Consider the following 57671-nt stretch of genomic DNA (forward strand, 5'->3'; position numbering starts at 1 on the left):
GATTGCTTGGCTAAGTTGTAACTGATCTCAGAGCCTTGGATCATAGGCTCTATCCGCAATTGCTAAAGACCCTGCAAGAGCAAAACCGGAAAATAGATGCTTAACAGCTGTTGATCGATCAACACCGATGGGCTGTTAATTTAACCGATCACCGTCCGAAAGTCGGGATTTCTAGTTTTTATCCAGTTCAATTCTGTACAAATAAAAAGCCCGTATGAATCAGATCATACGGGCTTTCGTTCTTATTCAGAAACAATTACTTGTCCTTGACGGCAAACTCCGTCTGTTTCACGTATCGGTTGGCATTGATCACTTCGCCATTCGCATATTTCATTTCGATGTAAGCACTATCATACTGATCCCAAACGCGGAACTCGCCATGACGTTTGCCGTTCTGGTAACTGATCTCGGCAGTTTTTGAGCCATCTTCTGCAAAAGATTCCCATTTACCTTCAGGAACATCATTCTTGTAGTAGCCCGTTTCTTTCACCGCTCCACTTTCGTAATAATTGGTCACTGCTACCAATTCGCCCTTTTGAACGTATTCGCTTTTCACAGAACCATTTTCATAATTGGTCTTTACCGTACTTTGCGCAAAGCAAGTAGAACCTGCCAAAACCACTAAACTCAACATCAACGCTTTCATGACCGTGTCTTTTTGTTAAACCAAAGTTACGATAAAATTATTTCTGTTAACAATTACGTAACATTAGAATAACGAAACGGGTCTAAAATTGTTTCAAACAAGTTCAAATAGATGAAAAACTTAACATTGGAGAATGATTACCTGAATGTTAACATCAGCCCAAAAGGGGCCGAACTGTGCGGTCTTTTGGACAAGCGCGATGGCGTGGATCACATGTGGAAGGCTGATCCAGCGTTCTGGCCACGCCACGCTCCTATTCTTTTCCCGTGTGTGGGCGAATCGAAAGATGAGACCATTACCGTAGAAGGCATCACTTATCCGATGGGACGACATGGGTTTGCACGTCACGAAATGTTTTCGGTTGTAGAAAGCACCGAATCGAAAGCTGTGTTTGAGCTGAAAAGCAACGCGAACACACGGATAAACTATCCTTTTGAGTTTGTGCTGAGGATCGGTTACGCGCTTTCTGGCACCTGTTTGACCCAAACGTTTGAAGTACTGAATGCTGACCAACGGAACATTGGTTTTCAGTTAGGCGGACATCCGGCCTTCACGGTTCCTTTTAAGGAAGGAGAAAAGTATGACGATTATGAAGTCCGCTTTGATATTCCGCAAACTTTGGACCGCCATCTGCTGACTGACAAAGGGCTTTACAGTGGCGAACAGCAATTGTTCTTATCAAATTCAGACCGTTTTGGGCTGTTTTACGATCTGTTTAAAGAAGACGCGCTGGTCTTCAAAAACATCCCTTCAAAGCAGGTTTGGATTCAACATAAAGATGGTGGCAAACGACTTCAGGTTACATACAACGGATTTCCGCATCTGGGAATCTGGTCTATTCCTGGTGCCGATTATGTTTGTATTGAACCTTGGATCGGCTGTGCTGATATGTTTGATCAGGCAAAAGATTTTTTCGAAAAAGACTGTTTGATCAATCTAAGGCCGAACGAACGGTTTGCGGCATCATTCGACATCTCGCTAGCACATTAACGCGCGGCCCTTCTTCGCAGTTCCTGATTGGTCCGTTCGAGTTCATCCAACATGTTCTTTTGGAGTAGTTCCAGTTCTTTTTGTTGAGTGATGTCCACTCCAATGCTTACCACTTGGTTCAACTCACCCTTTTCGTCCATTATCGGATTGAATGCCGTATTGATCCATACCTCGCTACCATCTTTGGTCACAAGCACATTATCTGACTTGAATGTCTGGCCTTCTTTCATTTTTTGGTACGTGGCCTCAATCAGGCTGTGATCCGTATTCGGGCCCGAAAGGAAAGACCATGGTTCTTTGCCCAATGCCTCTTCGGCTGTATATCCAGTAATATTCGTAAAACCTTGATTGGCCCAGGTAATTCTACCCAACGCGTCATGAATAAGCACGCCATTACTGGTTTCAGATGCGACAAGAGATAGCGTTTTGACCTGTACCTGCGCTCTTTTTTGTTCAGTGATGTCTTCGGTAATTCCTGCAACGCGCGAAACAGAACCATCAGAATGAAAGACAGGAAACGCTCGGTCTCTAACCCATTTAACGGTTCCATCCTTCATCAATAATCGATATTCTTCATCGTAGCTTCCGCTTGCGGCCAATTGACGGAATTTGGTTGTTACCCGATCACGATCATCTGGATGGATTGCACGTGACCAAGAAGCCGGATCTTCATATAGACTTTGAATGGATTGCCCGTACAGTTTTTCGTACTGCGGACTTACGTACAGAACTTCGTTCAACTCCCAATCAGTTAGCCAGAATACTTCCGTAATGCTTTCTGCCATGTCGCGGAATAGTTGCTCACTCTGTCGCAATGCATTTTCCATGAGATGACGCTCCGTCATATCGATGATGATCCCATCCATGCGTGTGGCTTTTCCATCAGGGCCAAATGTGGAACGCCCACGAGAAATCACGTAGCTGGTTTTCCCGTTCTGAACCACCCGATATTCGGCAGAATATTCTCCCTTTTTCAGTCCATCAACCAAACGTTGATAAACGTAATCCCTATCGTCTGGATGAATAAGGTTGTAGAACGCTTCTGTGTCAACTTCCATCGAAAAGCTCTCAAAAACCTGCGCACATCGCTCGTCCCAAATGAGTTTATCGCTATTCACCTTCCAATGCCAAATTCCGACCTTGGCCGTATTAAGGATCAGGTCTTTTTGAAGATTCTGTGCTTTGAGTTCCTCTTTGGAACGAATCTGATCGGTCACATCCTGTAATGTTCCAATTAACCGAACCACTTTTCCGCTTGCATCTTTAACCTGCTTGGCGCTGGATGTAACGTATTTTACTTTTCCCGACTCCAGTAGAATCCGGTATTCCAATACGGAGGTTATGTTCTCATTCAGATCGTTTTGGGTGATCCCATTTATTCGCTCCCTGTCTTCGGGATGTATAAAGGCTTTTACATCCGATAGTGTTATCTCTGACCTTTCGGTTTCATAGATTCGGTACATTTCTTCCGACCACCACACCTGCTCTGTTCCTACATCCCATTCCCAACTACCGACTTTGGCAATCTTTTGTGCCTCAATTAGCGAAGCTTCACTTCTCTGTAATTCGAGCTGAGTCAGAATTCGGTCGGAAATGTCTAGAACACTACCGATCCAACGAATCACCTTATCATCTCCATCAATACGTCTTCCATTTGCCTGTAAATGAATCACTTGGCCATTATCTGGGCGAATAAGACGGTAAACGAAAGGCTTACCATTTCCTGAATTGATGCTCTCGCTCAGCACTTTCTTATATTCATTCCGGTCATCTGGATGGATGCATGAAAGGAATAGCTTGTTCGTTATCTTGGTTGTTGGATCAATTCCCGTGATGCGATAGAAATTAGGAGACCATCTTGTTTTTCGATGCGTGAGGTCAAGTTCAAAACTTCCGCTATTAGAAATTTCCTCGCCAAGAGTTAGGAGGCCTTGGTTCTTAAGAAGTTCATTTTCTATTGCTTTTCTTTCGGTGATATCCTGTAAGGTTCCAATCACCTTAATGATGTCTCCGTTCTCATTCTTGATGGGTTTGGCATTTGCCCGAACATCTTTGACCGTTCCATCTCCAGCAATTATGGTGTACTCAACAACAGGCATGAAACCGGCCGTTAGCCCCTTGACCATAAGCTCTCCAACACGTTCCTTGTCTTTGGGGTGGACAAAACCCACCGCTTGACGAAGGGAAAAGTCTTGTGGTTCGCAACCATAAATGCGAAACATTTCATCGGAACAAGCAATGTTTTCACTGTTTATTTCCCATTCCCAACTACCGATCTTGGCAATTTTCTGAGCTTCCTGAAGTGAAGCTTCACTTCCACGTAGCTTAGCCTCGCTTAGTAGAAGTTCAAGTTGCGTCTTATAGCGTTGCAGCGCTTTTTTTATCGCAATAGGCAATCGCTTAATGGTGGATCGTTGAACGTAATCTTCTATGCCTTCGGCAAGTAGATCTATGGCAATATCTTCCGAAAGGTCGAACGCGAGTAGAATGAACGGTGCGTCAATTCCATGTTTTCGTGCCAAGCCCAATAACTTAACCGCATTGGTTCCTTTTAGGCTATAAGGGCTCAGAATAACATCAGGAGAATTGGAAAACAAGGTTTTTTCGTACTCGGCAACCGAGCTTACCACATGCGCATCGAACAACATTTCTGCATCCTGAAGTTCGCGCAAGAGAGACTCTGTCTCTGCGTGAAAATCTTCAAAAATGAGAATTTGAATAGCTTTGGTCTGTTGCTTCATGTACATGAACCTTTACTTGTTCCATGTGTTTAGAGTTTCAATTCTGCAATGAATTTCACCTATTTTTGACAAGTTCAACAAAACAAAAACACCACTATGAAGATTCTAGCGCTTACACTACTTACCATCTTAAGTACGACTTTCATTGATATTGACCAACTGAATATTGGCGATAAGGCAGCCAAAGCAGAACTTAAAATGCAAGGAATTGATGGAAAATCAATTTCTCTGAAAGAGTTGAAAAAGGAAAATGGTGTTTGTGTCATCTTTTCGTGCAACACATGTCCTTATGTAATTGGTTGGGAAGATCGCTACAATGAAATTTACAAGGAGTGTGCAAACAACAACATCGGTTTTGTGCTGGTCAATTCCAATGAAGCGAAACGGGACGGTGACGATAGCATGGCAGCAATGAAAGACCATGCTAAGGAGAAAGGTTATTTGGATTTTGCCTACGTGGTTGATGAAAACAACGTTTTGGCCGATGCTTTTGGAGCAACCAAAACGCCTGACGTTTTCTTGTTCAACGGCAATATGGAACTTGTTTACAAAGGTGCTATAGACGATAACATGAAGGAAAAGGATAATGTAAAAGAGCCTTTCCTTAAAAATGCGGTTGAAGCGCTCAGATCGGGTAAAGCAATTGATCCAGCTGAGACAAAAGCCCTTGGCTGCAGCATTAAGCGTGCTAGCTAAAGTCCCAACTGCTGGAGTTTGATTTCCAGCTCACCTTCTTTAAAAGACCCTTCATGAAAATGGCGGGTCTTTTTTTGTGTGTTGATGAAAAGCGTGGCAGGCAATGCGCCAGACCATTCTTCGCTAACTCTCGGAATCCATTTATTCGGATTGTCTTCATCCATCAATAGCACTTCACTTTTCAGTTGCTTTTCCTTCAGAAATGGAATCACTTTCGATTCCAATTGGTTCACAAAATCGAGTGTTACCAAAAGCACTTTTCTGTTGGTCCCTTCAGCATTGACGTGTATGTTTTCGAAAAACGGAAGTTCCTTAACGCATGGGCCACACCACGTAGCCCAAAAATTCACAATGTAAGTTGTATCTCCTCCTTCATTCAGCCTTGCCTCAAGCACATCGAGCCCAATTACAGGAACCTTTTGGGCGCTGCAATTGTGAGAAAGCAACATGCCGCTCAGAAGAAAAGATATGGCCATCAATCTAAACAACCTTGGCCTTGTAGTTTTCATACAGCAATCGGGTAATTCCGTCCGAAAGACCGAATTCTGGAACGATGATGTCTTTGATCTTGGCACGTTTCAAAATAGCACGGAAAATTTCGCAAGCAGGAACAATCACATCGGCACGATCAGGATTCAATCCCAATTTGGCAATTCGATCCTCAAAACTCATTTCGCGCAGCAAAACATGTAGTTCTTTGAGTTTGCCACGTCCAAGCGGAAGTCTGCCTGGAATCTCAGCCATCTTGTATAACTTGTTGATATTACCGCCCGAACCGATAGCGTCCAACTTCTCCATTCCTTCGGTTTTCTCTTCCACCCAACTCAGCAGTTTTTCCCAGTATTCTGGTTCTACTTTATTGTTCAACAAGCGCAGCGTGCCAATTCGGAAAGAGCGACTTGCCACAGGTTTGTTGTTGCTGAAAACAGTAAGCTCGGTACTACCTCCGCCAACATCTATGTACAAATAGCTTCGGTCGTTTTGTAGGCGTTCTTCAAAATGGTTTGAAAAAATGATGTCGGCTTCCTTCTTGCCTTGAATGATCTCTATATCCAGTCCTGCCTCTTCCGAAATCCGCTCCACGAGTTCTTCTCCATTGGTTGCATTGCGCATGGCCGAGGTGGCGCAGGCACGGAACGAAACCACTTCGTGTACGCCCAACAGCAAACGAAAAGCGCGCATCGTATCAACCAGCTTCTCCTTCTTATTTGCGCTGATAGCTCCGGTTGTGAATACATCCTCTCCCAATCGGACAGGAACCCGTACCAATGATGATTTCTTGAAAACGGGTCCGTTCTCGCTTTCAAAAACATTGGTTATCAGTAGCCTAACAGCATTTGAACCGATATCTATTGCCCCAAATTTCAGCACATTTTCCCCTTTTGATTTCTACCCGTTTCCGAGCTCAAAGGTAGGCGATCTTTAAGGGATGTCTGTGATTTCAGTCCACCTCTTTGGGAAACAGAGAAAACAGTTTTTTGCCTTTAGAATTGGCCACTTCAGACCAATTGTTTATTGGCAGTTCTATGGCAAATACACCACAGGTTGGCAGATTATACAATGACTCTTTTTGAAGTTGATTGATCAGCGAAGTGAACGATGGATTATGACCAAAGATCATGAGCGTATCGATGTTGTCTTCTACATTCCCGATCAATTTCAGCAATTCGTAGGTCGAGGCTTCATAGATCCCTTCGTTGGCACGAATCCGTTGCAAAGGGAAATCCAATTTCCGTGCAACGATGATCGCTGTATTCATGGCGCGGATGGCAGGACTTGAAAGAATCAGATCAGGAAACACATCCTGTTCCAGCATTTCTTCACCAATGGCGAACGCATCGTTGATGCCGCGCGGCTTTAGCGGGCGATAAAAATCTTCCAGATCGGGATAGGCCCAACTCGATTTTCCGTGACGTACTATGATAAGTGTCTTCATTCGCAATCGAAATTAGACACAATCGATCAATACGATCGGGGCGGTAATGATTCCTTAACGAAGCGTTCTTATTTCACGAACGTTACCACTTCCTTGCTCTCCAAAAGATAGGTCTGCAGAGAAGCACTGGCTTGCATGTCTGTCCAAGCCAAAAGCTTGGCAAGTTCAGCATTAAGCAGTGCAGCATATTTATCTGCCATCGGTTTTTCGAAATACAACCTTCCGGTTCTTCGGATGAGAAAATCCGACAGCTCGTTCACCATTTCGTTCTTAACGCAATAGCCAAGTTCAGACTTTAGAATAGCGAAGGTTCTATCCTCATTTTTCAGGTCGATATGAGAAATGATCTCTAATCCGTTGCTTCCATATTTGTGAAAAAGACCTGTGAGCTGTTCCTGCGTAAGCTCCGTTTCGCCAAGCTCAGACAGAAATGCTTTGAAGCTGTGAAACAGGCCACCCGAAAGTTTCCTTGACGAGGATCTTGATGCAGCTCGCGGCACTTGAAACTCCGTATACAATTGGGTCATTGCTAGATCAACTGTCCGTTCGGCCATTTTACGATAGCCTGTCAGTTTTCCGCCAGCAATACTGATCAACCCGTGTTCGGAAATAAAGATCTCGTCTTTCCGAGAAAGTTCCGAAGGCGACTTGCCATCCTCGTGGATCAATGGTCTTAGTCCTGCCCAAGTAGAAAGAATATCGTCTTGCTTGAGTGGCTCAATATCGAATGCATTATTCGCTGCATTCAGCACGTAATCCACGTCTTCCTGTGTCACCTTTGGGCGCTCAATTCCGCCTTCGTAATTCGTATCGGTAGTGCCGACATACGTGGCATTGTCTCTCGGAATGGCAAAGATCATCCGCCCATCAGGCACATCAAAATAAACTGCTTGCCGCAATGGAAATCGTGCATGATCGAACACTAGATGAATGCCTTTGGTGAGGTGCAATCGTTTGCCTTTCACCACTTCGTCCTTCGATCGCACAGCATCAACCCACGGCCCACCAGCATTGATGGTGCGTTTCGCCTTTATCTCAAACTTATTGCCTGTGCGCAGGTCAGTGACCTTGGCGCCAGAAATGTGTTCGGTCTTGTAAGTGAAATCGTTGAACTCGCAATAATTCAAAAGCGCTGCTCCGTCTTCTGCGGCAGTTTTTGCCACTTCAATCACTAATCGGGCATCATCGCTGCGATATTCCCAGTAGAGCACACCTGCTTCCAACCCTTGCTTTTTCAGCAATGGTTCCCGTTTTAATGTTTCGCTTCGGCCAAGAACCGTTCTGCGTTCGCTGCGCTTCACTCCTGCCAACCAATCGTATGTGTAAATGCCTACAGATGCAGACGCTTTTCCGAACGAACCGCCTTCGGTTATCGGAAGCAGCATTTTTTCAGGAATCACCAAATGTGGAGCATTATGATAAACCGTTGTGCGTTCATGCCCAACTTCTCGCACCAGTCCGAATTCCAATTGTTTGAGGTAGCGAAGACCGCCATGAATCAGTTTCGTGCTGCGGCTACTGGTACCAGCAGCAAAATCCTGCTTTTCTACCAACGCTACTTTCAGTCCTCGGCCGGCAGCATCAAGCGCAATACCAACCCCCGTAATTCCACCACCGATTACTAGGATGTCGAATGTCTCCTTTTGGAGTTTCTCAATGACTTCAGAACGGTTTTTGGCAGAGAACATGGAACGATTTGAGGCCGCGAAGTTAGCGGTTCGTTTGCTTGGTTTCGAAGCTAAAACCCGAATCCGAAATTATTGTTCGAACAAACTTGGGTCTGGCTCTAGGCTGATGTTCTCATCACCATTCTGGTATGGCAGATACGTGATGATGAACTGAAACATCTCGTCCGTGGTCTTCATGTCCTCGTTCACGGGCTCCACAACCAATCTTGGGGGATCGAACGGGTTGTTCGGATTATTGAGCGTGTTGTCATAAATGCCTTCGGCATGAATGATGGACCCCTTGGGAATCTTCAGCATTTGATGAAACGTGTAGAAATATTGCCATCGAAAGTCCCATTTTGGAATGGAAATCAGAGGGATTTCTTCTCCAGAAGGCGTGGTTGCCCAAGCTTTGAAGCTCCTGCCGATCAAGTGCATATGCGGATTGATGGTAAGCAACGAAACATCCTGCGGAACCCGAAAATCGGTCATCACTTTCATAACGGTATCTGGCGGAACAACCAAGGAAGGCACAACCACAGAAACGCCCAAGGTTCCCAACATCCATTCGTGCACCGGGCGCTTTGGCGGGCCATCAGCAAAGAAAATGTTGAAGTAAGAACGGTCGTAGGAATCAATAGGAGATGGGCCGTAATGCATGTTCTTGATGAGAAATGCCGATTTGCGCGAAGCCTTGTAACTCCCGATTCCTTCGGGATAAATAGCAGGCAATACGCTTGGCAGATAGTTACTTACTGAAGGCGTAAGCGTAGGAAATGTACCATCATCATTGGCAAGCCCAAGCGCCTGATAACTTTGCATTGTGCTAGCATCCACATCAGTTACCACATGTTGGCCATCAAAAACATTCTTCTTCTTGTCGAATTCGTAGGTCAACAAATGTCCGTTCATGTGATGGACGAGGTCACGATTTCCGGGCACAAACTCAATTAGCCGAATAAAGGTGTCGTTCGGAAGTTCGAACGGCACTTTCATCATCATGAACTTGTCTAAGTTGTTGCCTTCAATGAAAACGGAATCTTGAAACCAAACCACAAGATCGGCCTCTCCAAACATTGAACCCTTTGGAAATTGTGGTGGTTCGGGTGCTTTTCCTTCGCCCTCTTCACGGCCATCATCCGCCCATTTAGCAAGCAGCGCAATTTCTTGTTCGCTTAGAAAACGCTCTCCAACAAACGAACGATAATGTGGGTCGGCTGGCCAAGGCGGCATGTAACGGTCGGCTGTTACATCGCGAATCATTTTGGCGCGTTTGACCACATCGCGATACGTGACCATTTGAAATGGCGCACCACCATTGGGCCTATGGCAAGGCGTGCAGTTAGTATAAATAATCGGTGCAATATGCTGATTGAACGTGACCTTTTCGGGCAATTCAACCGCTTGTTTTCGGAATTCCCCGCATGAAGCGAATAGCCACAGAACCAAAAATAAAAGTATCGAACGCTTCATTCAATCAGGCAACCAATGGCTTCGGTGTGTTTGGGTTGGATGGCTTTTCCTTCGCGGTAAGCAAGCAACGCATTTTCGAGGTAATTCTCTGAAACTTCCAGTTTTTTCTTGCCTAGATCATTCACCCAGTTGTCAATTTTACCGCTGTAAAGCACTTTCCCTTCTCCATCCAGCACAAAAACTTCGGGTGTAACGGTGGCATCCAACACATGCGCCAATTGCGTTTCGATGTCAAAAAGCATCTCAAAATCGAGGTCATATTTCAATTTGAACTGCAACACTTCTTCTGCCGAGTACCATTTCTTGGAAAATACACCTACAAAACGCAGACTATCAGAAGCGAATTCTTCTTCCATCTGCCGCATTGCCAATGTATAATTGATGCACAACGGGCATTCTGGAGAAAGAAAATAGACGACCGTAAGTTGATTTTCGGACGGGTTGATGCTGATTGATTCTCCCTCGATCGTTTCCAGTATTACTTCAGCCACATTTGGCTTAGAAGCGCACGCGCTGATAAAAAGTACTAGACCAACTAAGACTGACCTCATGAAGGTCAAAGGTCAAAAAAGATTGGATAAACTGAGTCGGAGCCGAGCTCAGGTAAAATGAAGAATGAAGGTTCGAATGCCTATTACGCGGAAACCCCAGCAAGAATTGATTCAAACAATGCCTTGCCATCCAAATTTCCAAGGTTTTCATCTGCAGCACGCTCCGGATGAGGCATCATGCCAAACACATTTCTATTCTTATTGGTAACGCCCGCAATATTGTTGATAGATCCATTAGGATTAGACGCATCATCCACATTTCCGCTCTCATCGCAATAGCGGAAAAGTATTTGATTGTTCGCTTCCAGAGAGGCAAGTGTCTCAGCATCCACGTGAAAACGACCTTCGCCATGCGCAATCGGAATTTTGAGTGCAACACCTGGTTTCACCTCATTGGTTACCAACGAATCGGTCGTTTCGCAACGGATGTTCACATTCTTGCAGATGAATTTCTGGCTACTGTTGTGCAAAAGTGCTCCAGGCAAAAGTCCTGCTTCACACAACACTTGAAATCCATTACAAACTCCAAAAACATATCCTCCGTTGTTGGCAAATTCAATCACTTCTTTCATGATGGGCGAAAAACGCGCTATCGCTCCTGATCGAAGATAATCTCCGAAGGAAAATCCACCCGGAAGCACCACAAAATCTACACCTTGAAGGTCGTGATCCTTATGCCAAAGCTCCACCACTTCTTGCCCCATGATGTTTCTTAGAACATAGATCATGTCCTGATCGCAGTTCGAACCAGGGAAAATAACGACACCGAATTTCATCTCAATATGCTTTGATGGCAAAATTAGACCTTTCGTAGACCCTTTTCCACATTCAGAAGGGTATTTTTGAACCGATTTCAACAGTTATACAATGGATAGAAGAGAAGCGATACGCAGAGCAATGATCGGAAGTGCCGGATTGGCATTGGCACCTTACGCTTCGGGTTCTGAAAGGCCTGAGACACTTGACTTTTCCGCTGCCGATTTCGGGGACGATTTTCTTTGGGGAGTTGCTACCGCTGCTTACCAGATAGAAGGTGGATGGAATGCAGACGGCAAAGGCCCTTCCATCTGGGACACATTCTCTCACAAAAAGGGAAAGGTCAACAATAACGAGAACGGAGATGTGAGCTGCGATTTCTATCACAATTATGCCTCAGACATCGGTCTTGTTAAAAACATGAACATGGATGTGTTCCGTTTTTCAACGGCATGGGCGCGCGTTTTACCAAACGGAATCGGTCAGGTAAATCAGAAAGGCTTGGATTTCTACCATCGGGTAATCGACTCTTGTTTGGAGCAAGGCGTTCAACCTTGGATCACACTTTACCATTGGGATTTGCCTCAGGCCTTGGAGGACAAAGGGGGATGGCAGAACCGCGACATTACGGGTTGGTTTGAAGAATACGCCAATCTGATCACCAAAACATACGGAGATAAGGTTAAGAACTGGATGGTGATGAACGAGCAGGCATCGTTTACCATCGTAGGTTACATGCTCGGAATGCATGCTCCGGGCAAAATGTGGCCTAAAAATTTCCTTCCAACATGCCATCATTCAACCTTATGTCAAGCAGATGGCGGACGGATAATCCGAGCCAATGTGCCCAATGCCCAAGTTGGAACCACTTTCAGCTGTTCTCCCATTGAACCAGTGAACGAAAAGCATCGACACGAGAAAACCACCAAACGATTTGATGCCTTAGTGAACCGACTTTACATTGAACCGCCACAAGGTTTGGGATATCCGATGGAAGACCTGCCCATGCTGCGAAAAATGGAGAAGTACATTTTGGATGGCGACATGAAACGAGTTGAGTTCGATTTCGATTTCTACGGCCTTCAGAATTATTCTAGGATGATTACTAAAGCAAACGGAATTGTGCCGTGGATGGCCGGAACACCGATTGCACCAAAAAACCTGAAACCTCGACCAGAGATCACTGAAATGAACTGGGAAGTTCATCCAGAAGGGATTTACAAGATGCTCAAGTACTTTGATAAGTACGAGAAAATAGACAAGATCATCGTCACCGAAAATGGAAGTGCTTTTCCGGATGTTGTAGAAGGAGATTTTGTTCACGACACCCAGCGTAAGAAGTTCTATCAGGATTATTTGCGCCAAGTTCTACGAGCCAAACGTGAAGGGGTGAACGTGCAAGGCTATTACTGTTGGACGCTGATGGACAATTTTGAATGGGCCGAAGGCTACCATCCTCGATTTGGACTTGTTCACATCGATTTTGAAACACAGAAACGAACGGTAAAAGATTCTGGACTTTGGTTTAAGAAATTCCTCTCCGACACATAGATCGGAACTTATTGCGCTTTTGTGCGTAATCGGTGATCAGGGAACTGAACACTTTATCACCAGGAATTGAAGAGACAATTACCTTTTCTTCTTCTTTTTTGTATTGCCGTTACCACTTTTCAGCTGGTGAACGCGCAGGTATATGACCTTGTGGTTCTGGATGGCGAGAGCGGAATCTCTGGTGTTCAGATCAACGACATTGCCCAAGATGCTAACGGATACATCTGGGTGGCAACCAACTCAGGCGTAAGCCGCTTTGACGGTAATGCATTTGTGAATTATAGGAAGCGAGACGGCCTTTCGGAAAACGTTTGTACCACTATTTTTTGCGACAAAGACAACAAGATCTGGGTTGGACATCAAACAACTGGCCTTTCCGTTTTATACCCCGATTCAATTCAGCATATCTCTGAAGGATCTGGCCTTATAAACAATGAGGTTCACGATATTTTTCAAGATAAGGAAGGGAAAATTTGGGTGGCAACATTCGGTGGCGTTTCAAGCTACCAGTCTGGAAACTGGAGCAAACACTCAACAGAAAATGGCCTTGTAAGCAACAATACTCAGGCCATTGCCCAAGACGAAAATGGTAGAATCTGGATTGGTTCCTTCGGTTCCGGTATCGACATTATTGACGGAAACGGCATGGTGCATTTGCACATAGGCAATGGTCTGGTGAACAACTATGTTACCAGCCTGAGTCTGAAAAACGGTCATATGATGATCGGAACACTAGGCGGCATGAGTATTTGGAAAGATGGCAAGTTCAAAAATACTTCTGGCATGAACGGCCTCAGCAACAGCCAGGTAAATGAAGTGGCCGTTGCCAATAATGGAGACATCTGGCTGGCCACGTACAACGGATTGACCAGAGTTAGAAATGCCAACTTATTGCGCTTGACAGAAGAAAATGGTCTCCCGAACAATGAGGTGCTTTCGGTATTTATAGATGTGGAGGAAAACGTTTGGTTCGGAACCAAAAAAGGGTTGGTGCGCGTTCGGAATCTGGCATTCACACACTACTACTCCACAGAAGAGCTGGACATTGACCCAAGTTTTCTTTATCGCGACAGCAAAGGAGGTTTATGGGCAGCAAATGAGGCTGGTGGCGTGCTCGAATTTGACGGAGAACGATTCGTCAGCGCATTTGACGATCCAGACATCAACGACCATCAGATAAGTTCCATTGCGGAAGACGGCAATGGCAATATCTGGTTTGGAACCATGGATTTTGGTGGGCTTTTTCAGTTTAACGGCAAGAAACTTTACATCTTCTCAGACGAATTCGGCCTGGCAGACAACAACATCAATTGTCTGCTTACGGATGCAGAAGGAAACCTGATCATTGGCACGCCAAACGGCCTAAGTATCCATGATGGAGATGGCTTTAAAAACGTATTCATCTCAGATGATGTGGCTTCGAACCACGTGACGGCATTGGTGCTTGGACCAGAAAATCAAGTATATGTAGGAACCTCTGATGGGTCTGTTTTTGTGTTGAAAGACGGAGCAATTGATGTCGGAATCGAAATCAACTCAAGTTCTCCGATCACCGATCTTGCCTATGGTTCAATGGGTTTGGTGGCGGCAACGCAATCTGATGGGGTTTTCTTGCTGAAAAACGGTGAGGCCGTTCGAATTGAAGACGGAGGTGGTCTTACTGGTTCTTCCGCGCGTTCGTTGGCGGCTATTGGCAGTCAACTTTACGTGGGCAGCGCAAATGGTCTGCGCCAACTGTCTTTCATTCAAGATTCAATTCTTACACGTTCATTCGACCGAAGGGATGGTTTTATGGGTTCTGCTTGCAAGCGAGGTGTCATGCTGGCAGATGGCAATACTGTTTGGATCGGAACAACCAAGGGAATTGTGCGCTACAATCCAACTGAAGATGATGTAAACACCGAAAGGCCGCGACTTTTGTTCACCGATCTTCAATTGTTCTATCAACAAGTAGATTGGAAAAAGCTTGGTTTTGAACTTGCGGCCAACGGGCTACCAATAGACTTGGAACTTTCGTATACCGAAAACTCCTTGCAGTTCTTTTTCAAAGGAATTCATCATAAACAACCAGATGGCGTCTCATTCAGCTACATTCTCGAAGGGTTTGAGGACCGCTGGAACCCTGCAACCGATCAGCAATTTGCCAATTATCCAAACCTTCCACCTGGAGATTATACATTTAAACTAAAAGCTTGCAATGCTTCTAACATTTGTACGGAGGAACCGCTCGAATTCAAAGTCACTATCACTCCTCCAATTTGGCAAACTGCTGGTTTTTACGTGGCTTGGGGCATCATTGCTTTGATCATCACTTACGCCTACATCAAGATTCGCGAGCGTAGACTTTTGGAAGAAAAGCGCATTTTGGAATCAACGGTCGAAGAGCGAACGAAGGAATTGCGCGAGCAGAAAGAAATTGTTGAGGATCAGAACAAACACATCACCGAAAGCATTGAATACGCCAAAAACATCCAAATGGCGGTTTTGCCATCGGATCATGACATCACCGCTGCTTTTGATGATCATTTCGTATTCTATCGTCCAAAGGATACGGTAGGTGGAGATTTCTACTGGGTGTTTTCTGAAGGGAATATTTCGTGGGCAGCAGCTGTAGATTGTACTGGTCACGGTGTGGCCGGAGCTTTCATGAGCATGATCGGAACCGACCTCTTGAATCAGATCATCATTGAAAAGAAGGTGAACGATCCTGCGCTTGTGCTAGAGGAAATGGACAAAGGCATTAAACTCGCCTTTGCGCAAAGTGCCAAAGAATTTGAAAGCGATCAGGGAATGGATGTGGCACTCATCAGAATTGACAAGAAGAAAAAGACCCTTGAATTTGCGGGTGCGCAGCGTCCACTTTATCTGATGTGCAACGGAGAATTGTTGCAAATTGAAGGCAATAGACACTCCATTAGTTGTGCAGAACAACGTGGAGCGGAGGCTTTTCTGAAATACACGCATAAGATTGAGGGCGAATCAATCGCCTACTTATTCTCTGATGGAATTGTTGACCAATTTGGAGGGCCTAAGGGAAGGAAATTCATGATCACTAGGCTTCGCGGATTTCTGGAGGCAAACTGGTCGTTAAGTATGGAAAAACAGGCCAAAAACCTGAACACCACTTTTGACGATTGGAAAGGCCCCGAAATGACCCAAATAGATGACGTGATGCTTTTAGGAATTCGGCTTTAACTTTAGCTTGAATTGCCGTCATGCTGAAACCCCGATTCATAGCCTTCTATCTTGTTTCCGTTTTCAGCTGCTCAGTATTCGCGCAGCAGGCTCAGGTCGATAGCCTGAATAATCTTTTAGCTACAAAATATGCTAAAGATGATACTGCCCGCATCCGTGTTCTTGTACAGACCGGTGAAGTTCTACTGAGAATCGATCCAGAAAGATCTTTGCAACTGAGCAAAGAAGCATTGATGTTGAGTATTTCGCTTTCCGATAGTCGTTTCATCAGCCATATTTACAACAATACAGGTACTGCGAACAGGCTAAAAGGAGAGTATGGTAAAAGTCTCAGCTTCCACAACAAGGCATTGGAAAATGACCGGAAAAACGGAAATCGGAAAGATGAGGCGCTATCGCTGAACAACATCGGAAACGTATTCCTAAAGCAAGGACAATACCAGCCAGCCATTGAGAATTACGAGAAATCTCTGATCATTAGGCAAGACATAAATGATCTGGATGGAGTGGCGAGTTCGTTGAACAATCTTGGTCTGGTTTACAAGAACCAAGGAGATCTGGATAGAGCGCTGGCATACTACCAGAATTCGTTCAAGATCTTTCAGCAAATGGGTGATAAGATTGGTTTGGCCAACGCCTTGAACAACATTGGAATTGTACATCGGGCCAATGGAAATCAGGATAGGGCGTTGGAGAATTTTCTGAGTGCCTTGTCCCTATTCCGCGAATTGGGGAATAAAATTGGCGAAGCCAACACGCTCAACAATATTGGAAACATCTATTATCAGCAGAACAAATTCGAGCAATCGCTGGAGTTCTACGAAACCTCTTTGGCCATAAGCGAAAGCCTAGGCGACAAGAGTTCCGCGGCAGGAAAATACTCCAATATTGGTGGCGTTTATCTGGTTTTGGGAAACAAGGAAAAAGCACTGTCCAGCACCGAAAAAGCACTGTCTTTGCAAAAAAATATCGGTGATGACCAAGGACAGATAAGTACACTCAACAATCTTGGGGCGTATTTCAAAGAATCGGGCGATCTGGATAAAAGTCTCTCTTATTTTCTGGATGCGGAAAAGATCCAAAACCGCATTGGCGATCACGCATACAGCACCATCACGCTTTCTTCTATCGGAGAAATTTACCAGCAGCGCAACAAGTCTCAACTTGGACTGAAATATTTTTCTAGAGCGCTTCGCGAAGCAAAACAATACGGCAGCGCAGAAGATCAGATCAACATTTTCGAAAAATTGGCCCAGACCTACGCCAATGCCGGTGACTTCAAAAGATCATACGACTATCAGCAACTGGCGAAGGCCGCGCGCGACAGCTTGGAACGCGTGGTAAGCGTACGCGATCTTGCAGAAATGCAAGCCAAATTTGAAACCGAGCAGAAGCAACGAGAAATTGAACTTCTGAACAAGGAAAAGGAGGTTCAGGATCTGAAAATCACCAAGCAGATCACGGTTCGAAATACGATCATTGCCTTTTCCATTCTTTCAGTGCTTATGTTGATCTTAATTTATGCCCGATACCGAACCAAGAAAAAAGCCAACGAAGAACTTGGGCGCAAGAATGTGGAGATTGAAGAACAAAAACGAACGGTAGAGGAAAAAAACTGGGAGATAACTTCAAGTATCGAGTACGCCAAACGCATTCAGGATGCCATTATGCCATCCATGAAAGAGATACTGGCGGCATTACCAGAAAGCTTTGTTTTCTATCGTCCTAAGGGAATTGTAAGTGGAGATTTCTACTGGTTTGCCCAACAGGGCGATACCAGTTTCATTGCTGCTGTAGATTGTACGGGACATGGCGTTCCTGGAGCGTTTTTGAGTATGATCGGAAACGATCACCTCAATCAAATTGTGAACACTGAACTGATCAAAAAACCTGATCAGATTTTGAACCGATTGCATCACGAGATTCAATCAACATTGAAGCAGAAACATGGCGTTTCAGAAAATCATGATGGAATGGATGTAGCTCTTTGCGCCATCAATCATGCAGAGAATCGTCTGTATTTCTCATCTGCAAATCGGTATCTATATCTGATCAGAAACGGTGAATTGACCGAAACCAAAGGCGATCATTTCAACATTGGTGGCATTATGCATGAAGATGTTCGGCACTACACTTTGTATGAATTCGACCTTCAAAAAGGCGATACGTTCTATGTCTTTTCAGATGGTGTTTCTGATCAGTTCGGAGGAGCCGATTCGAAAAAATTCGGTTATCGGAGATTGAAAGAACTCCTGCTAAAAATTCACACTGAACCGATGGAAAAGCAGCGGGGTTTGTTTGAGAAAACCTTGCTTGAATGGATGGGCGAAAGCGCCCAGATCGATGACTTTCTATTGATCGGCATCCGCCTTTGAAGGCTGAATGCTGAGTTTCTTCCGCTCCACGTAGCCAGCAAAATTCTGGTAGGCTTCTGTTCTGTCGTCCCACTCAAAACGTTGCTTCAATAGCTCCATATAATGGGTCATTTCTTTGGCACTGGCGGCATTGTTCAACTTTAGAACAGCATCTCCAAAATCAGATGCATTGCCTTTGAACAGATTGCGGATAATTCCGAATTTCTCATTCAAAGGAATGCCTGAGCGCAGATCCGTAAGCGGAGTATTATTGAATTGTCCCGCCAAGATTTTCTTATCGCCACCTTCGGCTGCTACTGTTTCTTTTCCGATCATCGGTTCTTTGGTTGCCTTAGGCTTTTCTTCCACCACTTTCACTTCGGCCACAGGTTCAGGAATCACTTCTTTCGCCACTTCCTCAACCACAGGCTTTTCTTCCTTTGCCACTATTAGCGCCACTTTTGGCTCCTCAACTTTTGCAGGCTCTAGTGCAATAACTGGCTCAACAACAGCAACCGGAGTTGGTGCTGGAGTTGGTGCTGTCTTTGCTTTTACTGCCTTAGCCACAGGCGCGGCCACTTCTTCAAACTCCGTTTTTTTCACCGCATCATAAAACGCACGTAATTGTGCCAAAACGGCATCTTTCGTCAATTCTGAAGGGTTGTTCACCAGTTCATCCACACGCTCATTCAAACTATTCAACTGGCTGTTCAATTCACTCATTTGTTAGGGATTTTTACGGTTTACGCTGTAACGCTTTTGTTAGATTTGTATTGCAACGGGGCGCTTTCAAAAGTAATCATCAAAAGACCCCGACCAAGGGAATGTTCTTAGAGAATTCAAGGAATAAGTCAACAAAAAAAGGCTGGATAGAGGTGATCTGTGGCTCTATGTTCTCGGGCAAGACCGAGGAACTGATCCGTAGGCTGAAACGTGCCCAATTCGCCAAACAGAAGGTAGAAATATTCAAGCCAACCTTGGATACGCGCTATGATGAAACCGAGGTTGTTTCGCACGATTCCAATGCCATTCATTCCACGCCCGTACCCAATTCTTCCAACATCCTCATTTTGGCAGATGATGTGGATGTGGTAGGCATTGACGAGGCGCAATTTTTCGACATGGGATTGGTGAGTGTTTGCAATCAATTGGCAAACAGCGGTATCCGAGTCATCATTGCTGGCTTGGACATGGATTACCTCGGAAAACCTTTTGGACCTATTCCTAATCTGCTGGCCACGGCAGAATATGTGACGAAAGTTCACGCCATTTGCATGCGCTGTGGCGAGTTGGCCAACCATTCGCATCGTTTTTCGGAAGAAGACAGCCTTGTTGCTCTTGGCGAAAAGGACAGTTACGAACCGCTTTGCCGCTCGTGCTACAGGAAATCAATGGTTCACCACATGACGGATAATCCTTCAACTAAAAAAAAGGATTAGATGGGAGAACTGGAGACATTGAGAGGCATAGCTTCGGCTCTCGAAGTTCCGTGTCCGTTCGAATTTCAAGAGGTTTACATCAAGGAGCTGGCCATAGACAGCCGCAAGGTGATGTTGCCAAAGCAATCGTTGTTCTTTGCCATCAAAGGCGATAGGCACGATGGGCATAACTTCATTGATCACCTTTACGAGCAAGGCGTGCGAGCCTTTGTGGTAAGCACCGATTATCTGGCATCCGAAAAACTGGACGATGCATTCTTCATTCATGTAGAAAATCCGCTTGCGGCTTTGCAGACAGTGGCCGCAGCAAAACGCGCCCAATACAATTATCCGCTTATCGGAATTACTGGAAGCAACGGTAAAACGATTGTGAAAGAATGGCTCTATCAGTTACTCGATTCGACCTACAATATAATACGAAGCCCGAAGAGTTACAATTCGCAGGTTGGCGTGCCGCTGAGTGTTTGGCGAATGAAATCGGAGAATGATCTGGCCATTATTGAGGCAGGAATTTCGATGCCGGGCGAGATGGTGAAACTGGAACGTATCATTCGGCCAACCATTGGCATTTTCACCAATTTGGGGCAAGCCCATGATGAGAATTTTAGTGATGCAAACCAGAAAGCGAGGGAAAAATTAGACCTGTTTCAAAACGTAGAAACCCTTATCTATTGCAAAGATTACCTGATCATTCAGGAAGAATTGGACCATTATCCCTTCACTTCTTCCCCAAAGTTATTTGCATGGAGTAGGCGAACTGCTGCCGACCTGCAGATCGGGCGGATTGAAAAGCGCGATGGGCAAACCGAGATCCAAGGAATCTATCAGCACAATTTCATCCGCATACGCATTCCATTTACGGATGAGGCTTCGATTGAAAATGCCATTCATTGCTGGGCAGTAATGTTGCTTTTTGGCTTTGCGGCAGAAGACATTCAAAAACGTATGGAACAGTTGGCGCCAGTTGCCATGCGCCTTGAGTTGAAGCAGGGAATCAACAATTGTTCTGTCATCAACGATTCGTACAATTCTGACCTGCAATCCATTTCCATTGCGCTTGATTTCCTCTCGCAACAACATCAGCATCCGAAACGCACGCTGGTGCTATCAGACATTCTTCAAACCGGACGACCTGATAATGAGCTGTATGCCGAAGTTGCGCAATTGGTGAGGGAAAAGAAGGTTGACAGATTGATCGGCATCGGAAACCATATTTCCGGACAAGCTCAGCTGTTTGACCATTCAAGTGAATTCTTTGCTTCTACCGATGATTTTCTAGATGCTTATCATCACGATAAATTCTACAACGAAACGATTTTGCTGAAAGGCGCACGAAGTTTCGGTTTCGAGGCCATCAGCCGAATCATTCAACACAAAACGCATCAAACTGTTTTGGAAATTGACCTTGGTGCAATGGTGCATAATCTGAATTTGATACGCTCTTTGCTCAAACCGGAAACCAAGCTAATGGCGATGGTCAAGGCCTTTGGTTACGGAAGCGGAAGCTTTGAGATTGCCAATATTCTTCAATTCCATCATGTCGATTACTTGGCCGTGGCCTATGCAGATGAAGGTATTGAACTCAGGAAAGCTGGCATTTCACTTCCGATCATGGTCATCAGCCCAGAGGAGCAGAGCTTTGATGCGATGATCCAATATGGATTGGAACCAGAGATCTTCAGCGTGCGTTCGCTGCAATTGTTGGAGAACGCCATCAAACGAAAAGGCACCTTGGAATCGCCCCTGAAAATTCACGTGAAGTTGAATACAGGCATGAACCGTCTTGGTTTTTCGGAGCGCGATATCAATGCGATGGTGGTTCGAATCAAGAACAATCCGCAATTGCGTTTGGCTTCGGTATTCTCTCATTTGGCTGCCAGCGAAAACCAGGCGGAAGACGCGTTCAGCCGCGAACAGATTGCGCGATTTGAACAGATGAGCAACGCCATTCTTTCTCATTTCAATTATCCCGTGTTGCGTCATATCTGCAATTCGTTTGGCATTATTCGATTTCCCGAAGCGCAATACGAAATGGTTCGCTTGGGAATTGGCCTCTACGGTGTAGCGCCTGAGAGTCCGATAACAGGCAAATTGAGGAACGTAAGCACGCTACGGACCACCATTTCGCAGATCCATGAACTTAAAACGGGCGATACGATCGGTTACGGTCGCACCGAAAAAGTGCAAGGTGAAATGCGCTCAGCCACCCTACCCATCGGTTATGCAGACGGCCTAAGTCGCAAGAATGGTAACCGCCAAGGCAGTGTACTTATAAATGGTCATCGTGCGTCCATTGTAGGCAATGTATGCATGGACATGTGCATGGTTGATGTAACAGGCGTTCCATGCAAAGAAGGAGATGATGTGGTGATCTTTGGCGAAGATTATTCCATTGAGGAATTCGCTACTAACTCAGAAACGATTGCTTACGAAGTACTGACCAATGTTTCTGCTCGGGTAAAGCGCGTCTATTTTCAGGAGTAAATCTTACTTTGCTCCCTTACAAACCAAAAACATTTTGTCATGTGGAGATTTACGAACCTAGTTACACTATTACTTACTATCCAATGTGCACTTGCACAGACTGGCGAATACCGCTTAGCGGCAATCCCACAGGGAGCAAACCTATTCGGGTATGCCAACTTGCAAGGAGAAATGGTGATAGAACCTCAATTCATCCAAGCATTTGGATTTGACCCTAATGGAGTTTCTCTAGGTATCTTGAAAGATGAGCAAAAGGTGAAAAACATGAACGACCCGAATCGCCACGATAAAACGTTCACGTTTTTCGATGCCAATGGCAAGGCTCTTCCTGAAAGAACACCTTCTGCTCTTTATATGGTTCGTATGAAATTCAACTATGCGCGGGAAATGCGTGGCTTCTATGATGGAATATTCATTGCCAGCAGTAAAGAGAGCATGTTGGATAGATTCGGCATGAACTATGAAGGAAAAGTGGTTACGGGGTCTGACTACACATGGATGTCATTTTTCAATGAAGGATTCGCCATTGCAAAGCATCGTAAATCGGGTTATGTGATCGTAAGGCCGAATGAGAATGACACTGAAATCAAAGGAATTGAAGTCGCAGCGGCAGAAAACCCAACAGAGGGCCTGGCCCCTGTAAGAAACAAGGATGGTAAATGGGGATTTATAAACGGTAATGGAGAAGTAGTAATTCCCGCCAAATTCAATGATGTAGGGAACTTTTTGGGCGGATACTGCTGGGCGAAAAACGACAAGGATCTTATCGGCTTTATTGATAAAAATGGTGAGTGGGTCATTCAACCAACGTTTGTGAAGGCAAAAGACCTTGACCCTGTTTCTGGCATTGCTATGGTGGTGCAGGATCGAGATTGGTGCTATGTGAATCTAAATGGAAAAATTACCTGTGCCGGAAAAAAAGAAAAATTATACGAGTACTCTGAAGGGCTAGCCATAAAACGAGACCTAAACACAAATAAGGTCGGTTGCATTGACGCGAATGGAGAATGGGTCATTGAACCAACACTTGATGTGATAAGACCTTTCTTGCACGGTTATGCTGTTGCCAAACAAAGCAATCTTTTCGGCCTGTTGGATAAAAAAGGTGATTGGGTCATCGAGCCTAAGTTCGTGCAACTTATGGAGGCCTATCCGATCACACCTAAATGATTTTTAGTTCTGCACTTCTGATAGGAGCAGTTAAATAGTTGTTTCGCGAAATGGGCGTGTTTTCAGGAGTAGATCAATCCTTTTTCAGGATGTACTTCGTGATAAAGAACTCCACGTAAGGTGGAATTTCCTTCTTCTCGTAGAACTTGGTGAAGTTGTCCTGAGAGATGATAAACTGGTTGGTGGATTGAACATCCACTCCAGCAAATACGGTGCTATCAGCCAAAATAGTATTGTAGTAATCCATCGCCTTTTTGGTATCGCTGAAACCTTGAACAAACAGGAGGTCCTCTGTAGGCGAAAACTTCAAATTCTTAATGGTAAGCGATTCGAGTGAAAACTGGGTGCTGTTAAAGTTGGAAAAACGTCCCTTCAGATCGGCCATATCGGGAAGACCCGAGCCAACCAAAGCATAATAGTGCTTCGATTCATAATCGAACACATAGCCATCCGAAACTGGTGGCGTCTCTTTCGCTTCTTCCTGTTTCACAGGTTCGTCTTGCACCGTTTCGCCCATCAGGCCTTTCACGTATTCCAGCAATTCCTCAGCTCGTACTTTTTCTGGTGCAGCAGTGTATTTGGCTATGTAATCTTCCAGTGCTCTTCGATAGACCATCAGTTTCTCCGTTGCCCCAATGGACATCACCTTAAGCAAAGCAAACTTGGATAGGATCTTATCTTCCTTGAACTTGGTGAGAGCGCTGTCTGCGGCCTCAATTACTCGCTCGTATTCTCCTTTAGAAAAGTTGACAAAGGCCATGTCATACATCTTGCCTAGGCGGCCTCGCATGATCTCCAGTTTCTCCAAATATTTTGGGTCAAGCAGAATCTTGGCGTATTCGCTATCAGGAAACTCCTTCAAGATACGATTGGCATATTCCTGAGCTTTACGTTCGTCACCTTGTCCCTTATACAATCGGTACAATTGATAGTAGGTCTCCAGATTCCAAACACCTTTCGGGTAGCGTTTCAGCAACTCTTCAAAACTGTTAATGGAACGTTGGTTTTCTGAAAGCTGCTCCTTGTAAATGGTTCCAAGGTCGTAGTAGGCAGTTTGGATCTTTTTATTGGCACTGTCTCGTTGTGCAGGAGTTCTTGGAATTCCCTTTTTGTAAAACTCTGGGTCAAGAAGTTCTGCAGTCGTCACTTCGGTCGTGTCGCCATTGTTGCCAATAAGTTGAGACACATTATTGCTCTTCTTGTCGCTACGTCTCCAATCGTCCTCTAATTTTCGATCGCCCCATTTTTGTCGGAAGCTGTTTGCTCCAAAACTGAGTGCTGTTGTATTGTAGAAATACCAACCAGAACCTGTGGTTGGCAGCGAACCAGATTGGTTCTGCGCATTCTGTTGCGCCAACTGCTGCGGAGTTGGCTTATTGGCCTCTTCAAACTTTCGTTGTTCCTCCGCAAGCCTTACATCCTCTACCATGTCTGCTATGAATCCATCAAGCTCACTTTCAGACATATTACCCAATCTCAGCAAACTGTCCTGCTCGGCAATGATGCGGATGTTCTTCACCAGTTCGGCCAAACTCTGCTGCCGTGCTTGCACCCTCGCATACTGCTTATGTATTTCGGGTAAAATGGCCAGCGAACTATCGTAATACGCTGATGCCAGTTCGTACTCAGGAATATCGAAATGAATGTCTGCAATAGTGTAGTAAGAAACTGCCTTTTGCGTCATGTTCTTAGTAGATGAAGCAACCGACACTTTGAAATAGCCCAACGCCAATTCCTTCTCGTCTTCTTTCATGGCGATGTCTCCCAATGCAAAGAATATCCTGTCGAAATAATCTACGTTCTTTTCATCCTTCGACATTTTCTTCAACTCGCGTTTTATCGCGTCCAACGTGCCCGATTCGGCACTTGCCATCAACGCACGATTGATGCGCGCGTTGAATTCCATCACATAAGGAGTGTTCTTTTTGAGAACTTGGGTGTAGAAGTATGCAGCGCTATCCCTATTGTTGATCTGTTCATACAGCTGCGCCAAAATGTAGGTATAACGCGTTTTCTCCTTGCGCTTTTTGGTAATGTTGATGGCTGTACGCAATTGGTCTTTAGCCTTTTCGTAATCGCCCTTCTTAATGAAGTAATCGGCCTTTACCGCAGCCAATTCGGCCCGCTTCTTTTTCGGGAATTTCTTTTCCTCTTCAAGCGTAGTGATGATCTTCTCACCATCCTTAAATCGGGCCAACTCGGTGTTTGTGCGTATCAACCAGAGATAACCGTCAAAACGAATGTCGTTCATCTTGTACTGCTTAACCACATATGTGAACATTTCCAAGGCCTGCGGATAATCGCGCTTGTAGAAATGTGCTTTTCCAATAAGCATGTACGCATCGTCAATGGTGCTTACGTACTCTTTGCCTTTAAAAAGCATGGAATGCTTGGCAATGGCAAGCGAGGCCTTTTCTATTCCACGGTCCATTTGACCATAAACAGACTTAGCAGATTCGGAAGTTCCAACGGGAAATACATCCAAAATCTCTTCATAATTGTCTGAATGGCCTTTTTCCAAGGTGGCAACACCTTCTTTCAACGCCTCTTTCCCATTCCAATACACGTTGTATTTGGCCGTGACGTTATGATAACCTCTGCTTAGGAAATTCTTCTTCTTGGTCGAACAACCGCTTACCAGCACAAGGCCGATAGCAACGAAGAAAAGAGGTATATAGTGGTTGATCCGATTCAAAACAGTATGCGCTCAGCTCGTAACTGACGGAGCGCAAAAATATTTCATTTTAGCGAAAATGTCTGTTACAACGGGCAACAGAGAAACGAGCGGCAAAGGTAACATCCTTTTATTCCGATATTTGGAAAATTCATGGAGACAAACAAAGACAAGAAGGACAATCTGCGTAAGCGGCTGCGGGTAAAATACCGGCTGGTCATTATGAACGAGGAAACCTTTAAGGAACGCGCAAGTCTTTTGCTCACTCCCATGAACGTGATTGTTCTTGGAGGTTCGTTGGCCATCTTCCTTGTGGTACTTGTCACGTACATCATTGCCTTTACTCCGCTTCGCGAATACATTCCCGGATACTCTGACACCAATCTGAGGCTTCAGGTGTATGAGAATACCTTGCGGACCGATTCGCTGGAACGTGAGCTTGCCATGAAAGACATGTACCTGCAAAACATCAACATGATCATTGCTGGCGAAACTCCCGATCAGGAAACACGCGAACCGGATACCACTGCAGACTATGAAGGAATTGAATTCTCTAACTCGAAACAAGATTCGTTGCTGCGTGAGATGGTAGAACAGGAAGAACGGTACAACATTCAGAATCTGCAATTGGGCGTTCAGCCATCGGCCGAGAGTAACATCCGAAATCTGTTCTTCTTTGCCCCGATAAAAGGAGATGTAACTGCCACTTTCGATTCGAAAGACAAGCATTATGCAGTGGATGTGGTAGCCAAAGAGAACGAACCGATAAAAGCTACGCTCGATGGAACGGTGATTCTTTCCACTTGGACCTACGATGCTGGGCACGTAATCGGAATTCAGCATTCCAGCAATCTCACTTCGTTTTACAAGCATTGCTCTGTACTGCTGAAAAAGACCGGAGAATCAGTAAAAGCAGGCGAGGTAATTGCCGTGGTAGGCAACTCAGGTGAATTGACCACAGGTCCTCACCTCCACTTCGAACTTTGGTTCAACGGCCGACCGGTGAATCCGCAGGATTACATTGTGTTCTAGTTTCGAGTTGCAAGCGACTAGTTGCTCGTTTTGATGACCTTTTTCGTGATTCGAGATTTATCTGATTCTAATACAATCATTAGAATTCCGTTAGAAAGATGGTTCAAATCGAATGTTTGATTGTCTAATGTGATTCGTCCTTTTAGCAGTTCTTTGCCAAGAATGTCGTAAACATGAAAGGTGTTATCCCGTGCGTTCTGTAGAAGTAGAAGACTCGATACAAATGACATTTCCACGTTTGATTGTTTCATTTCCGAGGGCGCAGACAATACCAAACTACAAGGCTGAACTCCATTGCTGATTAGCTCATCATCCGTGTAGCAAACCAGCGGAATAGGAAGGTACTCTAACACAAACACCTCGCAATTTGCTGGTTGATGCGCTGGCAGTCCAATTGGGAAACCCAATTTTTCATAGTACGTTCCTGAAACTCCATTGGTGTATTGCTGAGGAATTTCTGATGTCCAACCAAAGTCATTCCAATGGTCTTGAATAAGCATTCGATAATCATACCGCTTGACCTGCATTCCCAAAAACATTGATAGGTACACTGAATCAATGACCATCGTATCAAGGTCATTGCAACCGGCCCATCCATCAACAAAAACTATTGCAGTATCTCCTTGCAAAGCATTGAAATCAAACATCAATCGCCAAGAGCCATCAACCAGCCTAAACAATGAATCATTCCTTTGGTTGATGTAGTCAAATTTTTGATTGAAGCTGATAGGAAGATTTGAGATTCGTGACCATTCTTCTATCTTCAGAACCTTTGCTTCTGGTGCTTCGCTAAATACGGTATCTCCAACATATGTAACTAGCCGTTCAATCGCTGGGTTGACTGCTTGAATTCCTTCAGAGTAATAAACCCAAGTTGCTCCTGGCACACAGAAATCGGTCTGAGCGAAAGAAACATAACATGTAAAGGTCAGCGTGAGAAGAAGCAATAGTCGTTTCATAACACTAAAGCTACGAAATTGCAAAACAAAAAAGGCCGCAGTGATGCGGCCTTTTTCATTTATCCTTTATGTTTGATCACACGATCACTCTTCGCTCATCACAGCGGCAGAGAAGAATTCGCGGTTCATACGAGCGATATTCTCCAAGGAGATTCCTTTCGGGCATTCTACTTCGCAAGCACCTGTGTTGCTGCAATTTCCGAAGCCTTCTTCGTCCATTTGCTTCACCATGCTCAACACGCGCTGTTCAGCTTCTACCTGTCCTTGTGGCAAAAGGGCTAATTGGCTCACTTTGGCCGATACAAACAGCATTGCTGATGAGTTCTTACAAGTAGCAACACACGCACCACAGCCGATGCAAGTAGCAGCAGCAAACGCCTTATCTGCATCCGCCTTTGGAACTGGAATGTTGTTCGCATCCTGCGCTGCGCCTGTGTTCACGCTGATGTAACCACCAGCCTGGATAATGCGGTCGAATGAACTACGGTCAACCACAAGGTCTTTGATAACTGGAAACGCTTCTGCTCTCCAAGGTTCGATGTAGATGGTTTCACCATCCTTGAACGAACGCATGTGCAATTGACAGGTCGTTACCAATCGTTGCGGACCGTGTGCCTCTCCGTTGATATAAAGTGAACACATACCGCAAATGCCTTCACGACAATCGTGGTCGAATGCTACGGGCTCTTCGCCTTTGTTCACGAGCTCCTCGTTCAACACGTCCAACATTTCAAGAAAAGACATGTCCGGAGAAATATCCTTTACGGGATAGTCAACGATTTTACCAGCGTCCTTCGGTCCTTTTTGCCTCCAGATCTTCAGTGTCAGATTCATTCCTTTTTCTGCCATGCTTTCTAGTCTTTACTTGTATGAACGCTGAACAACTTTGATGTTCTCATAGATCAGTTCTTCTTTGTGTAAGTTGGATGTGCTTGGGTCGCCAGTAAATTCCCAAGCTGAAACGAACGAGAAGTTCTCATCATCTCGCTTGGCTTCGCCTTCTTCCGTTTGGTGCTCCTCGCGGAAGTGACCTCCGCAGGATTCTTCGCGGGTCAAAGCATCGAGACACATCAATTCGCCCAATTCCAAGAAATCGGCCACACGACCTGCTTTGTCCAACTCAGGGTTGAAATCGCTGTCTGAACCAGGTACGCGAACTTCCTTCCAGAATTCCTCACGGATGGCGCGGATCTCAGCGATAGCTTCTTTCAAGCCTTCCGCATTACGGGCCATGCCGCATTTGTTCCACATCACCAATCCCAATCTACGGTGGAAACTATCAACCGTTTTTGTGCCTTTATTATTGATGAAGAACGAAATTCTGTCTTTCACTTCCTTCTCAGCCGCATCAAACTCTGGCGTGTTGGTAGGGATTTTTCCTGTTCGGATATCATCTGCCAAATACTCACCAATGGTGTAAGGAATGACGAAGTAACCATCAGCCAAACCTTGCATCAGGGCCGAAGCTCCCAATCGGTTGGCCCCGTGATCGGAGAAGTTGGCCTCGCCCAAAGCGTACAGACCTGGAACGGTGGTCATCAACTCATAATCAACCCACAATCCGCCCATGGTATAATGCACCGCAGGATAGATCTTCATAGGCATTTCGTACGGGTTCTCGCCCGAAATCTGCTGGTACATGTCGAAGAGGTTGCCGTACTTCTCCTTCACCACTTCCTTGCCCATGGCAATGATGGTGGCCTTGTCCACGTTGGTCATGTTGCGCTTGTTGGCCTCTATATGACCATAACGTTCAAAGGATGCAGCGAAGTCGAGATAAACCGCCTCGCCCGTGGCATTGACACCGAATCCGGCATCGCAACGCTCTTTGGCGGCTCGGCTGGCCACATCTCGCGGAACCAGATTGCCGAATGCAGGATAGCGTCTTTCCAAGTAATAGTCGCGATCGGCTTCTGCCAGATCAACACCTTTCTTCTTGCCTTGCTGAATGGCAACGGCATCTTCCTTTTTCTTTGGAACCCAGATACGACCATCGTTCCGCAGCGACTCCGACATCAAGGTCAATTTACTTTGGTGTGTTCCTGAAACAGGAATACAGGTCGGGTGGATCTGTGTGTAGCAAGGATTTCCGAAATAAGCGCCACGTTTGTGTGCTTTCCAAGCAGCACTCACGTTGCTTCCCATGGCATTTGTGCTAAGGAAGAACACGTTTCCGTAACCTCCAGAGCAAAGCAACACGGCATGTCCGCTGTGTCGCTCAATTTCTCCTGTAACCAAGTTACGGGCGATAATGCCTCGGGCCTTTCCGTCCACTTTCACCACATCCAACATCTCGTGTCTGTTGTACATGGTGATGGTGCCTTTGGCGATCTCTTTCGAAAGTGAAGAATATGCGCCAAGCAACAATTGCTGTCCGGTCTGTCCTGCTGCGTAAAATGTTCTTTGAACCTGAACACCACCGAAGGAACGGTTGTCCAACAGACCTCCGTATTCTCTTGCGAATGGAACGCCTTGTGCCACACATTGGTCAATGATGTTGGCGCTTACTTCTGCCAAGCGATGCACGTTTGCTTCACGAGCACGGTAATCGCCTCCTTTGATGGTGTCGTAGAACAAGCGATACGTACTATCGCCATCGTTCTTGTAGTTCTTAGCTGCGTTGATACCTCCTTGCGCGGCAATGGAGTGCGCTCTTCGCGGACTATCCTGAAAACAGAACACTTTTACGCTGTAACCCATTTCGGCAAGCGATGAAGCGGCAGATGCCCCAGCCAATCCCGAACCAATGACAAGAACATCGATTGAACGTTTGTTGGCAGGATTCACCAAGCGAACATGATCCTTATAATCCGTCCACTTACGGTCAACGGCTCCTTTTGGTATTTTGGAATTCAATGACATGGCTCCTATTTTATGATTGCGTCATGAAGTGATAAACCGCAACGATGATGAATCCGAGCGGCACCACGATGGCGTAAATGTTTGAAAGCTTTTTGATGACTGGTGTGTATTTCTTGTGGTTGAAACCGACCGACTGGAAAGCCGATTGGAAACCGTGCATCAGGTGCAAGGCCAAGAAAACGAATGACAGTACGTACAAACCAGTTCTAATCGGGTCGTGGAACTTGTGATGAAGTTCTTCCCAGTAACGCATTCCGCCTTCGGCATTCAATCCTGACATATCGCCTTGAACGTATTTCACGTTCAATTCGGGAATCCAGAAATCGTAGAAATGCAATCCGAGGAAAAGCATGATCATGATTCCTGTGATGATCATGTTGCGGCTCATCCAAGATGAATTGGCTTCAGCCTTATTCATAGCATATTTGATCGGGCGAGCAGAACGGTTCTGCAATTCCAATCGCATTCCCATCATCAAGTGAAAAATCACTCCGAAGGCGAGAACCGGCTGCAAGGCGATCTGCACAATTGGATTTGTTCCCATGAAATGAGAAGCAGAATTAAAACCATCTGGGCTGATCACCGAAATGAAGTTGATGGTAAGATGCTGAAGAAGGAAGAAAAGCAAAAAGAACCCCGAAAGGGCCATCGCAATCTTCTTAGCTATTGAACTTGACATTGAAAGTCGATTTTGTAGATAAAACCTAAGCCTGTGGGCTTTTGCGCAAATGTAATACCTGAACTTTTAAAGGGTCGTTTGCAAATTTATTTAGAACGATTCTTAATAGTATTTACAAAACGAAGCCTGTAAACAAACCGATAGATGGCTCGAAAAGTTCTTAAGATCACTCTCGAATCAAGTCGAAAGCTCCCACAATCAGAAATTTATCTGTGGGTTGAAATTCATCCGAGTTCAAAATGGCCGTGAAACCATCTTGCACTTGACCGACATTTACCTTTTTCTTGATGAACTCAGTTAACCCATTCTGCTCCGAACTCACCTGAAGCACATAAAAGATGTTATCAATTTCGGCAATAGCCGCTGAGGGTAAGGATAAGAGCGAGTCTGAACCTACAACTATCTGGGCTTCTAAATAGGAGCCAATTACCAGATCGGAAGTTGGAGCTGCACCCACGTGTCCGTGAACGATAACCGTACGCGAAACCGGATCGATGATCTTATTCACAAGATGAACCACGGCTTCGTGCTCTGTATCTGCATTCTGGCCCTTATAACGGATTTTCTGATCGGCTTTGATCTTCGATGCATCCTGCTCAAACACCCGTAATTCCAAGTGCATATGTTCCGTATTTGTGATGCGAAGCGCCACTTCCGAAGGAGAAAGAAATGTGCCTGGACTCGCATTGATTTCGGTGACATAGCCGCTCAACGGAGAGAGAATATCGATGGTGGATTTGAGCTTGTCGGCCGTCAACGAGTTCACGTCCACGTTCATCATTTCAAGCTTCTTCCGCAGCGAGGCGTTCTTGGCCTTCATTGTCAGGTAATCGGATTCGGCTTTCGAGAATTTTTTCTGTGAAGAAACATTGGCATCGGTCAGATCGCGCTGACGGTCGAGATCTTCTTTCAGGTATTTAAGTTCGCCTTCGGTTTCGAGGTAATCTTTCTGAACCTCCACGAAAGCAGGGTTTTCGAGTGTGAAAAGCACCTGCCCTTTCTCGACCTTCGAACCATTCAAGAGATCGATATGCTTTACGTATCCGCCAAAGTAAGCGCTCACGGCCGCTTGATATTTGTGCGGCACATCAACTACTCCGTTTGCGTTGACAGTGGTTCTAAATCCGTGTTTGGTAAGGCTTCCTAATTCGTAGCCCGAAGATTTGAACTGTTCGCTGGTCACTTCAACCAGCTCATCAGAACCTGCCGTTTCTGGCGCTTCTGAAGGTTGCTCTGAATTGGACGAACACGAAAGTGTTAGCAACATTCCGAACAGAACGAGTGCATTCCACATGTATTTTGAGTGATAGGATTTCATATCAATTGTTTAAATAGTTGATGTCTAAAACGATGAGATTGTATTGTAGCAGGTCGGTCAAATGGTTCGTTTCTATCGTCACGGCATGTTCCAATAGTTGCACGAATTGCAGGAAATCGATCTCGCCATTTCGGTAAGCGAGGTTGCTTGATTTCAGCATTCCATCCGAAAGACCCTTTCCAGATTCTTGGTAGTTGACCAGTGCTTTCTGTTGCCGCTCCAGATCGGAAAGCAGCATTTGATATTCGGCCATCAAGCGCTGTTGTTGGTTTTCTGCTTGTAAATCGATGGCCATTCGTTCGGTTTTTGCCGCTTTTATCCGTGCATTTTGTGCCCCGAACCACAGCGGAACAGAAAGCCCAGCCTGAACGCCCGAATAGATCTGGGCATTGGCTGCATTGTTCGTTCCTTGAAAAACCTGAAACTGAATGTCGGGAAGCAATTGCTGGCGTTCCAATTTCAATTGGCGGTCAGAAATCGCCTGCATTTCCTGATAATACCGAAGCGCAGGATGCTGCACAGTATCCAACACCATCGGTTTGAGTTTTTCGAGCGATTGTGCCGAAATGGTCTGCTCAGAATCGCTCTGAATCCAACGATTCAGGTTCAACTGCGCCCGATGGATCAATTCATCCTGCTGATCCAAAAGCAGGGAAACCTCGCGGTATTTTGCCTGTGCGGTCAGTTGCTCCAATTGATCGGTTTCGCCCAAGTCGAATTTCATTTTTGCGCCTGCGGCAAATTGTGCGTACAAACTGTCCAGGTACACATATTCGCTTCGCAGTTCGTGTAAAAAGACCAAGTCCAAATAAGCTTTGCTGACCTCTTTTTTCACCACCTGCTCATCCAAGCGATATTGTTGCTCAGAAAGCGCAACAAAACCCTGTTGCAACTTTTTCTGTGCATGATAAACCGTTGGGAACTTGAGCGTTTGACCCAAACCCCACACATTCAGCGCGGCATTATTGGGCGCAATATTGTTCTGATCAAAACCATAGAACAGATGCGTCTTGTCAATGTCGATGGCCGCACCAACCAACTGTCGGTTCTTCTCAACCTCCTGTTTAGATGCTTTCAGCTGATTGTTGTTCTGTAAGGCCAGTTCGATGGCACTTTCCATCGTTAGTGGTTCTGGCTGCGCGATGCTTGACATCGGTAAAAGACCCATCAGTACAACGATGCTCAACGCAGTCTTAGAAAGTTTTTTCTTTTTCTTCTTCTCATCCGAAGCTTCGAAAATTGAATAGAGCACAGGTAGCACAAGCAAAGTCAGAAGCGTTGCTGTGATCAATCCACCGACCACAACAGTCGCCAACGGACGTTGGATTTCAGCGCCTGCTGAAGTGGAAATTGCCATTGGCAAAAAGCCAAGCGCTGCAGCTGAAGCCGTGAGCAAAACTGGTCGCAAGCGTTGCTGCGTTCCAAGAATGATGCGCTCGTTCAGGTCTTTAATGCCATGTTCTTTCAACTCCTTGAAATGCTCAATGAGCACGATTCCGTTCAGTACCGCAATACCGAACAGTGCGATGAAGCCGACACCTGCTGAAATACTGAACGGCATGCCTCGCATGTAGAGGAAAAGCACGCCACCAACAGCAGAAAGTGGAATGGCGCTGTAGATCATCAAGGCTTCCTTCACCGATCCAAAAGCAAAGTGAAGAAGAATGAAAATGAGCAACAGTGCTACTGGAACGGCATACATCAAACGTTCTTTTGCGGTGCGCAGATTTTCGAATTGCCCGCCATATTCTACCGTATATCCAACAGGCAGTTTGATCTGCTCACCTATGATCTTTTGCACATCGGTCACCACCGATTCAAGGTCGCGACCACGCACATTCACACCTACCACAATTCTACGTTTGGTGTTATCGCGCGATATTTTGGCAGGTCCTTTCGTGTAGTTGACCTCCGCAAATTCGGTAAGTGGCAAGCTGCTTCCGTTCGGAAGTTGTACCGAAGCGGTCCGTAGGTTTTCTATGTCCTTTCGATGCGCCTCATCGTAGCGAACCACCAGGTCGAACTGCTTCTCTCCTTCGAAAACCGTTCCCGTAGGCAACCCAGCAAAACCAACCTGTATCAACTGGTTCAATTCGCCAATACTCAGACCGTATTTGGCAATGTTCTGCCGATTGTAAACAACCGTCATCTGGGGCAATCCAGCCACTTTTTCCACCGTGATATCGGCCGCGCCTTCTACATTCTTGATTGCCTTTTCAATCTCCAAGGCTTTGCGATAAAGCACGTCCAGATCTTCGCCAAAAACCTTGATGGCCAAGTCAGAACGAACACCTGTGATCAGCTCGTTGAAACGCATTTCAATAGGCTGGGTGAATTCGTAATCGACCCCTGGAATGACTGAAAGAGCCACCTTGAAACTATCGGCCAATTCATCTTTTGTTTCAGCCGTGGTCCATTCGCCAATTGGTATGAGCTTGATCATGACATCGCTTTCTTCCATCGACATTGGGTCTGTTGGAACCTCGGCAGCACCAATTCTGCTGACCACTTGGTCCACTTCTGGAAAACGTTTCAGAATCTGCTCAATCCGTGTGGTGATTTCAATTGTTCTGCTCAGTGATGTTCCCGTTTTGAGCACAGGTTGAATCACAAAATCACCTTCATCCAAGGTTGGAACAAATTCACCCCCCATCTGCGTAAACAGTAATCCGACCACAACCAATAGTGCTACTGCTGAACTGAGGACAACGGTTTTTTTGCGAAGCGCCCAAGTGATAGCAGGCAGGTAACTTCTCTCCAAAAATTTCATCAATCGAGATGAGATGGTCTTCTTATCAGGATCGGTTGGTTTGAGGAAAAGCGCTGCGATGACCGGAACGTAAGTGAAGCATAGGATCATGGCGCCCATAATCGCGAAGCAGAATACAAGCGCCATTGGTTTGAACATCTTTCCTTCTACACCTGTCAGCGAAAGAATGGGGATGAAAACGATGAGGATGATAAGCTGCCCGAAAACGGCAGACCGCATCATCTTGGAAGCGCCATTGTGAGTAATGTGGTCGATGAAACGACTGCGTTCCACACCTTTCAACGTGGAAAGCTGTGTTCGCTGTGCGGTAATACGGAACGCAATGTATTCAACAATGATGACCGCACCATCGATGATGATTCCGAAGTCAATGGCACCTAAACTCATTAGGTTCGCATCCACCCCAAAAATGTACATCAGCGTAAGCGCAAAAAGCAGCGTGAGCGGAATGACTGATGCCACAACCAACCCAGAACGAAGATTGCCGAGCAGCAGAACGACCACGAAAATGACGATCAGACAACCCAAAATGAGGTTTTCCGCTATGGTGAAAGTGGTTTTATCAATGAGTTCGCTTCGTTCGAGCACCGCATTGATGACCACGCCTTCGGGAAGCGAACTTTCCATCTGTTCAACACGTGCTTTCACCGCATCGATGACCTTTTTGGAATCAGCATCTTTCAGCATCATCACTTGTCCGAGCACCTTTTCGCCTTCGCCATTGCCTGTGATGGCGCCAAAACGATTGGCATGACCGAAACCGACCTTTGCCACGTCTTTTATTCTGATCGGCAGTCCTTCGCGGTTGGTTACCACGATCTGTTCGATGTCTTCAAGGCTTTTAACCTGCCCTTCGCCACGAATGAAGTAGCTTTCGTTGCCCTTTTCGATGTAACCGCCACCAGCCACGGAATTATTGTCGGAAACCGCTTGATAGATCTCGGCCAACGAGACGTTCACACTTCGGATCCGTGCAGGGTCGATGGCCACTTCGTATTGCTTCAGAAATCCGCCCCAGGTGTTCACTTCTACCACCCCTGGAATTCCTGAAAGTTGACGTTTCACGACCCAATCTTGAATGGTTCGAAGGTCGGTTGTGATATAACGGTCTTCGTAACCCGGTTTTACATCAATAACATATTGATAGATCTCGCCCAAACCAGTGGTGACCGGCCCCATAAACGGTTTTCCGAATCCAGCTGGAATGCGTTCCTCCGCACTTTTAATTTTCTCAGCAATGAGTTGGCGAGGCAGGTAGGTTCCTATCTCGTCCGTAAAAACGACAGTTACCACGGACAGTCCGAACTTGGAAACCGAACGGATTTCCTTCACTCCAGGCAGGTTGGCCATTTCCAACTCTACGGGATAAGTGAGGTATTTCTCTACATCCTGCGTGGCCAAATTGCGTGAAGTGGTGATGACCTGAACCTGATTGTTGGTAATGTCGGGAACAGCACCAATCGGAAGATTGAGCAGCGAATAAACGCCAGCACCGATGATGGCCGCTGTGAAAAGCAGTACTACGAGTTTGTTGCGAAGGCTATATGATATGATCCAGTCGAGCATGAGTGGTGCGGTATTTAATGACACACCAAAGCTGCATGCAGGTAGCTAAAGCCTTTCTCAGGCTTGTCTTAAGATTCGCTTAAGATCAATCCGCTGATAGTCGGTTGGTGGAAACACCGTGGCACGAGTTACAGCTGGCACTGCTCAGCGAGGCAGACATGTAATGAGGCGTTCCGCTCGGGCCAGTGACTGAAGCATAAAGTCCAGAGTAAGCGACATCTTCTGTAGTATAGAAATTGCCTCTGGCATCACCCTTTAGGGTAAATCGTAATTCTCCCGCTCCTTGTGGTTGAGTATACAGATTGACCGTCACGTTGGCCAATGAATTGGTAGACTGTCCGTTATACACGCTTCCGCACATGTTAAAACAACCCTCTCCTTCGCCTCCGCTTTTGTGGCAGGTTACGCAGTTTGCGCCATTATTGTGGCTATCGTTAGAACCGCTGTGGCTGATCTTGGTTTCTCCGCAACCACCTTCTGATTCACAGCTTTGAAGCGTTAGCATACCGAGGCCAGCAGCAATAAGTGCGGCAACAAATGAAAAGCGGAGTTTCATGATTTCTGAATATTGGGCCAAATTAGAACGGTCAACCTTAGGTGTTTCTTAATGTTTGCTTAGAAATTCATTAAAACCGAAGTGTGAATACAGATCCTTTACCGTATTCGCTCTGAACATCAATAGTGGCTCCGATGGAAAGGGCGGTTTTCTGTGCAATCGCCAATCCTAGGCCAATTCCTTTGATGGATTTATGATTCAGAGCATCTGAACGGAAGAACGGATTGAAAATGTTCGGAATGTCTTCTGGCTTAATTCCCACACCTCTATCTGTGACTTTGCAAACTGGGTGTGTGTCTTGCAACGCAAGCTCTATTACTACCCGCTTTCCTGGTGCACCGTATTTGATGGCATTCCCTATCAGGTTATTCAAGATCAATTCGGTCGGTTGCTTCGGAACCAGTTTCAACTGACTCAGATTATCAAATAGCGTGAGCTCTACTCCCTGCGCTTTGGCCTCTCTTGTTTTAATTTCAATGATGCTTTCTACGATGTTTGAAAGCGGAATATTTTGATCTGTTCGAATACTCGTCTCGCCATCTGCTCTGGCCAACAAAAGCAACTGCTCCATTATTTCTGTTAGACGATCAATTTCCGCCAAACTTTCCTTCACTTTCTTCTCGTATTCTTCTTGCGTACGTGGCTTTCTAATGAGGACTTCCAAGGTTCCGCGAAGCACAGAAAGCGGTGTGCGCAGTTCGTGCGATGCGTCTGAAGTGAACTGACGTTCGCGCTCCACGGCATCCTCAATCCGTTGAAGCAACTGATTGATGGAGGTGGAAAGTCCGTAAAGCTCATCGCGGTTCGGAGGTGTGGGAACACGTTCGTTCAAATTATGTCTTGTAATGCGGTCGGCCGTATCGCGCATGGCTTTTACGGGAATAATGCTCCTTCCTGCCAAGTAGCGCGAAATGAAGAAAAGCCCGAAAAGAATGATCGGATATGAAATAAGAAGTACGTTACTCAAGGTGCTTATTACCATGAGTGAAGGTTGAAGGGACATGGCTGCCACGATGTGACCTTTCAGTTGACCTTGATACATAACCGGCAGTTGCAGCTGTCTTACATGTCGTTGCATCAAATAAGACGTAAAATGCTTGCCGTCCTCTTGTTCAACTGCGTAGGTCAATTGTTCGGTTTTGAGATTTGGAGAGCGGTCCATTACCACACCATTCACATCTTGCAACTGAATAAATACAGGATTTACCTCGATTTCGTAATGTTCTCGTTCTTCCCATTCTTCTACATCTGCAAATCGAACGTTGCCATTGATCACCCTTACTTCTGTAATGTGCTTATTCGCCTCGTAAGTAAGATCACCGTCCACATTGCGCATCACAGCAGAATAAACAATGCTGAAAACGGTAGTAAACACAACGGCAATGACCAAGGCCGTTGCTGTCATGTAATGAAGTGCTATTCGGTTTTTGAAGCTGAATTTCATGGCTCCTTTGCAATATATCCCACTCCGCGCACGGTTTGAATGTAGTTTTCGTGCTCACCTAATTTCAACTTCTTCCGAAGAGCGTTTATGTACACATCAATCACTCCCGTGTTGTACTCAAAGTGGATGTCCCAAACGCTTTCGAGGATGCGCGTTCTACGGCAAACCTTTCCTTTGTTTCTGAGCAAGAACTCTAAAAGCGAAAATTCCTTTTGGGTGAGGTAAATTTCATCGTCATTCTTAAATACCTGATGGCTTGCCTTGTCTAACACGATAGGGCCTAAGTGGAATCGCTCATGTTCGCCTGCACGGCTGCGCAACTGCACTTTGATCCGTTCAAGCAATTCGGCAAAATGAAATGGCTTTTTGATGTAATCGTTAGCTCCGGCCTGAAGCCCGAAAACCGTTTCGTCAGTTGTATCCTTTGCTGTTAGGAAAATGATGGGAGTGTCTGTGAATTCTTTCCGGAATTGCCTGCAAACCTCAATGCCACTTATGCCGGGAATCATCCAATCAAGTAACATGAGATCATATTCGCCAGACAGCGCCTTAAAAAGTCCTTCACGACCTTCGCTTGCCACATCTACCACGTAGGATTCCTCTTCCAATCCTTGTTTGAGGAAGTTGGCAATCCCTGGTTCGTCCTCTATGATCAGAATTCGCATGGTACAAATGTTCGGTTTAAGCCCTCAAATTTCATTAAAGACTTCTTAAGAATTCCTTAAAACGAAGCAATGACCGATTTTTAACCATAGCGTCAATCATTACATTTGGCATCATGAGATACGATAGGATAGATACCGAACTCTTTGTCCACAACCGAAAACGATTCATTGATGGGATTGTTCCGCAGAGTGTGGCGGTGTTCAACAGCAACGACATTATGCCTACCAATGCGGATGGCACCATGAAATTCAAGCAGAACAGCGACCTGTTCTACCTTACTGGCGTTGATCAAGAAGAATCCATTCTTGTTTTGGCTCCCAACGCGTTGGATGAAAATCATCGCGAGGTTCTTTTCCTAAAGGAGACCAATGAGACGATTGCCATTTGGGAAGGAGCAAAATTGACCGTAGAACAAGCACAGCAGGTTTCGGGAATTCAAACTGTTTATTGGTTGAAGGATTTCAACCGTGTGTTCAATTCATTGGTAAACGAAGCTTCTCACATCTACCTGAATTCGAACGAACACGGCCGAGCCACTATTGAGGTAGAAACCCGCGATGCGCGATTCGGAAAATGGTGCAGAGACAAGTATCCGTTGCACAAATACCGCAGATGTGCGCCAGTAATGGGTCGCTTGCGTGCTGTAAAATCAAAGTTTGAGACCTTGCTTTTGCAAGAAGCATGCAACATAACCGAAAAAGGATTCAGACGGTTGCTGGATAAGGTAAAACCGGGTGTTTGGGAATACGAGTTGGAAGCTGAACTGGCGCATGAATTCATTCGCAATCGCGCACAGGGTTTTGCTTACGAACCCATCATTGCATCTGGTAGAAACTCCTGTGTACTGCACTACATTCAGAACAACCAGCAATGCAAAAAAGGTGATATTCTCTTGTTAGACATTGGCGCGGAATACGCAAACTATGATGCTGATCTATCACGGACAATTCCAGTTAGCGGCAAATATTCGAAGCGTCAAAAAGATGTTTACAACGCGGTTTTACGCGTTCAGAAAGCGGCCATTGAAATGTTGCGCCCTGGAACCGTTCTGAAAGATTATCACCGCGAGGTTGGTCTCATCATGCAAGATGAATTGTTGGGCTTGAAACTGATTGACAAAGCCGACATCAAAAACCAAGACCCAAAATGGCCTGCCTACAAGAAATACTTCATGCACGGAACGAGCCATTTTCTAGGTTTAGACACGCATGACGTAGGCAATTGGGACATTCCTATGGAAGAAGGAAACGTGTTCACGTGCGAACCAGGCATTTACATTTTAGAGGAAGGAATCGGAGTGCGGATTGAGGATGATATTCTTATCACCAAAAACGGCAATTCCAACCTGATGAAGAATATTCCGAAGGAAGTGGAGGAAATTGAGGAATTGATGAATTCATAACCTCTCGCAATGGCACGAATCCGCGAAGACTCAAAAAAATAAGTTGAATGAAATCCTCCGTCTCGTTCCTCGACACCTCCTTTAAAAGGAGGAATGAGCCCCGTCCCCCTTTCAAAGGGGGTGCCAAAGGCGGGGGATTGTTTAACCAAAAGAATGACTAGAAAACTATTGATGATTCCGGGGCCGATTGAATTCGACCCAAGCGTGATGGAAAAAATGGGCCAACCGACCTTGAGTCATGTGGCACCTGCGTTTATCGAATCTTTCGGTCGTGCCATTGAAATGATGCGCGAGGTTTGGTTGGCTCCAAGTGGTCAACCTTTCATTGTGGCAGGTTCTGGAACGCTTGCCATGGATATGGCTGGTGCGAACCTTATTGAGCCCCACGATAATGTGCTTGTGGTTTCCACAGGTTATTTCGGAGAGCGTTATGCTGAATTGCTGAAACGCTATGGCGCTAACGTCACTTTGCTTCAATCTGAGGTTGGTGAAGTTGTTCCTTACGAAATGGTGGAAGCTGAACTTTCCACAGGCAAATTCAAGCTGATGACATTCACACATGTTGATACTTCGACAGGCGTTTTGGTCGATGCAAAACGAATGGGAGCATTGGCACAGAAATACAACGTGATCAGCATTTTAGATGGCGTTTGTTCGGTTGCTGGAGAAGAAATTCGACAGGAAGAATGGGGAATTGATGTGGTTGTAACGGCATCTCAAAAAGCAGTCGGAGTTCCTCCGGGATTGGCACTTGTAGTTGCCTCTGAAAAAGCCATGAGTGTTTGGAAAAACCGCAAATCTCCCGTTGGAAACTATTTCTGCGATTGGAGTCTGTGGTTGCCAATAATGGAAGCTTATGAAGGAAGAAAGCCTTCTTATTTCGCTACACCTCCCGTCAATCTGATCCAAGCGCTGGAGAAAAGTTTGGGCCTCATTCTTGACGAAGGCATGCACGCTCGATTTGCCCGTCACAAGAAATTAGCCATCACATTCCGAGAGGAAATGCGTGCACTTGGACTTTCATTCATCCCAAAATCGGACGATGTAATGGCGCATACACTCTCAGCGCCTTACTTTCCTGAGGGGATGAATGGTGGAGAATTCCTTGGTAAGGTTGGAGAGAACGAAGTGATCATCGCTGGTGGTCTGCTACCATCGCACAAAACCCAATATTTCCGCGTTGGCCACATGGGAATTGTATGTGACGAACATATTGAACGAACTGTTGCAGCCATCACTGCTGCGTTGTAAGTATCCATAGAAATCAGTTAGATGACGCGATTTAAAATTCAATCCTTATGGAATACACCGCTCAAGAAGGATGTTTTCTTCGTTCTAACTCTGATTGCTTGTTTCTTCATTTATCGGTATGAATACCTTCTGAGGTTCGAGCCTTCTGGTCCGCACACTTGGCGACAAGCAGACTGCGTTTCTATGATTGACAATTATTATTCGCATGGCCTACGTTTCTTTTGGCCTGAAATTCATTACCAAATAAGTGATGGTGATCAGAGTGGTTACACGGCAGGCGAATTTCCTGGGCTCTATTATGTAGACGCCTTATTATGGACGGTCTTTGGGAAACACATTGCAATAACCAGGGCACTTAGCATATTAATAATGTTTATCGGGCTGTTTGCCCTATACAAGACCTACCTATTCTCATCGAAAAACTACTTCTGGTCCGTCATTTGTCCATTGCTTCTGTTGTCCACTCCGGCAATGGCGGAGTATGGTGCCAACTTCCTGACTGACGTACCTGGCTTCTCGTTTGCCCTAATGGGCTGGTATTTCTTTGTGCGTTTCAAAGCTGCTGGGCGTGATAGCTTATTGATTAAGGCAAGTGTGTTATTCATGTTTGCTGGTCTTTTAAAAGTCTCTTCGTTAATCCTGTTTGTAGTTATCGTGTTGATCTGGATGCTCGAATTGGTTGGGTTGCGCTTTTCGGATAGCACCAAGCCCATTTTTCAACGCCCCGTCAAACAAGGTTTCTTCCTAAGCTTGGCCGTGCTCGGCATTTTGTCGTGGTACTATTATGCTAGTTATTTCAATTCCGTTCATGTTGGAAAATATACCTTCAACAGTCCGTGGCCGATCTGGAGCCTCACAAAGGAACATATCATTGAAGTGGCGCAAGGATTCTGGGGTTGGACATCCGTGTTTACCATGCCTGTACTCTTCTGGTACGTAGCGCCTTTATTGATTCTAATAGGGGTTATTCTCATATACCGTTTGTCAGTGTTTTACAGATTGGTCTATATCATGACACTGATTGGAGTAATCGGGTATTTCGCTTTGTGGTTTCAAGCCATTGATCAGCATGACTACTATTTTGTAAATGGCTTTGCTATTCTCGTGGTTTTGCCAATGGTGTTTTTTGATGCCCGTTTGAAGCCCCCACTTTGGCTGACATACACATTTAAAACTCTTGGGCTTTGCGCGCTTTTGTACGGGTTAATATACACTCGACAGAACTTGGAGTTACGTCATTACCCGGAAGAGCAATTCGCATATCCGTTAATGCCTTCGCAGCCTGTAAGTCTTATGAAATGGTATCATTGGGAGCGTACAACTCGCATAAGGGGGTTGCGCAAGATTCAACCATTGCTGGATTCTCTGGGTGTAGATAAGAGCAAAAAAGTGGTGGTCATGCCAGACCCGACCATAAATCATGCTTTGTACTTGGTGGATAGAAAGGGATGGACAAGTTTTGGTGATAGGCCAAAACGTGAAATTGTTGAATCAGGAATTCAGCATGGTGCTGAGTTTCTAATCGTCATCCATCCGGACATTTATCTTGAATCTGGAATGGCTGTATTCAAAAACTACCAAATCGGTAAATTGGATAATGCAGATATTATTGATCTTAAGAAGTTTGTCAGTGAAGGTTCTCCTAGTTGAAGTTTAATTCTAAGACTGTTTGAATAACGGCTACTGCTTGTACTGATCCATCAGCTTTTCCATATCCACATCCTTGTAAAGCTGTTCGCAATCTTCAATCAAACCACCTTTTTTAGAACTTCCACAGCCTCGGAAGAAGTAAATAACGCCAACGTTCAGATCCCAAAATCCATCTTTTTGTTTCGGATTACCTCTTGAACTCACGTCATCCAAATAATCGGTGATGGTCCAGTGATAAACATATTCCCCTTTTAACGCCCATCGGCACTTGAGCTGCCACTTCACGCCCAACCCAGTCGGAATACTCACCGTCCAATTGGAATAAGAAACCCCCTCATTTTGCATCGGACGTAGTGCCGCATTGCCATTCTTCGGCTCAAAATTCAAAGCAGAAACACCAGCTGTTATGTACGGAAGCACTTTCCATTTATCGTTAGGAAGAATATCAAACGTTCCCCTCAGGCCAATCTCATGTACGAAGGATTGGAACTGCAAATTGCGCGTTTGCCTCCAAGCACTTTGCGCAAATTGATCGCTGGCCAGAATTTCGCCAACTGTGTAATTCAACTGCAAACCCCATCTACGCGTAATCTGCCAGTGCAGTCCGGCATCTACCGTCCAACGCATGGTTTTGTAATGTGGCCACGGATGCTCTTGGAGATCTCCAGTATAGGTCATGGTTCCAACACCGACAAAAACGCCCAATTTACCTTGAGCCTGTGCACTGAACGAGCATGCCGAAGCAAGTAAAACAAGAACGATGGAGAAGAATCTGGTCATGAGGATTGTGCTGGTGTGTAAAACGGTCGCGTCTTCGGCTTAGTATGTACTTTTGACGCGTTCACAAAAGTAGCTTGCGCAAATCTGTAAAATATAAAGAGGCCGATGTGGTTTATTCACAGATCGGCAGTGGACAAACCCTTGTGCTGCTGCACGGTTTTTTGGAAGACCGCAGCATGTGGAATGACTATGCAGAAAAGCTTAGCTCAAACTTCAAGGTTATCTCTATCGACTTGTTGGGACAAGGGGAAACAGGCAACGTAGGGTATGTTCATTCTATGGAAGAACATGCGGCTGCTGTCGCCCTTGTTCTATTCACAGAAAACACTGACACATGCACGGTTATTGGACATTCCATGGGCGGATATGTTGCGTTGAGTTTGGCCGAAAAGCATCCTCAACTGCTGGATGGACTGATTCTCTTTCATTCCACGGCCTATCCTGATTCGGAGGAAAAGAAGAAAGATCGGTTGCGCGTAATTGAACTTGCTCAACGGAACAAAAAAATCTACATTCAAGCTGTCATTCCTTCCCTTTTTGCAGAAAAAACAAGAGACGCTCATAAGCAAGAGATCGATCATCTGATAACAGTGGCAACTGCTTTTACGCTTCAGGGAATCATTGCAAACATTCGGGGAATGATGGAACGGGCGGATCGTTCTGATGTGTTGAAGAATGGCTCGTTCAGAAAGTTGATCATACATGGAGAATTGGATTCGGTCATCTCGTTGAGCGATGTGAAACAACTTGCCGAATTGAGCAATTCCATTTCGTTGGAAGTAGTGAGTCAAATCGGTCACATGGGGCATTTGGAAGCGCCCGAAAAGTGTTTAGCGTTGATATCTGATTTCTGCAAAAACTGATGGCAGAAGAACTGAACATATCAGCAAATGTTTCTCGAGCAGAGAAATACGAGCAGTTGCTTCCACAATTGAAAGCACTTATCGAAGGTGAAAGTTCTGTAGTTGCCAACTTGGCAAATGTGGCTGCCGCGCTGCGACAAACATTCGGTTTCTTTTGGGTCGGATTTTATCTGGTTGATGAAAACGAATTGGTGCTCGGGCCATTTCAGGGCGATATCGCTTGCACGCGAATTGGTTTCGGAAAGGGCGTTTGCGGCACATCTTGGAAGGAAAAAAAGACCATCATTGTAGCAGATGTAGACGCGTTTCCTGGGCACATTGCTTGCAGTTCTGCTTCGCGATCAGAAATTGTCGTTCCAATTATTACAAATGAAAAGGTAGTTGCTGTTTTAGATGTTGACAGCGATAAACTGAACGATTTCGATCAGGCAGATCTGGCTGGATTGGAGGATATCGCAACGCTGCTAGCACCATTCTTTCAATGAAAAAAGCGCTAGGATATATTTCAATCATCCTCATGTTCGGTTGCGCGCAGCAAGTGGCACCAACCGGAGGGCCGAAGGATGAAACTCCGCCCAAAATCCTTTCGGAAGTTCCTGCCAATCTTTCCACGGATTTCACTTCGCAACAGATTGTGATTTCGTTTGATGAGTTCATCCAGCTCAAGTCGCCAGCTGAGCAAGTGGTTATTTCCCCTCCAATGCTCAAATCGCCAAGCTATCAGCTCAAGAAAAAGTCGTTGGTGGTAAAATTTGAAGAAGGTCTGAGGCCGAATACCACGTACACCATCAACTTCGGAGAGGCCATTGCAGATAATAACGAAGGAAATGTACTGGCGAATTACACCTACGTTTTCAGCACTGGTGCGCATCTCGATAGCATGCAATTGAAAGGGAAACTGATTGATGCCATCACGGGCGAACCTGAAGAAGATGCGATTGTGATGCTTTATAAAAGCAATATCGATTCGTTGCCGCTCGATACGATTCCAGACTATTTCACGCGTTCTGGGGCTGATGGTTCGTATCTCATCAAGAACATTGCAGATCAGCCTTACAAGATCTTTGCATTGAAGGATGAGAACGCTAACTACCGATTTGATGTGCCAACAGAGAAGATCGGGTTTTTAGATTCATTGGTAGCTCCTTTCACTATTGAACCTGTTGTTGCGCCCGACACAACTGTTGTCGATTCCTTGGCTGTTGAGCCAAATATCTCCGACACTTTAAGCGCAAAGGGGAAAGCCGGTTCGAAACTCATTCCGAGTTATGACATGAAGATGTTTGTGGAAGACGATACGACACAGTTTCTGAAGAAAGCATACTGCGAATATTACGGCAAATTAGTGTTCGTTTATAACCGACCCGTGGACAAGATCAATGTTGAAATTGAAGGTGTTTCGTTTAAAAAACAATGGAACCTGAAGGATTTCAGTACTTACAGAGATACCATTACGGTTTGGACCACAGATTTGGTTCCAGACACAATGAAGCTTGTTATTGACGCAGGAAAACCTGAACGAGACAGTGTGGAAATGGTAATGAAACCACGTGTAGATGAGATTGAGGTTTCTCAAAAATCGCAAGGAAAAGGATCACAGAAAAAGCAACTCGAAAAATTTGCGGTGACCGCAAAGACAGACCCTCCGAAAGGCCGAGCTCCTAAACCCGGTGATGCGCTTTTCCTCATTTGGAATCATCCGATAATCGGTTCGGACCTTTCGAAAGTGAAGCTGTACGAAGATTCAGTGCGGGTTCGATATGAAATCGATGCTCGCGATCCGGCCTTGCGGAAATTCGGCATACTGTTTCCATGGAAAAAAGATAAGCAGTATCGACTGTTGGTGCTTGATAGTGCGTTTAAAGACATCTACAGTCTTTGGAACGATACATTAGAAACCTCTTTTAAGGGCACCGACAAGGAAATGTTCGGAGAACTCAGCCTGAATATTTCGGAAAAGCCCAAAGGACAATTACTGGTGGAGGTGCTTAATTCTGCCAATTCGGTCATTGAAGGCCGTAAAGTCAGCCAAAAGGGTGTTGTTCTCTTCAGCAAGCTCAACCCAGATAAATACAACATTCAAGTTGTAACAGATTTGAACGGAAACGGAAAATGGGACAGTGGTCGGTATTCCGAAAAATCGCAACCAGAACCAATCAAAATCATACAGCAAGGCGCAGAAGTGCGCGCCAATTGGAACTTGGAGTTGGAATGGAATCCGAACACTACCGATTAAACGGATGGCGTTCCACTATATTTGCCGATTGAAATAAGATGATGAGCAGGTTTATTCTCGGGTTATTCTTGATATTCACGGTTGGCATTTCGATGGGCCAAAGCGTGTCAGAAACCACCGTAGCAGACGAAAAACCAAAGAAGAAGCGCAAGCCACCAAAAAAGGAGATGGTGCTCATCAATCTTAACTTCGACAGTTGGTTGGGAACTCCTTCAACCATTAGCCCAAAGTGGTTTTCATCGCGCGGAGTTGACGTGGCAATTCTCTACGATTACGTGATTGCGAAAAGTGTTTTCAGTATGGCGGCTGGTGTTGGCTTCAATTCGCACAACATTCACATGGAAGGATTTCCGATTGAATACGCGACCACGACAGGAAGCACCTTCACGAAACTCGACCCTTCATTTTTTGATGGGAAAAAGATCAGCGTAAATAAGATCTCTACAAACTTCATTGATATTCCATTTGAGGTTCGGTTCCGGTCTAAGCCTCATAAAAATGGAAAGCGAATTGCCGCATCCGTGGGATTCAAAATTGGATGGTTGGTTCAAAGCCACACCAAAACCAAGGTTGATGAAGATTATTTCTTCCAAGGAGTCAATTTTGGCAGCAAACAGAAAACCTACGACATTCCAAACCTGACCAAGTTCCGATATGGTTTAGCGGCACGTGTAGGTTACGCCAATTTCTATCTCAGCTTCTTCTATTCTTTGACACCACTATTCATTGAAGGTAGAGGTACGCAAGCTACTCCCATTTCTGTTGGAATCGGCATCAGTCCTTTCTGAGTTCTTGATCCTACGTAAACAAAAAAGAAGCTGATCAACGTTGATCAGCGGCTTTCACTAAACATTCGATGCGCTTTTATTGCAGCACTACTTTAAGTGCTGAACTTCCTTTTTCGCCTCGCAGTACCATGTGGTAAATGCCTGCATCCAATCTTGAGAAATCGAATGATTCTTTCGAAACGCCTGCGTTGAAATTTCTTGATTGAGTTGAAACCTGACGCCCAGAAATATCCATCATATCAATGGTCAATTGTTGTCCCTCAATCAAATTGAGATTCAAAGTAACCAAGCCATTCGATGGATTAGGAGAAACGGAAAAGCTACCTGCCAGCTCTTCTTCAATTCCACTAGGAGTTACAGTGCATGGAGTTGATTGAGCACCAATGTAAGTAAGTGTCTCAAAATCGATGTAACACACCCAGTTCACGCTATCCACAAACGGGTTTCTATTGCCTTGCTCGCTTTGAATAAAGTCGTTTCTAGCGATTTCCCATGCATCTGGTGGATCTTGCCAGTGCCATTGCTTCAGAACATCCTGATCTTGTCCATACTGTACAGCAAAGTCGATTGGATTTGGCAATTCCCAAGTGCCTCCTGTGCCATTCCATTTTACAGCCATGTAGAAGATGGCACGTGCTGCATCTCCTTTGTGCTGATCGCGCGGTTCATAAACCCGTCTTCCATCTGCATCATCACCATATTGGGCACCAAGAAATGAACTAGACTGAGCTTCGACATTTCCCAATGGACGATTGCTTCTTATGGCATTAGCGTTGTCTTGATTAACTGGAAACAAATTATGAAGGTCTGAATACTCCAATCCTTGATCATCCGGAAAATTCGGCATCCAGCTATGCGGCCAAGAGTGCTCCCTACTCATCACATCATAAAAGAACGCTCCAGTATACAGGTATTTGAAACCTGAATACACGCCTGTTATTACCTTCTGTCCTCCGGTCGTATCTCTATGAGCAAACTTATCTATCATCACTGGGCCATAGCTACCATAGAATATCTGATCGTAATTCTGACCCAAGCGAGTTTGTAGGTCTGTCAGAAAATTCCCGCTGTTCGGGTCCAAGCCATTGTAGTAGGTTCCCATCATGGTTGCTGGTGTGGTAACAGAACCGTCTAGCGGTGCAGCGGCATAATAATTCTCATAGCCTGCTGGACCATTGAAAGAATAAGCTGAGAAGAAATAAGTTGTTCCAGCAACGTTATACGAAGGCTTGAACGAACCTGCTGGCCCAACATATACAACTTGAGTTCCTGCATCGATATAATCACCTTTCACATAGGTTTCGCCATCAACAGGCGCGCCCATGAACTGGTTTTCAATACCACGAGTTACGATGTAATTTTCTGGAATTACCGAGGCATTACTGAAGCTAACCTGATAACCGTAAGTTGTAACATTGGAAAATGTAAGATTGACCGGTGCTGCAGTTGGCTCCGTAGCATAGTTGCCACCAATAGCGTATAGATTGATCACGTAAGTCGTTTCGTCCCCATTCGCATCGTCATTCGTAATTGTTAACATTCCAACACGCGAGCCGCTTGCACCCGCACTGAAATTGAGTGTAAAGGTTTCTGATCCAGCCGCTGCAACAGAGCTTGGCGTTGCACCCAGGGTGAAATCGGAAGCATTCGGTCCTGAAAGTTGAAAATTGCTTAGCGCAAGAGGCGATCCAGCAGCAAGATTCACGTTTTCTATGGTGATGTCAACGCTTGATTGATTTCCAACCACAAGCGTACCGTTATTCACAATGCTTTCAGCTCCGCTTGTTACACCGATTTCCTGAGCATTGGTGGGAACTTGCGTTATCAGTTCAATCTCATCAAGCGCTACATTTCGTCCGCTTTGCTTGTTTGTGAAATACCAACGCACGTAGCGGCTCGCTCCTGCAGGATAGTCTGTGTATTCAATGAACGTTGAGCCGGCCGCATCCAGATCAGACTGATTCAAAACGCGCATGTTTGTCCACGTTGATCCATTCACCGATTCTTGAATCGTAAAAACATCATTGGTGGCTGTGCCTTGACCTTTGATGTTGTAGGTAACGCCACCACAGACATCGCTGAAGTTCACCACCACATACTCATCGTCAGCATCCAGTTTGCACGCTGCGCCTACCAATCCGTTGGTGTAGCGCGTGCCGTTTGCAATAATATCGAGGCTTTCATCCCAACCAGTAGGCGCCAGATCGTCAAAATTCCAAGACGTTGGAAGGGTTGCCTGTCCGAAAACCACCGATGCTGCAAGCACGGAAGCCATTAATGTGGTAATTCTTTTCATTGTGTTGTTTATCAAAATTTAATGCCTACTGAGGCTGTCCAACGTCTTCCTTGTCCTACAAAAACCTGCGCAGCCGTGGCATCAAAGGTCTGTGATCCAGAAACAGCATTGTTCTGCGCATCAGAAATATATGTTCTATCAAGAACGTTAAGCACGCTTGCACGCAACATCACGTCCATTTTTTTGAGTTTGATGGTCCATCCGGCATGAATGTCAAACAGATAATACGATGGTACTTTCCACGAATCCCGACCACGATTATCACCTTGAAGATCGAGTGGATTGAAATCGGAATAATAGTTTGCGAAATACGTGATCTGCCCTTTGATGTACACGTCCTTCACAGGCTTCACTTTAATGCTGCCCGATACCTGAAACTGAGCGGCATCGCCCACATGAACACCGTTAGCGTCCACATCAACCGAGTCTACAGGCGTATCGCTGCCTTGAATGTAATAGTAACCCAATGCCTGTCCTTTCCATCTCCAGTCACCGTAAGAGATCAATCCTTCAACATCAAAATACCAAGCTGTTTTGTAAATCGCATCCACCTCAATTCCTTGATGTACCGAACCTAGATTAGGGATATTGATGGTGGTTGGTGTCCCGCCAATTGCAACAGAAGTCTGAACTGGCCGACTTTCCCAAGTTGTCCGATAAAGATTGAGATTGGCAGCCCAACGAGAATACTTGATACCATAACCCAATTCAACTCCCCAAGCAACTTCCGTAGCAACACCTTTCACAATATTGAAGCTCGTTCCTGCATAAACGTCCGATATATATGGCGGACGGAAAAAGACACCGCCATTCACAAACACATTCATATGATCGTTGATGCGGTAATTGACGCCCATTTTGGCAGTTCCTCCTTGAAAATGGATCCAGTCTGTAGTAGCAACCCTCGCTTCCTTACTATTGTGAGTATATACGTTCCCGTTATACACAACAGTATCGTTGATTCCCAATACTTGCCGCATAGTGGTGTCTTCAAGCACTAGGTCACGCTTACGGTACTGGTCTGACCTCCGATAAGAATTATTGGCACCGGAAACACTGATAAAACCTGAAAACTTGTCTTTTGAATATTCGAGCTGCGCAAAAACACCTGCAGTATAAACACTCGTATTAGCACGATATCCAGCCACATCTCCCACTCGCTTCACGTTATCGGAAGGGTCGAAAAGATTGGTCTGTTGTGTAGTAGAGTTAATGACCACGTAATCTCCGCCCAAAAGATCATAAGGCGTACTGTAGTGCTCAACCCAATACGAACGGAAATCAATTCCTACGGCAAGATCCCAATAGTCATTGAACTTATGGTTGACCGTGGAGAGCAGTCCGTACCAATAATGGTTATTCATATTGGCCAGAACGAAGTTTCTTGCCTTATACTGACTTGTGTCGTTCACAACAGTGGTATCGTACGGAGGTACAAAAGCCGTTCCTATGATGTTTTCGTTATAGAGAGCTGTAAGGTCGTATTGACCATATTGATCAAAAGCAGCCGTATTCCCTCTAAGTTGCGTTCCTCCACCTTTGCCAAACGATCCGTAAGCAATATTGGAAACGGCCCATTTTCCTTTAGACCAGAAATGTTTCAGGCTGAAAATCGGCTTGTGATAGAAATTCTCAGCAACGGATTGTTGCTGGCCCATCGCATTAGGATCATTCCTGCTTTGAATCAAGTTTCCCCACTGCTGATTGTAGCGTCTTCCGTAATTACCTGGTAATGGATTTGAAGTGACTGAAGTGTTGTTAAGATCCACACCCAGTGATTGTGCATAAGCCCTATCGTAAATGTAAATCGGTTGCATGTAACTACGCTGCCCTCTTGTTTGTGGAGCGCCCATAGCAGAAGCACTCAAGGTATGGTTTCCGAACTGCTTCTGAAGTTTAACGAAATAGAAGAAGCGACTTGCCGAAGTAGCATCGACCCACCCGTTCTGATAATCGTAGGCAAACGCAGCCGTTACACCCCAGCCTTTTGGCAATCGGCCAGAATTGTAGCTGACATTGGTTCTTATAAGACCATTGTTCCCAACCGTTACGCCAACTTCTGTAGAGCGTTTGGATGTGATTCCTGCGGTGAGAATGTTCATGCTTCCACCAACGGCCGGAATGGAAAGTTTGCTGGCCCCTAATCCACGTTGAACCTGAATACGCTGCGTTACACCATCTAACCCGAACCAGTTGCTCCAATACACCCAGCCGGTTTCCATATCATTCATTGGCACACCATCTATCTGAACAGAGATGTTTCGCTGAGAAAAACCACGGATTGTCACTCTTGCGTCTCCAGCTCCACCACCTTGCTGTGTGGCATACACACCAGGGGTTGAGTTCAGAAGCATTGGCAATGGTTGCGAAGAAACCTCCTCTCGAATTTTAACCGGATCGATGTTGGTAAAGGCCACAGGTGTTTCGCGGTCAAGTGCCATATCGGCCACTACACGAACCTCATTAAGCGTTACTGTGGTGAGGGAAAAGTTCAATTCCAGGTCGCCACCGTTAGCCTTCACGGTTTTTGATATCGGTTCGTAGCCGATATACGTTACTTGAAACGTATAATCACCGTTCGGAAGTTCGATGGAAAATTGGCCGTCAAAATCGGTCACAACTCCTTTTCCTTCGCCATAGACCACGTTGGCAGATATCAGCGATTCAGCCGAATTCGCATCTCTCACAACGCCATGCACACGCGTTTTCTGAGCGTAAGCTGATCCTACGGCTAGAATTACCGCAAAAACAAGAACGAGAAGTTTCCTCATTGAACGTTCGGTTTACTTACCGAGCATTACTTTGCGCGACAGCACATCTCCATTTTTCAGAGCCACACGAACGATGTAGATCCCTGTTGTGAGGTGTTCCAATTTAAGCTGATGCTTGTTTGTAGGAGCTTTGTCAAAGTTGAATTTTGCAGCTTCTTGACCAAGGATGTTGAATACTTGGATGCTAGAAAGGTCCTGAGAAGCAGACACCATCAAATGCTTGTCTACCGCAGGGTTTGGGAACATGTTGAATTTGCTTACTTGGCCGTCATTCACTCCAAGTCCGAAGCAATCACAGGTGTGCCATCCCAATTCGGTAAATGTGTTTTCTGGAAGGCTGTCCCATTCCACTTCAGGAAGAAAATCATTCAATCCGTCCGTATCACCTTTAAGAACTGACGGTTTTCTGATAAGTGTCTTGTCAGTTGTCCACCATGTTCCGTTGGCATCGCTCCATGCTGTTCCTGGGTCTTCTCCGATCTTTCCAATGATATCCAAAAGGTTATTTCCACCTCCTTTGATCAACGGCACCGCATCATCACCATTGAAATAAAAAGGAGAGTTTGATTGAACATATGTAGGATTAACGAATGTATCAGCAACTGCTTGCAACGCCATATCAACTGGCTCTTCCAACCCAGTTCCACTAGCATTTCGTTTATCAACCACAATCACATAGGTGCCATGAGAAGGAATAGTACCAGCAAGTGCAACAAGCATTGGTGTGCCTGATCCATCACGGAAACGACCTACGCTGTATTCGCTCAGATCAATCGGAGCGTTAGTTGGATTATAAAGCTCTAATGCTCGGTTGTTACCAGATCCTACTACATATTCTGAAATGAAAAGTTCAGAACAGTCCTGTGCCTGAACACCAAATGATCCGATTAAAGCGAAAGATAGAAGTACAAGTTTTTTCATGTTTAATAGCTGCTAAATGCGCGGCAAAGGTAGATTATCTCTTTAACGAACAAAGGTCTTGTTAATGGCAAATTCGAGTTTTAACAATTCCTTCAATTTAATCCGATGTTCTTACATTTTTTGGCTGTTAGAGATGTAAGAAAAGCCCAAAGTTTTGTTTGCATCATGTTGTGGGATTGAGGTAATTTGTGTTAAACCAACTGAAATGAAACGCACTTTACTAATCATTCCCCTGTTATTTATCTTCTTGAATGTCCTTGGTCAGAATTGGCTAAAAGGAACCGGAGGTGCCGGAAATGACGAGGCATTGGACATAACTTCTAACGGTCAAGGAGGGTTCCTCGTTTCTGGGTTTTTCTCTTACAGCACTGACTTTAATGGAACCGTATTGAACTCTCTTGGTGAAATTGATGCCTTCGTTGCACAAACCAATCCGCAGGGTGAAATAAGTTGGGTAAAGCAGTTCGGTGGAACGGGGAGTGATGCTGCCTACGCCAACGACATTGACGCGAGTGGTAACATTTTCGTGTCAGGTTATTTCTCTGGCACGATGACAGTGGATGGAACAACCCTTAACTCAAACAGTGGTTCGCAGGATGTATTCCTCGCCAAACTCGACCCAACGGGAAACCTCCTTTGGATAAAGACCTTTGGAGGTTTTGATCACGACTTTGTTTATGACCTGGCGGTCGATCAGGCAGGAAACGCCATCATTACCGGAAACTTCAAAGGAACGATCACGGTTGGTTCAAATACCTACAATTCGGTCATTGATCCTGAAGACAACGAGCCCTCCTACGACATCTTTGTGGTGAAATACGATGCATCAGGGAATGTCCTTTGGTCAAAAAACGGGCAAGCGAACCATGACGACCGTGGAACGGGCCTGGCGGTAAACAGCAACAACGAGATTGCGCTGATAGGTCAGTTCTCCGACACGCTCACCCTAACCAACATTTATCCCAACCAAGTTTACAACTCGGGTTTTGTGATGATGTTCGATTCCGATGGTGATGAGATGTGGATGCGAAAAATGAGTGCGAGCATGTGCATTCCTTACGATATCGTGTTCTATCAGGATTCACTGATGTACATAACTGGAGATTTCACGGGACAACTTGCCATTTTCACAACCCCACTGACCACCACAAACTCACCCTATCTGAGCAAGTTATTTCTGACGAAGATGAACACACAAGGGGATGTGCTATGGCTTGAAAACGATGGTTCTGACACCCAAGTAAGTTCGCGCGCGGTTGATGTCGATGCCAGTGGAAATGCTTACATCACTGGCTATTTCAAATGTCGGATGGATGAATATTCCCAACAATATGGTGATGGCGTGTTCTATTCGGCCGACCGCAGAGACGTTTTCGTGACGCAATATTCTTCAACCGGAACACGAAATTGGGAACGGCAGTTCGGTGGACCCGGAGATGATGTGGCTTGGGATATGGTAATTCAAGGAACGCAGCCAATTGTTGTTGGAGCATTTTCCAAGTACTTCCATGCGCCTAATAGCGGCAGCTTCTTGTCAACAGGTTGGACAACAGATCAGCCGCTGTTTTTACCTAACAGCCCTTCTATGAACTATTGTACAGACACGCATTATGGTTCTTTCGCTACCATCGAAAGCACTGGCCAACAGGACATACTAATCGCCAAACCAGTAGATCTGAGTAGACAACCCTACGACTATTTCAGCAGGAACGGCACCAACTGTGACCGCGATTTTCTGACGCCATGCATCAATGGCACCTGTCCCGACACGATTCAAAGCTGCGAACTTGTTGGTCTTGAATATGAATCTGTTACAGGTTCGAACGGGTTTATTGGTCCTACTTACAATTTCCTCTGGTCAACTGGTAGCACAGCCACAGCCATTGGCGGACTTGGATCGGGCACATATTGGCTTCAAGTGAGCAGAGATGACAATTGCTATTCAAATTCAGATTCTGTTGTGGTTATCGTTCATGACATCCCAAATGCACCATTGATCTCTGACGATGTTGTAGTGAACACGGAAGCAGCTTCGCCTGATCGAATTTTCGTTTGTTACCCAGATAGCGTTCATCTGAGCATGAGCGGAATCGATACGATCAATAATCTTTATGGCTGGTCTTGGTCTTCTAGCCTTATTCAACATCCTTTTTTAGACACAACGATTACCACGTCCGGATTGTACACGGCACATCATCAATCTCCCGCAGGGTGCGAAACAGCAACGGATGTTCTTGTTCACATTGACGATTGGGCAAATGAAGATACGCTCGACCCTCACATTCTGGTGGGGACTTCAACTTATGATCTCTCACAGACAGATACGCTCATCGCTTGTTCCGGAGACATGATCCAATACTTGGTCATCGATAGTTCCCACTATCAAACAGTAGGACTGTCCATGCCGTATTTTTCCTCTGATTGGAGTATTAGTTTTCCCGACATCCCTTCTTCAATGACTTATTTCGACTGGTACGAAAATGAAACAGGAGACCTTGACACTTGGATGATGGGAAATTCATTTGAAGCCACGGAATC

At 45.4% G+C, this 57671-nt stretch carries 41 protein-coding genes (1 of these 41 running past the window's edge); 17 read left to right on the plus strand and 24 right to left on the minus strand.

What is annotated here, in order from left to right; translation table 11 throughout:
* Positions 1-256 precede the first annotated feature (256 nt).
* A complete protein-coding gene (locus tag K9J17_01025; protein MCF8275287.1) occupies positions 257-646 on the minus strand; it encodes a hypothetical protein in 390 nt (129 codons plus the stop codon).
* Positions 647-757: 111 nt separating this feature from the next.
* Here K9J17_01025 and K9J17_01030 point away from each other — a divergent pair, with 111 nt between their 5' ends.
* Positions 758-1636: an aldose 1-epimerase family protein gene (locus tag K9J17_01030; protein ID MCF8275288.1), complete on the plus strand. Its 879-nt coding sequence runs from the start codon at positions 758-760 to the stop codon at positions 1634-1636.
* On the opposite strand, the gene K9J17_01035 is transcribed toward K9J17_01030, so the two are convergent.
* Positions 1633-4377 (minus strand): PAS domain-containing protein, encoded by a 2745-nt coding sequence (locus tag K9J17_01035; protein ID MCF8275289.1) that lies wholly within the window; start codon positions 4375-4377, stop codon positions 1633-1635. The genes K9J17_01030 and K9J17_01035 overlap by 4 nt on opposite strands.
* A gap of 96 nt (positions 4378-4473) precedes the next feature.
* Here K9J17_01035 and K9J17_01040 point away from each other — a divergent pair, with 96 nt between their 5' ends.
* Complete coding sequence (locus K9J17_01040) at positions 4474-5073, plus strand: thioredoxin family protein (GenBank protein ID MCF8275290.1); 600 nt, start codon at positions 4474-4476, stop codon at positions 5071-5073.
* Here the strand turns inward: K9J17_01040 and K9J17_01045 are convergent.
* From K9J17_01045 to purQ, 7 genes are all read right to left on the minus strand, one after another.
* A complete protein-coding gene (locus K9J17_01045; protein ID MCF8275291.1) occupies positions 5070-5549 on the minus strand; it encodes a TlpA family protein disulfide reductase in 480 nt (159 codons plus the stop codon). The genes K9J17_01040 and K9J17_01045 overlap by 4 nt on opposite strands.
* A gap of 4 nt (positions 5550-5553) precedes the next feature.
* Positions 5554-6444: an exopolyphosphatase gene (locus K9J17_01050; GenBank protein MCF8275292.1), complete on the minus strand. Its 891-nt coding sequence runs from the start codon at positions 6442-6444 to the stop codon at positions 5554-5556.
* Positions 6445-6514: 70 nt separating this feature from the next.
* A complete protein-coding gene (locus K9J17_01055) occupies positions 6515-7009 on the minus strand; it encodes a histidine phosphatase family protein (GenBank protein ID MCF8275293.1) in 495 nt (164 codons plus the stop codon).
* 68 nt (positions 7010-7077) lie between these two features.
* Positions 7078-8697, minus strand: a complete 1620-nt coding sequence (locus K9J17_01060) for a glycerol-3-phosphate dehydrogenase/oxidase (protein MCF8275294.1) — start codon at positions 8695-8697, stop codon at positions 7078-7080.
* Positions 8698-8766: 69 nt separating this feature from the next.
* Entirely contained in the window at positions 8767-10149 is a 1383-nt protein-coding gene (locus K9J17_01065; GenBank protein ID MCF8275295.1) for a hypothetical protein, read from the minus strand.
* Entirely contained in the window at positions 10146-10700 is a 555-nt protein-coding gene (locus K9J17_01070) for a redoxin domain-containing protein (protein MCF8275296.1), read from the minus strand. The genes K9J17_01065 and K9J17_01070 overlap by 4 nt, the downstream gene beginning before the upstream one ends.
* A gap of 83 nt (positions 10701-10783) precedes the next feature.
* On the minus strand, positions 10784-11476 hold the full coding sequence (gene purQ, locus K9J17_01075) for a phosphoribosylformylglycinamidine synthase subunit PurQ (protein ID MCF8275297.1): 693 nt from the start codon (positions 11474-11476) through the stop codon (positions 10784-10786).
* A gap of 121 nt (positions 11477-11597) precedes the next feature.
* Between purQ and K9J17_01080 the strand changes: the two genes are divergently transcribed.
* From K9J17_01080 to K9J17_01090, 3 genes are all read left to right on the plus strand, one after another.
* The gene (locus K9J17_01080) at positions 11598-13007 is read left to right on the plus strand and encodes a beta-glucosidase (protein MCF8275298.1); all 1410 of its coding nucleotides are present in this window, start codon (positions 11598-11600) and stop codon (positions 13005-13007) included.
* Between the two features lie 66 nt (positions 13008-13073).
* The gene (locus K9J17_01085; GenBank protein ID MCF8275299.1) at positions 13074-16202 is read left to right on the plus strand and encodes a SpoIIE family protein phosphatase; all 3129 of its coding nucleotides are present in this window, start codon (positions 13074-13076) and stop codon (positions 16200-16202) included.
* Positions 16203-16222: 20 nt separating this feature from the next.
* A complete protein-coding gene (locus K9J17_01090; protein MCF8275300.1) occupies positions 16223-18577 on the plus strand; it encodes a tetratricopeptide repeat protein in 2355 nt (784 codons plus the stop codon).
* On the opposite strand, the gene K9J17_01095 is transcribed toward K9J17_01090, so the two are convergent.
* Positions 18554-19279: a hypothetical protein gene (locus K9J17_01095; protein ID MCF8275301.1), complete on the minus strand. Its 726-nt coding sequence runs from the start codon at positions 19277-19279 to the stop codon at positions 18554-18556. The genes K9J17_01090 and K9J17_01095 overlap by 24 nt on opposite strands.
* A 101-nt stretch (positions 19280-19380) precedes the next feature.
* Between K9J17_01095 and K9J17_01100 the strand changes: the two genes are divergently transcribed.
* From K9J17_01100 to K9J17_01110, 3 genes are read left to right on the plus strand one after another with little or no spacing between them, the layout of a single operon-like run.
* On the plus strand, positions 19381-19995 hold the full coding sequence (locus K9J17_01100; protein MCF8275302.1) for a thymidine kinase: 615 nt from the start codon (positions 19381-19383) through the stop codon (positions 19993-19995).
* On the plus strand, positions 19996-22479 hold the full coding sequence (locus K9J17_01105) for a bifunctional UDP-N-acetylmuramoyl-tripeptide:D-alanyl-D-alanine ligase/alanine racemase (GenBank protein ID MCF8275303.1): 2484 nt from the start codon (positions 19996-19998) through the stop codon (positions 22477-22479).
* A 39-nt stretch (positions 22480-22518) separates the two neighbouring features.
* On the plus strand, positions 22519-23649 hold the full coding sequence (locus tag K9J17_01110) for a WG repeat-containing protein (protein MCF8275304.1): 1131 nt from the start codon (positions 22519-22521) through the stop codon (positions 23647-23649).
* Positions 23650-23722: 73 nt separating this feature from the next.
* Here K9J17_01110 and K9J17_01115 read toward each other — a convergent pair whose 3' ends face one another.
* Positions 23723-26344, minus strand: coding sequence for a tetratricopeptide repeat protein (locus K9J17_01115; protein ID MCF8275305.1), 2622 nt, complete (start codon positions 26342-26344; stop codon positions 23723-23725).
* 132 nt (positions 26345-26476) lie between these two features.
* Here K9J17_01115 and K9J17_01120 point away from each other — a divergent pair, with 132 nt between their 5' ends.
* On the plus strand, positions 26477-27355 hold the full coding sequence (locus tag K9J17_01120) for a M23 family metallopeptidase (protein ID MCF8275306.1): 879 nt from the start codon (positions 26477-26479) through the stop codon (positions 27353-27355).
* Positions 27356-27372: 17 nt separating this feature from the next.
* Here K9J17_01120 and K9J17_01125 read toward each other — a convergent pair whose 3' ends face one another.
* From K9J17_01125 to K9J17_01165, 9 genes are all read right to left on the minus strand, one after another.
* Positions 27373-28314 (minus strand): T9SS type A sorting domain-containing protein, encoded by a 942-nt coding sequence (locus tag K9J17_01125; protein MCF8275307.1) that lies wholly within the window; start codon positions 28312-28314, stop codon positions 27373-27375.
* 84 nt (positions 28315-28398) lie between these two features.
* Complete coding sequence (locus K9J17_01130; GenBank protein MCF8275308.1) at positions 28399-29148, minus strand: succinate dehydrogenase/fumarate reductase iron-sulfur subunit; 750 nt, start codon at positions 29146-29148, stop codon at positions 28399-28401.
* 27 nt (positions 29149-29175) lie between these two features.
* Positions 29176-31176, minus strand: coding sequence for a fumarate reductase/succinate dehydrogenase flavoprotein subunit (locus tag K9J17_01135; protein MCF8275309.1), 2001 nt, complete (start codon positions 31174-31176; stop codon positions 29176-29178).
* A 10-nt stretch (positions 31177-31186) separates the two neighbouring features.
* Positions 31187-31855 (minus strand): succinate dehydrogenase cytochrome b subunit, encoded by a 669-nt coding sequence (locus K9J17_01140; protein MCF8275310.1) that lies wholly within the window; start codon positions 31853-31855, stop codon positions 31187-31189.
* Positions 31856-32021: 166 nt separating this feature from the next.
* Positions 32022-33173 carry an efflux RND transporter periplasmic adaptor subunit gene (locus tag K9J17_01145; GenBank protein MCF8275311.1) on the minus strand — a complete coding sequence of 384 codons (1152 nt, stop codon included), beginning with the start codon at positions 33171-33173 and terminating at the stop codon, positions 32022-32024.
* A 1-nt stretch (position 33174) separates the two neighbouring features.
* A complete protein-coding gene (locus K9J17_01150; protein ID MCF8275312.1) occupies positions 33175-37509 on the minus strand; it encodes a CusA/CzcA family heavy metal efflux RND transporter in 4335 nt (1444 codons plus the stop codon).
* A gap of 85 nt (positions 37510-37594) precedes the next feature.
* The gene (locus K9J17_01155) at positions 37595-38065 is read right to left on the minus strand and encodes a hypothetical protein (protein MCF8275313.1); all 471 of its coding nucleotides are present in this window, start codon (positions 38063-38065) and stop codon (positions 37595-37597) included.
* A gap of 70 nt (positions 38066-38135) precedes the next feature.
* Positions 38136-39509, minus strand: a complete 1374-nt coding sequence (locus tag K9J17_01160) for a HAMP domain-containing protein (protein MCF8275314.1) — start codon at positions 39507-39509, stop codon at positions 38136-38138.
* Positions 39506-40174, minus strand: coding sequence for a response regulator transcription factor (locus K9J17_01165; protein ID MCF8275315.1), 669 nt, complete (start codon positions 40172-40174; stop codon positions 39506-39508). Before K9J17_01165 ends, K9J17_01160 begins: the two co-directional genes overlap by 4 nt.
* A 113-nt stretch (positions 40175-40287) precedes the next feature.
* On the opposite strand from K9J17_01165, the gene K9J17_01170 reads away from it, so the two are divergent.
* From K9J17_01170 to K9J17_01180, 3 genes are all read left to right on the plus strand, one after another.
* On the plus strand, positions 40288-41577 hold the full coding sequence (locus K9J17_01170) for an aminopeptidase P N-terminal domain-containing protein (protein ID MCF8275316.1): 1290 nt from the start codon (positions 40288-40290) through the stop codon (positions 41575-41577).
* A 153-nt stretch (positions 41578-41730) separates the two neighbouring features.
* Positions 41731-42828 (plus strand): alanine--glyoxylate aminotransferase family protein, encoded by a 1098-nt coding sequence (locus tag K9J17_01175; GenBank protein ID MCF8275317.1) that lies wholly within the window; start codon positions 41731-41733, stop codon positions 42826-42828.
* A 21-nt stretch (positions 42829-42849) separates the two neighbouring features.
* Positions 42850-44478 (plus strand): glycosyltransferase family 39 protein, encoded by a 1629-nt coding sequence (locus K9J17_01180; GenBank protein MCF8275318.1) that lies wholly within the window; start codon positions 42850-42852, stop codon positions 44476-44478.
* Between the two features lie 30 nt (positions 44479-44508).
* Here K9J17_01180 and K9J17_01185 read toward each other — a convergent pair whose 3' ends face one another.
* Positions 44509-45258 (minus strand): porin family protein, encoded by a 750-nt coding sequence (locus tag K9J17_01185; protein ID MCF8275319.1) that lies wholly within the window; start codon positions 45256-45258, stop codon positions 44509-44511.
* Positions 45259-45332: 74 nt separating this feature from the next.
* Here K9J17_01185 and K9J17_01190 point away from each other — a divergent pair, with 74 nt between their 5' ends.
* From K9J17_01190 to K9J17_01205, 4 genes are read left to right on the plus strand one after another with little or no spacing between them, the layout of a single operon-like run.
* Positions 45333-46121: an alpha/beta hydrolase gene (locus tag K9J17_01190; protein MCF8275320.1), complete on the plus strand. Its 789-nt coding sequence runs from the start codon at positions 45333-45335 to the stop codon at positions 46119-46121.
* Positions 46121-46606 carry a GAF domain-containing protein gene (locus tag K9J17_01195; GenBank protein MCF8275321.1) on the plus strand — a complete coding sequence of 162 codons (486 nt, stop codon included), beginning with the start codon at positions 46121-46123 and terminating at the stop codon, positions 46604-46606. Before K9J17_01190 ends, K9J17_01195 begins: the two co-directional genes overlap by 1 nt.
* Positions 46603-48357 carry an Ig-like domain-containing protein gene (locus K9J17_01200; protein MCF8275322.1) on the plus strand — a complete coding sequence of 585 codons (1755 nt, stop codon included), beginning with the start codon at positions 46603-46605 and terminating at the stop codon, positions 48355-48357. The genes K9J17_01195 and K9J17_01200 overlap by 4 nt, the downstream gene beginning before the upstream one ends.
* Positions 48358-48398: 41 nt before the next feature.
* A complete protein-coding gene (locus K9J17_01205) occupies positions 48399-49145 on the plus strand; it encodes a PorT family protein (protein ID MCF8275323.1) in 747 nt (248 codons plus the stop codon).
* A 76-nt stretch (positions 49146-49221) separates the two neighbouring features.
* Here K9J17_01205 and K9J17_01210 read toward each other — a convergent pair whose 3' ends face one another.
* The 3 genes from K9J17_01210 to K9J17_01220 are packed head-to-tail and all read right to left on the minus strand — an operon-like array spanning position 49222 to position 55133.
* Entirely contained in the window at positions 49222-51441 is a 2220-nt protein-coding gene (locus K9J17_01210) for an endonuclease (GenBank protein MCF8275324.1), read from the minus strand.
* Positions 51442-51452: 11 nt separating this feature from the next.
* On the minus strand, positions 51453-54212 hold the full coding sequence (locus tag K9J17_01215; GenBank protein ID MCF8275325.1) for a TonB-dependent receptor: 2760 nt from the start codon (positions 54210-54212) through the stop codon (positions 51453-51455).
* 12 nt (positions 54213-54224) lie between these two features.
* A complete protein-coding gene (locus K9J17_01220; GenBank protein ID MCF8275326.1) occupies positions 54225-55133 on the minus strand; it encodes a lamin tail domain-containing protein in 909 nt (302 codons plus the stop codon).
* Between the two features lie 205 nt (positions 55134-55338).
* Here K9J17_01220 and K9J17_01225 point away from each other — a divergent pair, with 205 nt between their 5' ends.
* Positions 55339-57671 carry the beginning of a gliding motility-associated C-terminal domain-containing protein gene (locus tag K9J17_01225; GenBank protein MCF8275327.1) on the plus strand. 2899 nt of this gene lie beyond the right edge of the window, so the window shows 2333 of its 5232 coding nt (coding positions 1-2333); its start codon is at positions 55339-55341; the stop codon falls past the right edge of the window.

Source organism: Flavobacteriales bacterium, assembly GCA_021739695.1.
Taxonomy (GTDB): domain Bacteria; phylum Bacteroidota; class Bacteroidia; order UBA10329; family UBA10329; genus UBA10329.

Coding starts and splice junctions, on each gene's coding strand:
- K9J17_01025 (MCF8275287.1), bottom strand. CDS start 646: ATGAAAGCGTTGATGTTGAGTTTAGTGGTTTTGGCAGGTTCTACTTGC.
- K9J17_01030 (MCF8275288.1), top strand. CDS start 758: ATGAAAAACTTAACATTGGAGAATGATTACCTGAATGTTAACATCAGC.
- K9J17_01035 (MCF8275289.1), bottom strand. CDS start 4,377: ATGAAGCAACAGACCAAAGCTATTCAAATTCTCATTTTTGAAGATTTT.
- K9J17_01040 (MCF8275290.1), top strand. CDS start 4,474: ATGAAGATTCTAGCGCTTACACTACTTACCATCTTAAGTACGACTTTC.
- K9J17_01045 (MCF8275291.1), bottom strand. CDS start 5,549: ATGGCCATATCTTTTCTTCTGAGCGGCATGTTGCTTTCTCACAATTGC.
- K9J17_01055 (MCF8275293.1), bottom strand. CDS start 7,009: ATGAAGACACTTATCATAGTACGTCACGGAAAATCGAGTTGGGCCTAT.
- K9J17_01060 (MCF8275294.1), bottom strand. CDS start 8,697: ATGTTCTCTGCCAAAAACCGTTCTGAAGTCATTGAGAAACTCCAAAAG.
- K9J17_01065 (MCF8275295.1), bottom strand. CDS start 10,149: ATGAAGCGTTCGATACTTTTATTTTTGGTTCTGTGGCTATTCGCTTCA.
- K9J17_01070 (MCF8275296.1), bottom strand. CDS start 10,700: ATGAGGTCAGTCTTAGTTGGTCTAGTACTTTTTATCAGCGCGTGCGCT.
- purQ (MCF8275297.1), bottom strand. CDS start 11,476: ATGAAATTCGGTGTCGTTATTTTCCCTGGTTCGAACTGCGATCAGGAC.
- K9J17_01080 (MCF8275298.1), top strand. CDS start 11,598: ATGATCGGAAGTGCCGGATTGGCATTGGCACCTTACGCTTCGGGTTCT.
- K9J17_01090 (MCF8275300.1), top strand. CDS start 16,223: ATGCTGAAACCCCGATTCATAGCCTTCTATCTTGTTTCCGTTTTCAGC.
- K9J17_01095 (MCF8275301.1), bottom strand. CDS start 19,279: ATGAGTGAATTGAACAGCCAGTTGAATAGTTTGAATGAGCGTGTGGAT.
- K9J17_01100 (MCF8275302.1), top strand. CDS start 19,381: ATGTTCTTAGAGAATTCAAGGAATAAGTCAACAAAAAAAGGCTGGATA.
- K9J17_01105 (MCF8275303.1), top strand. CDS start 19,996: ATGGGAGAACTGGAGACATTGAGAGGCATAGCTTCGGCTCTCGAAGTT.
- K9J17_01110 (MCF8275304.1), top strand. CDS start 22,519: ATGTGGAGATTTACGAACCTAGTTACACTATTACTTACTATCCAATGT.
- K9J17_01120 (MCF8275306.1), top strand. CDS start 26,477: ATGGAGACAAACAAAGACAAGAAGGACAATCTGCGTAAGCGGCTGCGG.
- K9J17_01125 (MCF8275307.1), bottom strand. CDS start 28,314: ATGAAACGACTATTGCTTCTTCTCACGCTGACCTTTACATGTTATGTT.
- K9J17_01130 (MCF8275308.1), bottom strand. CDS start 29,148: ATGAATCTGACACTGAAGATCTGGAGGCAAAAAGGACCGAAGGACGCT.
- K9J17_01135 (MCF8275309.1), bottom strand. CDS start 31,176: ATGTCATTGAATTCCAAAATACCAAAAGGAGCCGTTGACCGTAAGTGG.
- K9J17_01140 (MCF8275310.1), bottom strand. CDS start 31,855: ATGTCAAGTTCAATAGCTAAGAAGATTGCGATGGCCCTTTCGGGGTTC.
- K9J17_01145 (MCF8275311.1), bottom strand. CDS start 33,173: ATGAAATCCTATCACTCAAAATACATGTGGAATGCACTCGTTCTGTTC.
- K9J17_01150 (MCF8275312.1), bottom strand. CDS start 37,509: ATGCTCGACTGGATCATATCATATAGCCTTCGCAACAAACTCGTAGTA.
- K9J17_01155 (MCF8275313.1), bottom strand. CDS start 38,065: ATGAAACTCCGCTTTTCATTTGTTGCCGCACTTATTGCTGCTGGCCTC.
- K9J17_01160 (MCF8275314.1), bottom strand. CDS start 39,509: ATGAAATTCAGCTTCAAAAACCGAATAGCACTTCATTACATGACAGCA.
- K9J17_01165 (MCF8275315.1), bottom strand. CDS start 40,174: ATGCGAATTCTGATCATAGAGGACGAACCAGGGATTGCCAACTTCCTC.
- K9J17_01170 (MCF8275316.1), top strand. CDS start 40,288: ATGAGATACGATAGGATAGATACCGAACTCTTTGTCCACAACCGAAAA.
- K9J17_01175 (MCF8275317.1), top strand. CDS start 41,731: ATGACTAGAAAACTATTGATGATTCCGGGGCCGATTGAATTCGACCCA.
- K9J17_01180 (MCF8275318.1), top strand. CDS start 42,850: ATGACGCGATTTAAAATTCAATCCTTATGGAATACACCGCTCAAGAAG.
- K9J17_01185 (MCF8275319.1), bottom strand. CDS start 45,258: ATGACCAGATTCTTCTCCATCGTTCTTGTTTTACTTGCTTCGGCATGC.
- K9J17_01195 (MCF8275321.1), top strand. CDS start 46,121: ATGGCAGAAGAACTGAACATATCAGCAAATGTTTCTCGAGCAGAGAAA.
- K9J17_01200 (MCF8275322.1), top strand. CDS start 46,603: ATGAAAAAAGCGCTAGGATATATTTCAATCATCCTCATGTTCGGTTGC.
- K9J17_01205 (MCF8275323.1), top strand. CDS start 48,399: ATGAGCAGGTTTATTCTCGGGTTATTCTTGATATTCACGGTTGGCATT.
- K9J17_01210 (MCF8275324.1), bottom strand. CDS start 51,441: ATGAAAAGAATTACCACATTAATGGCTTCCGTGCTTGCAGCATCGGTG.
- K9J17_01215 (MCF8275325.1), bottom strand. CDS start 54,212: ATGAGGAAACTTCTCGTTCTTGTTTTTGCGGTAATTCTAGCCGTAGGA.
- K9J17_01220 (MCF8275326.1), bottom strand. CDS start 55,133: ATGAAAAAACTTGTACTTCTATCTTTCGCTTTAATCGGATCATTTGGT.